Below are 55,000 nucleotides of genomic sequence, written 5' to 3' on the forward strand. Positions count from 1 at the left end.
TACCGGCATCCAGCCCGGGGTCCAGAAATCACCGTCATCATACAGATAGTAGTAGCGGCCGCCTGTATCCAGCGGAATATTGTTATACCGGTAACGGGTAAGTCTTCTCATGCGCGCATCGCGGTAGAAGGTGTAACCACCGGCAGTATTAGAGATGAGGCCGAAAAATTGCTCGTTGCCGAGGTAGTTAATCCATGGATAAGGTGTTTTTGGGGTGTTGATTACATACTCTTTGCGAGTGTCGTCAAAAGTTCCGAATTTCATTAGAGACAAGTCTCCTTTCAATTGTGAACGCGCGTTTACAAAGCTGAGAAAAAATTCCCTCGGGGTAAGGGATTTTTCTGTACTAGAACATTACTGCTTCGGCGGCTGGCAGGAATCTCTTGCCACCAGACGTGCCGGGAAACTGATCGTGCTGAAGGTCGGCTGCTGTGAATCGCACAGCTCGATGACCTTCTCGACAGCAGCCTTGGACATTTCGTAAATCGGCAGACGGACGGAGGTCAGCTTGGGATGAATCCGGGAAGCGAGCTGCACATCATCAAACCCCGCGATTGACATATCCTCCGGCACGGAAATGCCATGCTCAGAGAACGCTTCCATGGCCGAAATAGCCATATCATCATTGGAAGAGAAGAATGCAGTCGGCAGCGGGCCGCCGGAATTCAGCAGCTTCTTCACCTCTTCATAGGCGGTTTCCTTGAGGAAATCACCCTGTAGGATGAAATTCTCATTCAGCGCAAGCCCATGACGCTTCAGCGTATCCTCGTATGCCATATAGCGTTCCCGTCCGGAGTACGTGTTCATCCGTCCGCAGATCATGCCGATTTCTTCATGGCCGAGACCGATCAGGTACTCAATGGCTTCAACCGTACCCTCATAGTCCTTGGAATTCACTATAGCCAGATGATTGCGGTCCAGATGCTCCGACATAATCTCCGAAATGTCATAATCAATCAGCACAAGCGGTGAGTCGAGACCGACCATTTCCCGGACAATCTCGATATCCTTCTGGGTGCCGACTATAATGCCGCCGTCAATCCGTTTCTGCAGGAAAGCCTGCTTCACCTTCAGGAAGTCGTCGGGAGAATATACGGTATGAATCAGAACATAACAGCCGCGGGCATTCGCTGTGTCGACAACGGCATCAACGAACGGTGCGAAGTAGTTATTCTGATAGATCCGTGTCGCGTTCTCTTTCTCGTTCATGCTGATTGCAAAAAGCCCGATCGTATCGGTCTTCTTGCCGGCCAGAGCCCGGGCGAAGCTGTTAGGCTCGTACTGATGCTGTTCAATGATCTTCAGCACCTTGGCCCGGGTCTCCTCAGGGACATTGGAATAATTGTTGATCACACGGGATACTGTGCTTCGCGAAACCCCGGCTAGCTTGGCAATATCTTCGCTTCGCATGGTGTACCCCCTCTATTGTAAACGCGCGTTTATGAACTCATTGTAAAATAAACCGGCGCGAAAATCAATCGTCCGCCCAAATAATTTTGCCTTGAAATATAAGAAAGATTATTTTACGCCAAACTTTATCCTTCAATTGCTCGCTGAAAGTAATCCCATCCCTTATGGACGTAATAACCGTTTCCACTTGCCGGATTCTCCGATCTGCGTTACAAATAAATGCATCAGTAAATAAGAGGGACTGGAGAGGACGAAATCAATGATTATACAGGAAATAGATTCGCAGATACGCAGGGAGAAGGAGGGATTACTATCTTTTACTCGTTAAAAAACCGCCTGATCGCGTTCTTCGTTGTGCTGCTGGTACTATCCTTCGGCACGATGTCGCTGCTGCTGTTCAACCAGTCACGCTCCATCATCCGCTCTTATATCGAATCCTCGGCACTGGAGAAAATGGACGAGTACGGCTCATTTATTAACATGGCCCTGCAGCAGAGCTATGACTTGTCCTCTCTGGTCTACAACAGCGATATCACCCAGAGGTGGGATGCCCAGCTGTCCAATCCGGCTTCAACCGAAGGGCAGAAGATGCTCTCCAATATCACCATGAGCAAGTTCCTGACCCAGACTACCAACAATTACTCGATTGTCTCCTCAGTGACCATCTACCGTCAGGAAGGGATGCGGATCGGTGCCGATAACCAGGTGGTTACGGATGCTTCGTTCAAGCAGGAGACGTGGTACCGCAATTTCATTGAGCACAGCAATCACTGGGTTCCGGCCCATACGGATCAGGTGGAGATTAAGGGGGCCAAGCCATATGAGGTGGTAAGCCTGCTGCTGCCGATCGGGATTTTTGAACCGTCACTGGCCAAAAATGTGATGAAGGTCAACATCAAGGCGGACTTCCTGCTGGAGCCGCTCAATCGTATACATCTTGGTGAAAGCGGTACCATCTTTCTGCTCAACCAGCAGGGTAATCCTATTCTGTCCCAGCAGGAGTACAGTGCTTATCCGGAAGCGGCGGCGGAAGTCCAGCGGGTCCGTGCAGGCAAAGCCGCGCAAGGCGTTGTCTACCTGAAGGATCAGAAGGGAGCCTCACATATTCTGGTCTACAAAAAGCTGGCAATCACCAACTGGCTGCTGGTCGGCTTTGTCTCTGAACAGGATCTGTATGCCAAGCTGTTCAAGCTCCGCAACAGCATTATTGTATTTGCTTCCCTGATGCTGATTGCCGCCTTTGTGCTGGCTTACTGGATTTCTTACGGTATTACCAAGCCCCTGTCCCGTCTGGTGTCGGCCATGCGGCATGTCCAGAAAGGGGATTTCGCCCAGGCCGAGCGCCTCACTCCGCCGGAACGCAGGATACGGAACGAGGTTGACTACGCAACGGACACCTTCCGGAGTATGGTCAAGCAGCTGAGGTATCTGATACGAACCGAGTTTGAGCAGAAGCTGCTGCGCCAGCAGGCTGAATATAAAGCGCTGCTGATGCAGATCAATCCCCACTTCCTGTTCAATACGCTGGAGCTGATGAGCAGCCTGGCTATCCAGCAGCGGACGAAGGAGACGGTTACCGTTATTGATTCCCTGGGTAAAATGCTCAGGTTCTCGCTGCGGATCAGCGAGGATCTGATCCCGCTGCGCGAGGAGCTGAAGTATGTGCGTTATTATATGTCCATTCTGGATATCCGCTTCGGCCCGGGTCTTGATCTGCGGATCGAAGAGCAGGGCGAGCTTGACGATCTGGAAATCGTCAAGTTCCTGCTCCAGCCGCTGATCGAGAATGCGGTGAAATACAGCTTCATTCACCAGGCGAATGCCAGGGTACGGATCACGGTAAGACAAGATAAGGAGCGGCTGTATCTTGCTGTTGCCGATAACGGAATCGGAATGGCTCCGGAGCTGCTCCGCGAGCTGAATGATCAGGCCATGCGCCAGCAGCTGGAGCAGCTTCTGCAGAGCAAGACCCATCAGATTGGACTTCGTAATGTGCTGGCCAGATGCTGGCTGTATTATGGCGATTTATTCAGCTTCAGGATAGATTCAAGCGAACAGCAGGGCACCAGCATCGAGCTGAGTCTGCCCATACAGAGGAGGAATGAAGATGTATCGTGTATTGATCGTGGATGATGAGCCGGAAATCCGCCAGGGCTTACGGCTGAAGGCGGACTGGGCTGGCCTGAATCTGTCAGTGATCGGTGAGGCAGGGAATGGCATGGAGGCAATGGAACGTCTGGCCTGTGAAGCGGTTGACATCGTAATCACAGATATGAACATGCCTGTGATGAACGGCGTGTCTTTCCTTGAGGATTGCCGCAGGCTCTATCCGGAGCTGAAGCTGATTGTAATTACCGGCTACGAGGATTTTCATTACGCCAGAGCTGCTGTCCGTAATCAGGCGCGTGATTATCTGCTGAAGCCGGTAGCTGCCGATGAGCTGATGGCCGTATTGCAGAAGGTGAAGGAGGAGCTTGACCGGGAGCGTAATGACCGTGATCAGCAGGCCGTAATCCAGTGGCGGCTATCCCGGTATTACATGGAGATGAAAGAGCATTTCCTTGTTCAGCTTGTCAAGGAGGACGTAGAGCAGGTGGATGCGCTGAAAGAGCGGGCCGCACTCTTTGAGCTGGGTGAATGGGATTTGACGGAAATTCATGTTGCGACAGCTGGACTCAGAGAACGGACGGGGGAGGCTCCGCAGCTGCCGGAGCGCACTCCCGGCAAGCTGCGCCTGCCGTTTGAGCTGCTGGGCAGGGAATTCGCGGGCAGGTACGGCAGTGGCTGCCTGGTGTTCCGCGATCCGAATTACCCCGGACTGATTCACTATATTCTGCAGGAGAGTCTGACGGATATGCCACAGTTCCGCGCGGATCTGGCTGCTTGTATCTCTGCACATCTGGGCTTTGAGCCGGTCATCGGCTACGGCGGCGTCAAGCACGGATTCCACCAGTGGAAGGAAGGCTACATGGAGTCTCTGCTGGCCTGGAATCTCTCGGAGAATGCCGCTTATCCTCCGGCTGAAGGAAAGTCTGAGCCGGGAGCAGTGCTTACTGAGGAGCTGACTCGGACTCTGCGCCGCCTGCTGATTCAGGGGGAGTGGAGCTGCTTCGGCCAGACGGTCCGGCAGGAGCTTCAGCAGGCCTTCTCCCAGTCACGTTCCCGTTTCGTGAAGCTGATCTTCCAGCTTTATCTGCTTGTGGACGGAGCGGATGGGGCGCCTGCACATGGGAACGGTCATGCCCAGCAGCTGTGGCTCCATCCGGAGATGGTCCATAAGCTTGACTCAGTAGACAAGGCGGAGCAGTTCCTGCTGGAGCTGGCCGGACGTGCACACCGTCAACTGCAGGAAGCAGGCGACCCCGATGATTCGGTGATCCGCACAGCGACGCAGTATATCGATAGCAATTACATGTATGATCTGAATTTGACCCAGCTGGCCAAACGGTTCAATTACAATTCGTCCTATTTCTCGGAGCTGTTCAAAGCCAAAGTAGGCCGAAGCTTCATGGCCTATCTGACCGATATCCGGATGGCCCAGGCCACGCATCTGCTGGTAAGCACAACCCTTGGTCTATGGGACATTGCCGAGCTTACCGGATTCTCGAATGCCAGCTATTTCAGCTCCAAATTCAAAAAGATGTACGGGATCGCCCCTTCGGACTTCCGCCTGAACCCACCTGAAAAATTCAATAGTGAGCAGCCGAAGAAATAGCATTCAAGCGGGCTGCGCTACTTTCTATAATGAGCCTATATCCATTAAGAAGGAGAAGGCGCATATGAAGACAGCACACAAATCGGTTTTATGGAAAAGGAGCGGCACCGCTTACCTGTTCCTGCTTCCCTGGCTGATCGGCTTTTTCGGACTGACACTTGGCCCCATGCTGGGATCCTTTTATCTGTCCCTGACCAAGTACAACCTGCTCAATGCCCCGGTATGGCTGGGCTTTGACAATTACAGACACATCTTCACGGCAGACGAATACTTCTACAAATCTCTTACGGTGACTTTCAAATACGTGCTTTTTTCGGTTCCGCTCAAAATGGCCTTTGCCCTTCTGGTCGCCGTCGTCTTGAACAAAGGCATCCGGGCGCTGGGCATCTACAGAACGGTATACTACATTCCTTCACTGCTGGGAGGAAGTGTAGCCATCGCCATCGTATGGCGGCAGATTTTTGACGGGGAAGGCCTGATCAACCACTTTTTAAGCTGGTTCGGGATTGAAGGTCCGGCCTGGATCGCCCATCCGAGCTACATTCTCTCCACGATCGTTACCTTGTCTGTCTGGCAATTTGGTTCCGCGATGGTCATATTCCTGGCCGGAATCAAGCAGATTCCTGCGGACCTGTACGAAGCGGCACAGGTAGACGGGGCCGGTAAGCTGCGGCAGTTCGGCAAAATAACGCTGCCCATGCTGTCACCGGTAATCTTTTTCAACCTGGTCATGGGAATTATCAATTCCTTCCAGGTGTTTACCCCGGGGTATGTCATTGGGGACGGACGCGGCGGTCCGGTAAATTCAACGCTGTTCTATACGCTCTATCTGTATCTAAAAGGCTTCTCATTCTTCGATATGGGCTATGCCGCCGCTCTGGCGTGGATCATGCTGATCATCATCGGCCTGTTTACCTCGATGGTGTTCGTGACCTCCAGGTTCTGGGTGTTCTACGGCGACGGAAAGGACGGGCGATAAATCATGGCTGAACAAAAGACGATTTTTAAGCTCGGCAAGCATGGTCTCATCATTCTGTTTGGGCTGCTGATGCTGTATCCGGTGCTGTGGCTGCTGTCCAGTTCCTTTAAGCCGAATGAGCTGATCTTCTCTGATCCCGGTCTGTGGCCGGCGAGGTTTACTCTGGAGAACTATGTGAATGGCTGGAAGGGGCTTCAGGGCATCTCGTTCAGCCGCTTTTTCCTCAACTCTGCTACCATCTCCGTGCTGTCGGTCATCGGCAATATTCTCACCTGCTCTTTGGCGGCATACGCGTTCGCCCGGCTGGAGTTCCGTCTCAAGAGTGTACTGTTTGCCTGCATGCTGGTGACAATTATGCTTCCTTACCATGTGCTGCTGATTCCGCAATATATTATTTTCAGCAAGCTGGACTGGGTGAACACCTACTTGCCTCTGATCGTACCGAAATGGCTGGCGCATGACTCGTTCTTCGTGCTGCTGATGATCCAGTTTATCCGCGGCATTCCGAAGGAGCTGGATGAAAGTGCAACGATTGACGGCTGCGGACAAGGCCAGCTGTACTTCCGGATCATTATCCCGCTGCTGGTTCCGGCGCTGATCACAACGGCAATCTTTACTTTTATCTGGACCTGGGATGATTTCTTCAGCCAGATGATCTATTTGAGCCGGATCAATCTGTTCACCGTTCAGCTGGGCATACGTTCACTCTATGATCCCTCCGGATCATCCGACTGGGGCGCGCTCCTGGCGATGTCCGTGCTCTCCCTTGTGCCGATCATGACGATCTTTCTTCTCTTCCAAAAGCATTTCCTGGAGGGCATCGCTACGACCGGTTTGAAATGACGGGCTCAACTGAAATGCAGACCCGAAAAAACCACTAGCGGAGACCCGAAGAAATGAAATTCAACTCCGGTCAAGAAATGATTAGGATGGGAATGCAAGCGATTACAAAAATTCTTGGGGGGACATTTCGATGAGAAAAATCTTAGGTCTTACACTGGCCGCAATGCTGCTGGCCGCAACGACCGCCTGTTCGGGCGGCAATAACGGCAAACCTGCAACCGGCAGTTCAGACACTGCAGAGCCGTCTGTGGATCAGGTTGAGCTGCGGATTATGTGGTGGGGCGATCAGAAGCGGGCAGACAAGACAAACGAGGCACTGCGCAAATTTGAGGAGAAGTATCCGAATATCAAAGTGGTCGGGGAGTTCGCTCCAAACTCCGGGTACTTTGACAAGCTGAACACCCAGCTGGCTTCGGGGACAGCGCCGGATGTATTTTTCCTCGGAGGCAACGTAACGGATTACGCGGATAAAGGGGTACTGCTGGATCTTCAGCCTTATGTCGGCAAAGAGCTTGATCTGACGGATATGGATCAGACGATGGTGGAATACGGAACGCTGGGAGGCAAGCTGGTTCATATCTCTGCCGGAGCGAATGCCAGAGGGATGGTCATCAACACCGAGCTGTTCAAACAAGCCGGAATGGACATTCCTGCGGACGGCTGGAGCTGGGAAGATTACGCCCGGATCAGCAAGGAGATCTCCGGGAAGCTGGGCAAGGGCTATTACGGCACCTACAACTTTACAGTTGAGGGCATGGACATCTATATGAAGCAGCGCGGCAAGCAGGTCTATGATATGGAGAAAGACGCACTTGGCTTCGAACAGCAGGATGCCGAGGATTGGTTCAACTACTGGAACGACATGTCTAAAAACGGCGGGATGGTTACACCGTCCCTGCAGGTATCGAATCCTCCGGGAGACACAAGTAAATCACTGGTGGTCACAGGTAAAGTGGCAATGAGCCTCATTCCGTCCAACCAGTTCGCAGCCCATCAGAATCTGATCCAGGATACGCTGACGATGGTTCAGGTCCCGCGGGGTCCTAAAGGCACAGGTGTCGTATTCGAATCCAGCCAAGGCTTGTCCGGATATGCGAAGACGGAGCATCCGAAGGAAGTCGCTACACTGATGAACTACTGGATCAATGACCCCGATGCCGCGCAGATTCTCGGCAGTGACCGCGGAGTCCCTGTTACCTCCAAGATGCGTGACCTGCTGATGAAGGATGCCACTCCGCTGGAGCAGACCGTATACGACTTCACGAGCCGGGTGTCTGAGGCGACGAAGAAAGAGCCTTTTGCCATCAGCTACAATCCGCCAAGCTTCACCGAGTTCACCAAGCTGGCTGAAACCGCGGTGCAGGAGATCGGTTTCGAGCAGAAGGATGTGAAACAGGGAGTGGAGGATTTCTATAAAGGCGCTACGCAGATTTTTGGCAGCAAATAGGGAGTTTACCGGAAGCAGACTGCCCGGGCAGTCTGCTTCTCTGTCTTTGGAGAGAAGTGAAGATACAGGAGGGAAAGTGCATGACCAGGGACTTATTACAACAGCTCCGGGAAGTAACGGCTGATGACCGGATCGGAGTGCTCAAGAAGGCGGCGGACCGTAGCTCTACGGAGCAATGGAGGCAGTCGGGAGTTGCTTTTGCCGCCTCATCGGAAGCGATGGAGAATGTCTATTACTCCGGATTGCATAAGCTTATGGATTGTATCGTGCCGATGGACGGCAATGGCCATGTTCTGCATGAAGGAGGTGTCTACCTCGGCAGCTGGCTGGAGAGCACGGGAACCATCAGCGCTGAGCTGCTGTCACGCTTCATGCCGGCGGTGGCGGAAGCGACCTTTCGCCTGTTCGCCGATTATCAGCGGGAGGATGGGCTGATTCCTTACAAAGTAACCCCTGCAGGACCGGCTTACCGGCAGATCCAAATGGTGACCCCGCTGGCCCGGAGTGTCTGGAATCATTACGTGCAGAATGGACGCAACAAGATGTTCCTCCGCTCGATGTACCAGGCGATGAGCAGATTCGACGACTGGCTGGCCAGCCGGCGCGATACACGAGGAACAGGCTGCGTGGAGGCCTTCTGCACCTTTGATACCGGACATGATCTGTCCCCGCGTTTCTGGCATATTCCGGATACACCCCATCTGGACGATGCTGCGCAATGTAACCCGGATTCACCGCTGCTGCCTTTTCTGGCCCCTGATTTAACGGCCAATGTCTACTGCCAGCGGCAGTATCTGTCCAGAATAGCAGAGGAACTTGGAGAGTGCGGGATGGAGTGGGGGGCCAAGGCGGCTGCCAGCAGCCAGAGCCTGTTCAGTCATTGCTATGACGAGGAAGATGAGTTCTTCTATGACCGTGACCGCGGAGGCCGCTTTGTGCGTGTGCAGTCGGATGTGCTGCTGCGTGTGCTGGCCTGCGAGGTGGGAGACCGCGATTTCTTTGATGCTGCACTCCGGCGTTATCTGCTGAATACCAGCAAGTTCTTCGCCAAATATCCGTTCACCTCCATAGCGATGGATGACCCGAGGTTTGATCCGTTCTCCAGCTACAACACTTGGGGCGGCTCATCCAACTTCCTCAGTATCATCCGCGCGGCGCATGCCTTTGAGCATCACGGGCGTTATGTCGAGCTGACCTGGGTGATGCTGCCTATTCTCGCTGCGCTGTCGCGGATGACACGATTTGCCCAGACGTTAAGCCCTTGGACAGGAGAAGAGGGCTATACAGAATCGTATTCCCCGGCTATTCTGTGCCTGCTGGATTATGTGGAGCGGCTGTGTGGAATTATGCCGGTTGCCGGAGAAGAACTATGGTTCACCGGACTGCTTCCTTATGATATGGATCATGGACAGGAGGTGGCCCATGAGACAGGATACCGCCGGGCGGTAGATGGAGCAGTCTATGAGCTGATCACTACCCGCCAGGGGGCAGTGATCTACCGGGACATGGAGGAGTACATGGCTTTTCCGTTTGGAGTCCGCGTAATCACGGACCGGAACGGGCAGCTGCTGAAGCTGATCGGGATGAGTATCCGTGAAATCGAGGGCTGCATCTGCTATCTGGGCCAGAGCCTCCCGTTCACGATTAAGGGCAATGAACAACTGGAGTATGCGGATGGCGGCTTCAGCAGCATCAGCGATATTGGAGTGGTGCTGCTGGAATACCGGTAAATAAGTTGAACTTTACGTACTCGCTCCTCCAGTTCCAATATTCACCTTCGTTCCTTTTCACCTATTGTACTTTCTTAAGTACACCTTATATAAATATTGGCTTGCAGCGTGTGTGATAGAAAGGAGAGTTTTAAATGATAGATAACAACAGCTTACAGATCAGAGATCCGTTTGTGCTGCCGCTTGCCGGACAAGTACAGGGACAAGGACAAGTACGGGGACAAGGACAAGGACAAGGACAAGTACAAGTACAAGGACAAGGACAAGTACAAGTACAAGTACAACGACAAGGACAAGGACTCTACTATTTGTATGGCAGCACCGACAGCAATATCTGGGGTAAGGGCACCGGGTTCGACGCCTACACAAGCAAGGATCTGGAGCATTGGGAAGGACCGTTTCCGGTATTCCGTCCAGAGGCGGATTTCTACGCAGAGCATAATTTCTGGGCTCCGGAAGTCTATGCCTACGGCCGGAGATACATCATGTTCGCCACCTTCCGGCGCAAAGACAATAATCTGCTGGGGACGGCAGTGCTTGCTTCGCCACATCCGCTTGGCCCTTTTACCCCGCATAGCGAAGGTCCGGTGACCCCGCAGGACTGGAGCTCCCTGGACGGAACGCTCTATATAGATAATCAGGACCAGCCATGGATGGTCTTCTGCCATGAGTGGCAGCAGACTGGAGACGGGGAGGTCTGCGCCATGCGGTTAACGGAGGACCTGCGGAGAGCGGAAGGAGAGCCGGTTACTTTGTTCCGGGCATCGGACGCGCCATGGACAACCCCGTTTGTATCCAAGCGGTATGCGGATCAGCTCAATTACGTAACAGATGGGCCATTTCTGTTCAGGTCAAGTGACGACGATACGTTGTATCTGCTTTGGGCCAGCTTCATTAATAACACCTATGCGCTGGGCATTGCCCGTTCCGGGAGCGGCGAGATAACCGGACCGTGGATTCATCAGGAGGAGGCACTCTATCAGAAGGACGGCGGACACGCGATGGTATTCCGGACCTTTGGCGATAAGCTGATGCTGGCGATCCATACACCGAATCAGACTCCCGACGAACGGCCGGTATTTCTGGAGCTGGAAGAAAGCGGCGGTGTGATGAGAATGAAGGAATAGGTGTTGGAACGCTTTTAAGCAATCTGATTCCACCGGCTCTACATCGGACACCGTGCCCGAATGGCAGGTTGTCTGCTAAAAGACACTCGCTTCATGTTTAACTGTATTTTGTACAACTAAAACGGGCGATTTTTGCCCCGTGGGAGTTTTAGCTGCACTTCATACAACTAAAAATAACAGCTACGCCCCAAACGAACACTTTTCTCAATTTTAGTTGTACAGAGTACACTTATCCTAGCTCATCCGGTTTTTCGCCGTCTTTTAGCTGCACGAAATGCAACTATTCCTTATGTAGTAAGTATAAAACCTCGTTGCGAAGGGAACGTACGTTTTGCTATAGTGGGCTCATGATTAATGATTTTACTATAGAGGAGATGTATTCCAATACAGCTGGGTTGTACGTATCTAATCGTCCGTGATATGAAGAGTTCCATTGCATTTTATGAAGCGTTGCTGAATATGAAAGCAGATTCCCGCAAGCTGGAGCGTTGGGCACAATTCCACTGCGGGAACACACTCGCGTTATGGAATCCGGAATTCGATAAGGAATTGATCCGCACGAATAGCGATGTGTCGGAGCATTTTAATGAGGCGTATTTGAATAAGCAAGAAAGTGAGGTTCGATACGGGAATAATGTGATCCTTAACTTCAATGTTACTGATTTGAATGCAGAGTATGAGCGGGTGAAGTCACTGGATATTGGAGTAGTATCTGAGATTTTCTATATCAATGTTGTGCGGCCTTATCATTGCTTCATGATTGAAGACCCGGATGGGAATCTAATCGAAATCACAGGAGATTATCATACAGAATCTATTAAATTCTAAATATTTACATGGGAAATTATAGATGATATATTAAAAATGCTCATATAGACCGTTTGAGAGGGAAGGAGACTTGCTTATAGACTCCAATCTGCCGGGTAGAGTGAAGTGCAAATAGTCTGCTGCTCTGTTGAGCCGGACTACGCCAAGCGAGTGCTGTGCGTTTCGTTCAGACCGATTCCCCTATACCCAAAGAATTAAGGAGGATATTAATAAATGCGAAAATTAAAAACGTTGATCGTGTTTCTCTTCGCAGCAAGTTTCTTGTGGGTCTCCGCTCCCTCTGCGCATGCCCTTTCTCTGGCGCCGGGATTTAATTCGCCAGTAACTCTTACTCTGCAGCCGGGACAAACCACATATTTGCTCTGTACAGCCTCCGCCAAAACGATTAAAGCCGTTGTAGAGAAGCAATCGGATACGGGTAAAGTGACGGGACCTTATTATTTCAACATGAGCAACCGCGGCCAAATCCAAATGGGTACAATGAGCGGTGCCAGTGCTGTACAGGATCTGTATTTCAGCTATTGGGACGGCAGTGCCGGAAATGCGCTGCTCTATCTGAATGCAACGGATACTACGGTTCCTATTCAGGTGAAAGTGACCTTTTATAATTTAAGCAACTAATATAAGAACAGGCGATAATCCGTCAAAAGAAAAGATTGCTACTCCATTGCGGAGTAGCAATCTTTTTAGGGTTATAAGAGATTATTCAATGTTAATTAAACTTTAAATCACCCCATCTCCCCCGGCAGCTTTGTCACATGACTCATTTACAAATAGTTCCACAAGAAATATGCTATCCTTATTTAATACTGTGTAATCACAAGGAGGGCAACTGATGAAAGGGGCTTACCTGAAGTATTTTGGCGTGGCGATCATCGTGCTGGGGGTAATTGCTTGTATTCCAGTGGGATTCCATTTGGGCGGTGTGCTTGGTGTTGCTATCTTCCTCGCCGTTTCCTGCATAGCCGGTATGTTTTTTATTGGCTTTGGTGAACTTGTCTACTCCATGCAGCGAATCGAGCTGGAGATTGCCGGGGAACGTCCGCAGTATGATCCTTGGACCGGACAATATCAGGTACCGCCCAAAGATAACGGCCGCTGATCATGCGTGCACAGTTTGAAATTTAATCTGATTTGTCCAACCTCATAAACTCCTCTAGCATATTCTATGAGTAGAAGATTAGAGAGGAGGAATCACCATGGCAACGATTATCGACACAGGGGCCAGTACTGCGACAACGGGCAGTCAGACCGTATCTATTCCAATTCTTTCACCTGCGGGCAATTTGATCTTGGCCGAGTTTGGCCTTGCTACTGTAACTTCGGGGGTTGTATTACTGAGTGCCTCCATCGGATTTCAAACTACGCTCGGCGTACCCAATGTAGTCTTCACATTGTACCGGGACGGGCAGCCCATCTTCAATATGGGCTCCAGCGGCCTTGCGCTTTTAGCCATTCAGCCTATTACTATTGCTTATATGGATAGAAGTGTACCCGCTGGCTATCATGCATACAGCTTGGGTGTCGCCAATAACAGCTTGAATGTCCTGCTCAATGCAGCCAGTGTTACGGGACCCGTGACATTCTCAGGAACCTCCATCGGATAAAAGAAATGAATAGAACAAACCCGCTGAACTCCGGTCCGGCGGTTTTTTTTGAGTGTATATACAATTTGTTCCAAAGCAATTATGATTTACTTAAAGATTCTGAACTCTATACGAGGAGAGGGGCTGTGAGAAATGATGGCAACAGGTTTTGGGTCATTGCTTGCCGGCAGTTTTAGTATATTTTTCTTTTTAGTCTGGCTGGCATGTCTGGGGCTCGGTATTTATTTATTCGTTCTGGTAGTGAAGCTCGCGCGCAGAGGAATTGTTGCATTGGATCTGTACAATCATGCCAAGAATCTGGAAATCCGCAACCATTACGAATCCGTTCACAAAAAAGATGAGTTCTAAATGATACATAGCCAATTGGAATTGGAAGTATGGATGCCCTGCCTGAAGGCGGGGTGTTTTTTTGTATTTCAGCGGATTCTCAGCCATTTGCATATTATGGTAAGATTTATTATACTCCCAGTATGTAAGTTTTAAATTTGAAATACATGGAGAGGAGTTTGATCGGGTGAAAAAGAAATTAACCGCTGCGCTGACTGTTTTTGCTGTACTTGGAGGAATGGGGACGGGGGTATACGCCGGAGCCAATCTGCAGGAGATCAAAGCTTTTCTGAACCCGGGAATTAAATTCAAGGTAGATGGCCAGCCTGTGCAGCTGAAGAATAGCAGCGGTGCAGTGATCGCTCCGATTTCTTATAAGGATACTACGTATCTGCCAGTCCGTTCTGTGTCGGATCTGCTCGGAGTTACCGTTAAATTCGATGCCGCCTCCAATACCATTTCATTAGGCGAGCAGACGGAAGGAGTCTCGATTGCAGCCGGTTTTGACTCGTCGTACCATACCAAAGATCCTGACAAAACCGTCTATAAAGATAAGGACTATAAAGATGTCCATTTCGATAATGGCAGCGGCACTCGCGGCAGCTCGTTCATGCTCTACCCGAACAAGAAATATCAGAAGCTGTATATTCAGGTCGCGGCGATCGGCACTGATATTAAAGACTTTACCGTGCAAGACAGCGATACGGATACGGTGCTTAAGAAGCTGAACATTACCCCTGAAGAAGGGCTCGTAACCGTAGAGGTGGACATTGCCGGAGTAAGCTCTATCTATGTAACCGGAGACGTACAAGACGGCTCATCCATGTTCGTTCCATTGACTACTTCCTATTATAAATAACTATAGAAGAACCCGGGAGACTTTTGTCTCTCGGGTCTATTTTTTGTTGGCGTGGGTAGCTGTGACAGAAGTGTCGTATCCCCGGTCGGTCACATAATTCTCTATGCTCCAAATCCCCAGCCTCGCAGACTTAGCCTGTTTCTCAGTGGCTCTGAGCTGATCCACATATTTCACATCCGGCGGATACACGGCAACCCTGGCCAGACCCTCTGCAATCAGCATTTCATTCACCATCTCATCACCGAGATAGACATAAGCCAGAATCCGGCCGTATTGATCACGTTCAGACACATCCATTTCGACCCTAACCGTTTGCCCGTTCAGAAGCTCCGTTAAGTATTCACTGGCCTCAGGGCCAAAGGGCTGAACCGGTGTATTGTCGCGCTTGGTTTCAGGAGTATCAATGAGCAGGAGCCGGATTTTGTCCACCGTACCATCTTCGAACTTAACTTTGAAAGTATCTCCGTCGGTCACCGATAGAACTTCTGCTTGAGAAGGATATGTAAGAACAATTGTGTCCAGTGTTTCAAGGTTATTGTCCGGTTCATCTTTCGACAGGACAGCTGTCACCAACGAAATCGTAAGAGCTAATACAATCAAGCCGTACCTGGTAAGCATCTTACCGTTATTAGATTGGAACATGTGTTAATGACTCCTTTGCCGTGAATATATCATTCCGGTTCACTCAGCCGGAGGATCTTTTGGATCATTCTTAGATTTGCCGGGTCTAGAGAAAACAACTCCAAAGGCAATACCCAAGGCTATGCCCAAAGGTAAATTATCAAAAGCCATCCAAAACACTATACCAAAACATAAGCCCAGGGCGATGCCTTGGGAGGAGTCTTTTTTCTTATCCATATCCATGTCTCCTTGAATAGATGTAATTAAAATCAAGCAGCTGATTGGCGGAATAGCATAAAGGGTATTATCCGGTAAGCCTGCATATCTTACTGGCAATGTTAGGCCTAGAACGCTTAAGGAGTGAAGATGTGTATACCAAAAAACTAATCTTGACCTTATCGATGATGTTATCCATGTTAGCAGTGAATGCCTGCAGTAATCAGCCGGATGTGCCTGCAACTGATTCTATGCAGACCTCTGCACCGTCCGCCGGGAACAATGGAGTTACGGCTCAGCCGGATGCTTCTGCCGTTTCCCAAGAGCTGCCGGAGAATCTGCCGGAGGATTTCCCGCTGCCGGAGGATGTTCAAATCAAGCTATCCCATTCTGAAGAGAACGAAGGCAAAAAGACAGCTCTTCTGATCTTCACCACAACACAAAGCATGGATACAGTATCGAAGCTCTATCAGGATTATTTCTCTTCAAGACTCGGAAGCGATTCTGCACAAACCCTTGATGACAAGAACCTGATTATCCAGGGTACCACCAAAGACAATAAGCAGAGCTGGTCGATCATCGGCGGTTCTTTGGCTTCCCAGGAAGGTACTGTAGAGCTAAATGTAACATGGGCGGAATTATAAATTAACAATCCTGTTTAGTGATGAACATCCGTTGGTGTATGGTCAGGAGAGACCGGCGGATGTTCTGTTTGTATTAGTGTATTTTACCATACAATCCCCCGATATTAATCCCGCGTGGACCAGAGAATGGCAGCAATAAGTCTGAATTCCCTTCACTTGTTACCCTTATCCCCTAAGAGAAGCTGCAAAATAAAAGAGCCTGGCAATTAGCCAGACCCCTGAAATCCTATCAATTACGCTGGAGTAACAAATATCCGCTGATGCTTGAGGTTTTTTTGCGGAATACGATTCTGAAACCGATGTCGTTGTCCTGCAGACAGGCTAAGGCCGTGCTAAGCAATCCATTGGTTCTTAAGCTGGGCAAGCAGGGTTCGGCATTTCCGATAACCCGGCTGGTGGTAATTCTGCGTGCAGATCCGGGCACTAACGGGTTCCGGCTCCAATTGATCAACACCAAATCCGGCTGACGAGTCGCCATGCTAATCTACCCCTTTCTATTAAGGTTCTTTATATAGAATGCAGGGGAGAGAGTTTTGTGCTGGACAAAGGCGGAGAGAAACAGGGGAGAGCCATAGAGTACGAATGAAATTTTGTGCAATAGACTTGGTTAACAGCTAATTGTTGAAAAAAATACGCAGAATGGGGGAGAAAGTGTCGAATAATGTAAATAAGTAGTATACGCTGTGGCGTGAGCAGTTATATAATTAATTCAATGAACGAAAATCAGTCAGGCGGTGTTATGGTTTGTCATGGGAACCTGTTGGCTTTATGTTTTTCTCAACAATAGAAACTCTTGCTCTATATTATCTCATTATGTCGCTCTTTAGATTTAAATGGAAATGGTACTTATGGCAAGTATTATTCGTTATTTTACTAAATAATCTTCAAAGCTATTTGTTAAGAAATGAGCTCGGGATGGCGAATATCTCGCCGCTCATTCTAATATTGATTTTCATCCTGTTCTTCTCCGCTGTGGTCAGGATGCCTCTAATTCTATCAATCATTGCTACAATATCAGGTTACGTTATTTTTGCTGTGATTCAAACGATCATAGTCCTTCTAGTATTTGGCTCCATATCTGATATTTATGCTAGCGTAGGGAATGGATATTTTCTGCAACTCCTGACTTCTGCCGTTGTGTTCTTTATCTTCAGTTATGCTTACCGCAAAGGGAAAGGATTCACTTTTGATCTGGATAAACTAAGACTGAAATTAGAAGATATTCTTCTGTCTGTATTGATACTAGGTTTTGTGATAGGCATATCAGTACTGCTCTACTACAATGATATCCTGTTAAATGCTGTGATCTTTGTGATCATGTCTGTATTCCTTCTATATTATTCAACCAGAAAGGAGAAGGAAGATGCTTGATATCATGTCCGCGAAGCTCGCTACCGGGATAAAAAATATTGTTCCGGAGCACCCGGCGTCCTATGCCGTTTTAAAGTTTGCTATTGAGGTAGTCCTTAATGTGGTATTTATTATGGGTCTCACGTTGGCTGTATCCCTTCTGACCGGTAGGACAGGAGAAGCCATCCAGATACTGATCTCCTTTGCATTATTACGTCAAGTATCTGGAGGAGCACATCTCAAATCCGGAACAGCATGCGTCTTGTTTACGACAACGTTGTTTACGCTTTTGTCCTTTATTGAAGTTAGCCCCTCATTTATTCTGCTTATGAACGGTATCAGTCTTATAGTGGTTCTATGGCTGGCCCCGATTGGAATCGAACGTCAGACCCGGATTCCAAGAACGCAATGGCCCAAGTTGAGAATTGTAGCTGCACTACTTGTGACAGCTAATATATTTATAGCTTCACCAGCTATTGCTGCCAGTTTTATGGCACAATCCATTAGTCTGATAGTCGCTAGAAAGGAGGTGAAAACCTTACGATGAAATCACTGCAACGTAAAGCTGTTTACAAACTTGCTTCTGGTTTGTCCGCAATGGCCGCTCTTCTAGTTTTGGTTACCGCTAGCGTATTATATGTAAATCAACCGGAAGTCCCTGAAGAGTTACTCAATTAATATTGGAGCTGATCCCTTTGAGTAGTATATCTGTCACAAGAGACACAGAGGGAAACACTGGTGTATTCTCACTCGATATTGCAAAAATAACTTATATGGAATTTGAACGAACTATCTATAGGATAATCGTCCATACGTACGATCAAACCTTTTATACAGTAGGTACGCTGAAATATTGGCTTAACACCCTAGCCAGTTCAGGATATAATTTCGTTCTTGCGGATAGAAACACGTTAATACAAGTCACCAATATTATCCAGATGGATAAGACATTTCATATCGCTTATTTCGGGGAAGACCACAAAGGGGTCGAACAAAAGTGTTTTCTTTCAGAAAAGGGTTACAAAGAAGTTCTCAAAAATGTTAAAACGTCCGAAACGAATATTAAATTTGTCGAGCTACCGGAGTGGTAGCTCATTTTTTTTATTCGGTGAAGTTAAAGGGAGCCCCTAATCACTCAATCCCTTGCCGTTCAAAATATGCGGCGTATATTTCTCAACCCGTGCTGTACGGGTTTTGGATTGTTTGGGGTCTGTGAAATAAGTGATATATTGTCTTTTTCGTCCGGGGGTTAAGGCTTCAAAGGCTGCTTGCAAATCCGGATTCTCATCGAGCTTTGTTTGAAACTCTTCAGGAATCTCATACTCCGTATCCTTCTTATAATCCACTTCCAGACCAGCGGTTTCAACCTCTATGGCATTATAGATATAGTCTTTAATAGTAGCTTCCCTATCGGATATTTCTTGAACCGTATTGAACCGGATCTGGCGCCCGGCCTGCACATTCTTGGTTTGCTGAATCAGAATGCCCTGGGGATCAGGCAACAAGGAGCCTTTGACGAACATAATCGCACAATATTCTTTGAATCCGTGGATTAGAGCGATATTCCCGCCTTGAAACGTATAACAAGGAACCCCCCACTTCAATTCCTCTGTCAGCTGACATCCAAGCAGGATCGCCCGGAGTTTCCCGTATTCTTCCTTCCATTGGCTTGCTTTATTAAAGAAAAAATCCACTTTAGGATTCATTTCACTACCCGTCATTCAGATACACCTCTTCTTTTTGATATATATATTGTGATGGCTATCCTCACTGGCAACTTTACGCTCGAAGTCTGTGATGAAGTAACGGCCGGATTGAGTTAGCCTGCTGCCGGTAACAACGGCCAACTTTATGCGATTTAGTAAACCGCCCCGTTTAAAAAAAATAATTGTAGCCCAGTCTGCTTTATGTATCTCTTCCAGGGCAGCGTAGAAAGCTTTCTTACTAGTGCCTATTTCCCGGGCGGCGATTGGTATAACAATATCATTTTCGACTAGGAGGGTACAAGGATAGCAATTATCATGTTAATGGTATTTGTGGTGACTCTTATAACAGCGTGTGGGTTATACCTGACCAATAATAGCAAGAGATCCGGATTTTATGATTTTTGTAATAGTGGAATTATACCAGCAGGTTATGTTGATAATATCCGATAATGAGGAGAGGTTCAGATGGCTACTATTTTTAATGACAAGAACGTTTCGTTTGAACAAAGACAATCCCCGGTTCCTGAGTTCGCCTGGCATACAAGCAGGAAGCTGGCGGAGATGGCAGGGGCGAAGCAATTGCTTTTTGAAATCAGGTCGCTTGATCCAGGGAAGTATTCGTATCCATATCATTTCCATAGAAGTGTTGAAGAGGTATTTGTAATTCTATCAGGCCGGGCTACGCTCAGAACGCCAGCAGGGTTTCAGGAAGTGCAGGAAGGTGATACGGTGTTTTTTGAAACGGGGCCGGAAGGGGCGCATCAATTATTTAATCATACCGCAGAGCCTTGCAGGTACTTGGATTTACGTACGAACCTGGGGATCGATATTTGTGAATATCCGGATTCCGGAAAGATCAACATTCTGCCGTACGAGGAAATCTATATGGCGGAAGAGCGGGTGGACTACTATGAAGGCGAGGACAATGTTGCGGAGAAATGGAAGTGAGCTGGCGTGCAGTCCGGGAGCAGGGTTAAAAGCCCTGCCGCCAGTAATGGTCCGCAGGGCTTTTTTCTATTTTTTAAATTACGCCTTCTCCTCCAATAGCGGTTGCTGTGAATGCTATAGGCCCAAAAAGATTTATAGGCAAGATGCTATCATTTTGGATGATCAATTCATAGTTGTGGACTCCAAGATAAGGACCATCAACCCACAGAACATTTAATTGGATATCAGTAATTGTAGTGAAACGATAAAAGGAACTATAAATATCGACCCCGGCACGCCGGATGATAACTAAAAATTGACTATTAGCAAGTGCAGTAAGACTAAAGCTGCCTTTTAACTCGACTCTACTGGAGAAAGAGGCAGGATTAGCAGGACTAATATTTACTTGCGCTGTGGCTAGAGCCGCGCCTGCTCCAGGAATCCCCGCAACCGTTACAGCAGAATTGAACGGGTCTAACGGGATTTTTGCCTCTGAACCATAACTAATAATTGTCGCCATTTATCATCACTCCATTTCATCGGTATACGTTAATATATTGTAAATCCGCAAGTATATATTGGACGTAGTTCCTGATGATTATATACATTTAACTTAAAAAGAGAGAAATGAAATAACAGCAAGTAAAATCAAGTAAGGATCTTCCATTATCTTTAAAATAAATGTAGGGTGATTGAAACGGGGTGAAATGACGAATGTACGAGTGGCAGAAACAAATTCAAATCATCGTTGATGAAATAGACATATGTATTAAAAATTATAATGATGAAGCCTTGACACTACGCAATCTTTCCCGCAGGCTGGGTTATTCCGAATTTCATACTACGAGAAAATTCAAGGAAATATCGGGTATGCAATTTAGGGATTATCTGCGGCATAGAAAATTAGCCTTTGCGCTTAAAGAAGTTCGGGATAGTGAAAAAAGCCTTTTAGATATTGCCTTTAATTATGGCTTTTCATCACATGAAGCGTTTACCAGAGCCTTTAAGGGAACCTATGCTGTAACCCCAAGTAATTTCCGGAAAAATCCTAAGCCAGTCGTTCTTCGTACAAAATTAAACCCGTTTGACCGCTACTTTTTTGGATTGGGAGAGATTGGGATGATGAAATCTACAGATGATGTGAAAATTTATTTTGTAACCATTCCCGCTCACAAATTTTTGCACATTAAAAACTATGAGAGTAATGGGTACTGGGATTTTTGGCAAAAGCAAAATCTTATCCAGGGACAGGATTACGAAACCGTCTGCGGCTTACTCGATAGTATCAAGGGCAAATTGGATGACGATGGCGGGAGTGAACCTAATGGGGGCAGCGGTCAGATTATGGCGTATATGAATGACCCGGACGGCAGACTCTGTGATTGGGGTATCCCGCGTACAGAGTGTTATGGTGCACGGCTTCCTTTGGATTATAAAGGCGAAGTACCACCACAAATGCTTATGGCTGATGTTCCGGAAGATAAATATATTGTATTTGAACATGGGCCATTCGATTATGAGCAGGAGAATCGTAGTGTGGAGGAAAAGATTGAACGGGTAATGGCAACTTTTGATTTTGCAGGCACGGGTTACTCATTTGATACTTCCGCCGGTAGGATGATTTACTTTTATTTTAATCCGGAACGGCATTTTAAGTACATCAGACCTGTGCGGAGCCACCTTTAAAGAACACGCTCCCGCGGCTGGCAATATGCGCGTTTTGATTTATATGAAATGATATAATATCAGAAATTTAAAGGTCACTGCTTTTAAAAGGGTGGCCTTTTTCTATGTCCTGGGAGGTGGTTACGCCCTCAGTGTGGATGGAACTTAAAGGGCATGAAGAATGACCGTTTCTGCACTCATGCGGCTACACAGAGACGTTTAATAGAGGAGATGATCACAGATCATTGTTGATAACTTCGCGGGGGCGGCGAGGCGAGTACGGGAATGGAGCTGGCTGTTATGTTATGCAATTGCTCGAATCAATTCATCCGCATGGTGGCAATCATTATATAGATTAATAGGGGCTGTTATACCCCCTATTGATTACTTCCGTTTCTTACGGCCAATTAAGCCGCCAACGATCCCAAAGATCAAAATACCAACAAAGGCAAATACAATCCAAAAAGCTATACGCACAACAATCACTCCTTTGAATAAACAATACGATAATAGGTGGATTTTCGCAATGAAGGAGGCAGGAGCTATTGCCTTTTCTAGTTGACGGAAAGAAAATATTGATCAGTGAAAGTGCTATGAAAAGAATAGTGAAGCCCACCATCTTCACCAACTCCTTTATCAAATTTAGGCATGAGCGGAAACTCACTTATCTTTAGGGGGCTTTGGCTTCTCTGCCTCATACATGGAGACTCCAAATATAAGTCCTAACCCGCCACCAATGGCGATGTTGTCAAAAACAATGGAGAATGCAATACCAAAACTGATGCCTATAAAAAGCGCAGAGAGCAATCTTCTATTATATTTCAACACGCAGCACCCTTTTCAATTATTTAACATTTGTACGCCGATCAGAGATTTTAGTTTCGAGGGGGATAGCCCCAGGGAGGGAACAGACATGTTGCGAATAGTTCATCCTCTCTGCACCACCGGATCAACCCAGGCGGACGAGAAGACACCGGCAGTAAGCTTTTGGGCTGCAGCAAGAAAACTTCTCGGGGCTCAGGTGGAAAAGGCATAAAAAAAGAGCTGCTTTCGCAACTCTCTCATGAACTGCCATTTACTCTGGCATGATCCAAACGATCTCACAGATGCGTACAAAGAATTTTCTGCCTCTGGTATCCAATACAACGTGGTCTGGCTTTACATCCATCAAACAGCCGCTAATCCCGCCGCGAGTGGTTTCAAGTACCACCTGCTTACCTTTTACAGACATTAAGGTTTCAACGACATAGGGATCAATAGGATAGACCATGATGGCTTGCGGCATCTGTTGATGCATTGGATACATTTGATTATTCAGCACTTTGTTACCTCCCAAATGGTTATACCTCATGCTATGCAAATGCCTAATTAAAGAGCTAGGCGAGAGCCCATTTAAGATAGGTACTAAGCGATATGACACAAATACGTAAAAATAATAATTCAACGGAGGGAATGGTTTCGGACAATGTAGATTCTAATTGTATCGTAATCAGATGTCCCGATGAACTTGCTGAAATGGCAAGAGTTTACCAATAGAATTATTAGTTTCCATGCTGCGGATATGCAAGACCGAGTCATTTTAGAGAAAAGTGAACTGAACTGGGTGAAGGAGTTTATTTCAGGAGAAGTTGTTGGTCAGGCCGAAGGCCATCGACACGCGACCAAATAATCTCAGCGCAGGGAGGCCGGTTAGTGTTAGCTATTAATTACTAATGATATACCATAATAATATATAAGTTATTCCGAAGAAAAGGATTACACCCAGTATTGAGATGGCAAGAAGAATAAGGATAACTTTATTTCCGTTCATAAATGCACCTCTTAAATAAAATACCTCTCCCAATTTTTAGTGTAGGGGAGAGGTCGAAGCGAAAGATTGGGCAAGCCCTCACAACTCGATTGTAAAGGATTGGCAGAGAACTATCAAATACACATTTAAATGTAGGCTTCCTAGTGGAGACAAAACCCATACCAAACTATCCAGGATACAGTGTAAGCCGGGGTATGGTGTCCACCGCCTCCCACTGCACAAGCAAACGGCGGGCAGAAGACACCTGAACAACTGCAGGAAGCAGTAAGAGAAGCAGCGCTTGTTTCATTAAAAAGAGTTGGTCGCGGTGATCAGATCAAGGAGGTGAACTAAACATGGACTGATATCCCTATGGCGGTTTCCCAGGTCCTGGAACGGAATTCACACAGATGTTTACGGAAGTTTTGTTGTCCACTGACAATCAAGCGAAACTTCCCGGTGGCATCCTTTTGAAAAAAGGTCAGGGAGTTGTGAAGAAAGGGACAGTCATTGGCAAAATTACAGCTGCTTGAGCTGATCAAGGCAAGAGGGTAGCCGTTTTTGATGGAAAAAACGTCCCCAATCTCATAAAGTTGAAGGGATGCTACAATCAAAAAAAAGACAAAACCCTTATAAAATAAGGGTTTTGTCAGGTGATGCAGTATAGGACGGATGGGGTTCGAACCCATGACCCCTACCCTGTCAAGATTGACAGGCCTGTAAACCGCTGTATCCCGACATAGCCGGAAGTCCTTGTTTATCAAGGGTTTTCGGCTTTTTTATATTGGGTTGTGACCTGTCGTTTCCGCTTATTATTTCGAGTTCGTGACCAGTGTGTGACCGCATCGCATTAAGATAGATTGTCTTGGTTTAATAGTTTTTTATTCGTAAATATTTATTGAAATAATCTTCAATTATTCTATAGCGTTCCTTAATGGACAGTGCATCATTGGTGCCTTGCTGACTTAAGCGGTCATATTCCAACAAGTCAAAGTCAGCGTCCGATATATTTTCTGATGCGGCCTTTCTGTTTTCCTCAATTGCATTTTTAAAATCCAGGAAGAATTTGCGACCAACAAGGTTTAAATCATTAATTTTTTCTTTTTGCCCTCTAAATAACAAATAGTAAATAGGAATAGATGCTTGAGATCGTAACAATTCGTCATTCGTGTTGAATACATTTTCCATTGAATCTAGGATACTCAAGACCACTGACCCGATATCTCTTGGCTTTAAGTGTTTGTTATTTTTTGAAAATTTTAACAAAATTATCAAGATATACTTTTTTTGTATCAACTATTCTTTTTTGGTGTTTGAGTGAGTATTCAATGAAAAGGAGTCTACACGCAACTTCACGATGTTGAAATCGCTTATCTGGAAATCTAACATTATTCTTGAAAAAGTCATGTGAGGCAATTTCACGAATTATTTTAGCCATCGGTCCTCCGATGGAATTACGTCTTTCCGCTGCGTTAAGGGGGACGGCTTCATTTAAACGTGAAAACATGTCTTCTATTAGCTCTATGTCATCAGTTTCCACACATATTATTGGTAAAACAAATGAATCAAAAACAATTTTTAATTTTGGATAATTGATCCCTAAATCTGCGTAAGTAAGGTTTGCCGCTTTGATGCTATCGTCACGAAAATAAACGAAATCTTCAGATAATGCAAACTCGCCTTTAATAAATTTCCATACTGTTTCTAATCTTTGTCTTCCATCAATGATTGAGTGAGTGTAAATATTTTTTTTGTTGGAATTGTCTGGTATGACATGGAAATACAACTTGGGTAGATCATAATCATTTAGTATTGAATCGATAAGCAGTTGACGTTTTTCTACTGTCCAAATGTCGCCTCTTCGTTGATAATTCGGGTCTTTTTCAATTGCATCATATTCTGAATTTATTCTTAATATAGTACTGTTATTAAGTGGATAAGTTTTAATAGTACTTTTCATTTTTACACACTCCTTAGTATTTCCCCTATGCTTTGCATCTCAGGGAACAGTTGGAATTTCGAGATTCCTAGTAATGATAACTCCTCCAGTATAGATTGTTTACAAGAACTAGGTACAATATAACGCCAAACGTGCTTTTTATCACCGATATTCTCAATAGTTGAATCATTACGATGGTCTATTGTAAAAGCACCGAGTTGAGATTGCATACGAGTACTATTTCTCGGTGCAATCGCTGCTAAAGGGTACAATTTACTTGTCGTCTCTCCTGCAATTGATTCCGGGCTATAGTTTTTCAATAATACATCTTCAAAGGAAGGAATATCATAAGTGTAAGTTGGTTCAATGTTACTATGCTTATTTAATTCTACCGGAAGGAGTACCCACAAGGCCCCATCTTTATCTGCTTCTCCACTTGCACAAAAATAAAGAGCAGTTAAAGGACTCTCTGACCAATCAAGCAGTCGTGTAGGCACACCATGATGTTGCATAATGAATAACCAGTTGAACTCATTAGCAGGCAATGGATTAAGAAGCATAGTTGCACTTTGCTTAAACTTCTTAATTAAGTTACTCTCGGATACACGATTTGATACTCGAGCATATGATGGCTCTAGTTTCCAGGTCTTATCGGATTGCCCACGGTACCATATAGGACCATCATAAGCCCCAATATTTGGCTTCAGGTGCTTAAGAAGGTCACTAATTGACTTTATTTGTTTATCAGTGTATTTATAACTCATGTAAACTCCTCCATATGAACTATGTTTTATTAAAGTCTTCTACGGTATAAAGGGAAATTCCTCCATTTATATTATATTGTTTTACGATTTAAAAGAAAATGTATAAAATTGAACATTCACAACAAAAGCATACCCCTTCGGCGTATAGCCATCAATACCGCACTTCAATCCTTTAAACTGCTTCTCTAAAGATGCTTTTGCGGCAATTCTTCAAAACGACAACCTGATTCAATCTGAGAGTTCTACGGATCTTTATTGGGTTCAAAACCTGCGGGAAATGCTATAATAGATAATGAATGGAGCTGATGCCGATGGATTTGCTGGACCCACGTGTAGATTTCGTATTCAAACGGATATTTGGCAGCGAGAACAATAAGGATGTGCTGTTGGCGTTTCTTAACCGCATTTTCACGGAAGCTGGCGAGCCGCCGCTGACCGAGATCATTCTGATGAATCCTTATACGGACAAAGACGATCCGCTTGACAAACAATCCATTTTTGATGTTTATGCCAAGACCTCTGAAGGTAAACTGATTGATATAGAGATGCAGTTATTTAATAAGTACGACATAGAGAAAAGAACGCTTTTTTATTGGAGCAAACGATATGCGAGTCAACTCAGTGAAGGCGACAAGTATCCAGAGTTGAAGAAATGTGTGATGATCAACATTTTGAATTATTCGTTCCTGAAGAACGACCAGTACCATAATGTATTCCATTTGCGTGAAGACCTGACAGGGGTGTCTTTGATTGACGACATCGAGGTTCATTTCTTAGAATTACCGAAGCTAGATGAACGTAGTGTTCCATCTGAAGGTGGATTGATCAATTGGCTGTTGTTCTTAAAAGGTGCCGATACATCACACTGGGAGGTGCTGAAGATGAATGAACCGGGATTGGAGAAGGCTATGGATACCCTGCAATATTTGAGTCAGGATTCGGATGCCAGACGACTGTATGAGGCCAGACAGAAGTATTTGCATGATGAGGCATCAATGATTGAAGGGGCGAAATCTGCGGGTATTGCAGAAGGTGTAAACAAAGGAAAAAGAGAAGTTGCCCAGAATTTGTTGGCTATGGGAATGGATCATGCGGCTGTCGCCAAAGCAACTGGTCTAAGTGAGGATGAAATCAGGTCTATAAAGTTTTAACATCCTTATTCTTTCAGCAGATTATATTAAAAAACAAGGACTTTGGAGGGCTCATCCATGTCCTTGTTTCATTTATAGCAGCTCTTCGAAGGCGGTGGGCTTGAAGCCTGCTGCAGAGTATATTACCGCTTAATAGGCCGTAGTACACAGGAATGTTCATTTGATTGTAGATGTGTCTCTGCTAATGCTTGCTATTATGGGATTCCAAATAAAAAAATAAAATATTTCGCATTAAACCAGCCGTTTTTCCGTTTTGGAGAAACGGCTATTTTTGTGCTGTTTTTTCTAAGTTTACCTGTTGAAAATGTCTATTACAGAAACGAAAATGCGAAAAATTTTCTGACCCCTCCAGGATAATTATAAAGAAGGAACTATTGAGAATTGTTGCCCGGGGGGTGTCATTTGTGATCTGTGTCTATGCACTTAATGATGTAGGCCCCTTTGAATAGGAATTAACCGAAGACGGGTATCTAGGCTGATCCCCAAAATTGATGAGCAGCTCTTCTAATCTTTATCTTTATGAGTTTTCCCCATTTTTTGGGAAAAGGGTAGACCTGAAATAGTTTGAAAGGTGGTGATAACAAAGAACAAGAGACCAGTATTATCAGAATATATGAAATCATAAACAATCACCTGCACATTCCCCAAATCTGGGGAACGAGCATCACGAAAGGAGGTGATCAGTGGATAAGAATCTTAGTTTATCAGACAGCATACTTTCTGTGGTGTCTCTATGACTAATCATGAATCACCAAAACACATTCGCCAAAACTGGCGAGAGTGCTTTCTACAAAAGGAGGTGATAACAATGGTCGAAAGGCGAGGATTACCTGATGACATAACTATACTTGTGCGACAGCTAGTCATGAACGGTCACATTCGCATGGCTGGCACTGTGCTGTACACGTACTTTATCAGGTGCTGGAAACTGGATGATGAGCATGCTGCTTACTACATGCGGCGTTACTTTGAGAAGTATTTCGCTCCGCAGTTGCAGAGACATCTTCAAAAGCTTAATAAAGTGTGATCCATCTTAAATGTGAAAGGAGAACTTCCATGCGTTATCCTTCATCGGAAACGAACCGGATACAGAATCCACCTTACCTTGATTCTCCTGAAGGCCGTAAGTACATGCGAGTGCTCGTTCAATCTGTCCTGAATCAAATGAAGATCAATCAAACAAAAAAAGGTGGCCCGCAAAAGGAGCACACCAAGTAATTCAACTTATCATCAGCTTACCAAAAATATAGTTCGCCCACAAGCAGGAGAGGCCACTACGGTCTCTTCTGTTTGCATTTCAACCATATGGAGGTCAATTGACATGCAATCATATCAAATGAACAACCTGAAAGCCCTACTGGCTGATACACTCTGCGAAAAATCAGAGGGATATGTAATGAAGCAATTATTCAGCCGCTATACGACTTTGCCTGAACTATTAGATGTAGATGAACACGAACTGCTAACCATTAAAGGGGTTGGCAAGTCTAAGGCTCGTCAGATCATATCTGCTCTGCAACTGGCACGTATCTTGAATGCACCTGCCCAACAGGTATACACCATACGCTCTCCTAAAGACGCAGTAGACCTCATGATGCCAGAGCTCGCTTACTTGCAACGAGAGCATTTTGTACTGCTCTTTCTGAATATAAAGAACAGAGTGATCGGTAAAGAGACGATTGCTATTGGATCACTTGACTCAGCTATTGTGCATCCACGCGAGGTCTATAAAGCTGCTGTTAAAAGAAGCTCTGCTGCGATCATAGCCGTTCATAACCACCCTTCAGGTGACCCAACACCTTCGCGGGAGGATATCGCTCTTACCGAACGTCTGGTGACCGCAGGAGAGATTATGGGAGTGCAGCTTTTGGATCATCTAATTATCGCTAATGAAAACTACTGCTCAATGAAAGAACATGGCCTAATGTAGCTCCTTCATTGTTACGTTCGAGCCGCCCTTGACACGGAGCCTCTGTCGCCATGATACAAGGCGATAAGGCGATGCCATGAACCAGCATCGCCAAGGCATCAGCCTATCATGGCGACCCCTCCGTATAAAGGGCTTTGATGTTCATTCTTATTCGTTGTTGTGCTGCCCCTGTTCAAAGTGTGGCAACATGGCCTTGACTACATCTAAGACCATTTGTTTCTGTGGATCATCCAATCCATTTGTTAGTAATGCGAATTGAAGGGCAAAGACATCTCGTTCTACACTGTCCAGCGTTGCTTTAAGCAAGGTGTCAGTAGAAACATTAAGAGCAATGGACAACCGTACTAGCGTCTCGACAGAGAGAATACGCTCTCCACGTTCAAGCAGCCCCATGTATGAAGCCGATATCCCTACGCTCTCTGCAAGCTTTTCCTGAGTCAGGTTGTATTTTAGTCGCTCTTCGCGTACGCAATTTCCAATGAGCTTGTAATCTATTTTATCATCCATGCTACCATTCCCTTCCTCCCAAAATGTAGTGGAAAGTGAAGGAAACAGTAACGGACTTCAAGAATTAATATATTACAACCATAAGCATTGACGTATATTGGCACATTTCGTATGCTTATGGGGTTACAGCCTATGAACGAGTAACTTGGAGGGAGGGAATCAATATGTCGATGAAAAATGGTTTAGGAACTGAATATTATCCAAGTGGTCGCGTTAGATATATCGGTGAGTTTAAAGATGGAATCTATCATGGAACAGGAAAAGTATATTGGGAAACAAATGGAATCCTGATGTATGAAGGTGAACTTAAGGACGGCGACTTTAACGGACACGGAACATCCTATTTCAGTGATGGGAGATTGTGCCACAAAGGAATGTTTAAAGACGGAAAACCAGTTTTTGAATAATAGCTGGAGGTATGAAGATGGATGTTCAAACGGCGGTCAACTTAATGCAGCAAGGACTGCAACATAAGCGTAACGGAAAATATGAGGAATCTTTGAAATGTTATTTGGTAGTTGTGTACTGGATCAAAAGTGAACCGGAGCCTTACAAGAACCTTGGGAAGATCTATTACATACTCGGTCAATATCAGAACTCAATCAATTGCTACAAAAAATGTATTAATTTAATGGGCACCATGGACATTGATAATCTACGGCATATGGGTCATGCCATCTGCGATCCTCTGGCAGCTTCCGTAGAGGAAAAAGCGATTGTAGAAAATTACCGCTGCTCTATTGATCCATACTTTGGGCAGTTTGGCTCAAAAAAATACGGGCATGTAACAATAGCACCGGATACTCAAGAGGAATACAACAGGTTATGCATGAACAAGGCTGCATCGCTTCTAGGATAATGGATTCGTTCATAACAGAGAGGTGTCCTGACCATGCTTATGGTTTCTCGGTTCGACGGATATTGTCGTAAATGTGGATTTCCTATTTTTGAAGGAGATGTTTTTGATTATCAGCCTAATACTCCCTATAGAGCACAATGCGTCAAATGCTTCAAGGAGGTTCCGCCTGAATCTCCATGCCCTCATTATGCTGTATGGGCAACGGCAGACTATTTTACACCGTCCAATCGCCATAGGCACACTACGTCAGGAACACGGAAACATATGGTCCACTGTTGCATTTGTCAGAAAGAGTTTAATAACGTTCCAGAGAAAGCGGTATGCGTTAAAACGTTTATCACTTCCCAGCATGGAGCAAGCTATCCATCATCCAGAATGGAATTCGAGGTATCGACCTCAAGTTTGCAGCGACAGAAGCATCTTATTAAAACGGTGGCATCGGTGATTCAGGTTATGCTGCTGAAGCATCAGTTTCCTGACATGTTGATAACGGAGGCATACGCACAAATTGATAGACTGATCGAACTGTATCAAAGCGATTAATCGACCTGTTGAAGGAGTCTCTCAACTTGCTGGTAATGGATAAAATTAAGCAATTGTACAACATGTTTCCCCATGAGGTGTATCTCGAAGTCAGCAGAGCTGTCTTTTTTACGCTTCAATGCCTTGGCTGCTCTAACGGCACATTAGGTGCAGGGGCACTCTTCTATCTTGCATCGTTAGGAGATAATGACAGTTTATTGGATGATATAGTGCAGCATATCAGGCGTTTTGGTGATTCGCAAGAATCTTTACTCTTTGCACATGTTGTCACTGAACTGTCCTCACAGATGCAGTTGTCCTTGCGGCAGAGTATCGAACTATCAGATATGGTCGCAGATATAATCAGGAAGATGAACCACTGAAAGGGAGTCAAACATGCAGATAAGTAAACTAGGGTCGTTGGTTGAGAATGAGACGGATAAGATTATTTTTTCTCACATGTCTGAAGATGGCGATGCCAAACTGGTCAAACGGATTGGAGATAGGATCTGTACGTGTATCGGAAGCTTTCGGCTACATACAGATCAAAAGAATCAAATCCGAAGCACGCTTAATGGCTTTAACGCGGATTCCTTTGGCGGTGTTGGGGCAGCTCTTTTAATCATTCCGTATTTTGAGATCAAGTTTAAACACATGGAGAAAATTGCGGAAGCGAGCAATGGATTTGTCATTCATTTAATGAATTACTTGATCAAGGAAATCGGTAAAGCTGAATTCATCCAAAAAATCTGGACTCTTCAGGAGGCCGTAGGGATATCAGACAAATTCTACGATGGACTCGTGGATTACTTTGGCTCCAGAAAAAGTGAAGTTATTGTTCCGATCATGAGCAGAATCTAATGCCGTAGCTGTTCCTATTATACTTGGAGGTGTCGAAGAATGAATAAAAGAGCAATTCAAATGATGTTAGTATTATGTTTGATTCTGGCCTCAATCGGTACAGGTGGTCATGTGCATGCCGATTCTACACAAACCATAAAGGTTATGGTAAACGGCGATTATCTTAAGCAGGACAAGCTTGCTACAATGAAAAATGGGCGAGTCATGGTAGCGATCAATCCGGTCAGTGTCGCATTGAAAGCCACTTTGCAGTTCCAATCCGCTAAGAAGCCTATCAAAATCAAGTATGGGACCAATGAGGTTACTTTTACATTGGGTCAAAAGACAGCTTATGTAAACGGGAAAAAGCTTGCACTTGATGTGCCGCCGCAGACCATCAACAATACGACCATGGTACCCCTGCAACTCCTGAGTAAAGGGCTGAATGTTGATACTGCCTGGAAAGAAGTATGGAAAGTCGTTGCTATCGAACCCAAGCATGCTGCTAGTGAAATTGCCCTTACTGAGTCTGAAGCGTTGAAGAAAGTAAAATCCTTGCTGGGCAATGGCGTAACCATCAAAAGTAAAGGGACTGACCTACTCAGATTCTATACATTTCAAGGTAGCACATCCGAATATGAGTATGATTTCTTCAACTATGTAGACAAGTACACTGGTGAGATTTATTCCGTTACTCTTGACGCAGCGTTTGAGAGTCTCTCTAAGGCCGAAGGGCTCAAGGCACTGGATGCCAAGGTTCGCCCATTGCTTACACGGGAGCCGAATATCGAGGATGGATATGATACAAAGATAATCAATGGCAAAAAACATTATGCGTTTGAAGTCTTTTTCGTTGGAGCCAGTAACCCCTATTATTATGTAACTACTGCGTATGTAAGCGTGGATGCCAAAAGTTTCTATATGCTGACGAAGGACAATAAGGTTGTTCTGTTCTCAGACAAATTGTTTGTTCAATATATGAACGATACTCTTAAAGAATAAATGTCAATCTTGAGCGGATATTCGCTGTTCATTTTACTCACCTTCGCTTAGATATGGTCTGATATCTAGGAAAAGCCCTTGACTGATTTTTTAAGTTGAGGGCTTTTGTATTGAACAGAAATGTTTGTACGGAGCGTAGCAATTCAATTTGATAGATTAGTCTTCTTGCTGTTTATAACGCTTCTACGAACGTCTCAGTGGCTTATAGAGGGTGGAAATAGTCAAGCAAGCTCTGTCTTGGATTCGGTAATTGATTCATCGCCCAACCTGAAGGTATCGTGACTGGGTTTATACCGAGCTTTCTCAAAGCTTTAACTCTCCGATTGAATACCTCTTTGCTGGCTGTGAGCATAAACTGCTCTTTGGCCGAATTAACACTCCCTGCATCCTTAACAAGCCGAAGCATACCGATTAGATTATCCTGTGTTCTTTTCTGCCGCACCAACTGTCGCACACGTCTTCTTGCATACGAAAGGCTGTAGAAGTCACCAAGACCAATTGAGCGGTCAAAGTAAGTCAGGAGGATGGATTCAGCAAGCTGTTCACTTAAGAAATGCTCTATGTGCTTGTTGGGAAATCCCGCTCTCCTTCTTATGTAGTTAATCTTACTGCTACGGCACTGTACCTCAATTCGCAAAATATTCCTTGCCTCTTCAAGATGTTCTATTCGTATTGTTGTATGCTCATTCTCCAGCCGACTTTCCGTTTCATTTTCTTTGTCGTAAAAGTTCAAGATGAGTGATCTGGATGTGGAGTATGCACTGCTATCGTATTCATTATGGAGTGTATAGTGACGGTTGGGCGTCCTGCTGTGATGAAAAAGCTGAATATACTCACTGACGTTCTCTGTCGATACATCAACACAGTAGTCAATTCGTTTGCAATTCCAATGATTGAATGTTGGTAAAACTCCCGACAGGTTGCCAAAGATAGTGCGAAGTTCTCTATCAAAAGGTTCAGTAATTAAGGGTATCTCCGTCACTGTAGTGGACTGGATGAGTAGTTCGGGGTTCAGCAGTAGCTTGGGATTCAATAGAATCTCAATAGCTCTGTACGTTAATCCTGTATGCAGTGTGTAATGAATCAATCGGATTTCTCGAAAACCATTTGGGCTATAATAAGTGTTTTTATAAACACCTCTGGATACGTCCAGATTCAGCCGCTCTTCAACATCCCTGAAAAGCTCTTCATCTGTTATTGGGAACACAATTTCCATGGTGTGCATCATAATGTCTGCCTTCTTTCTATAGTAGCTTATATTGCATCTGGTGAGGCCTTGAGAGGCCACCAGACGTAATGTAGCAAGGAGTTTAAGCAATTCTCAGGAGCAAAAATCGGTCTCGCTCACAGGGAAGTACTTTATCTTTTTACCGCTTATCTTGTCTTAATAATATTGTGATCGTGACAAATTTGTTACAGCGTTATTGTATGAAGCTGATATTGTATGATTGCATTACATGTGATCTGTAGGAAACAGTATAGTATGTGGATGAGTCGCTGTAAATAAATTAAATAGGCTAAAACGGCTTAAAACACTCATTAAGTACGTAAAAAACCACAAATATCTACTGTGATTAGCGCTTATCTACGTTTTAAGCCGACTATTATCTATTGACTATCGGAATTTGGAAAAGTATACTGTTTCACACGGGAAACGACCAATGAGGAGGATGATGAAAGTGGAAATCGGTGAAATCATCAAATACTTTAGAGATATGAACAACATCGGGGTAAATGAACTGGCTAGAATTTCTGAAGTTCCTGCGAGCTATATTAGCAAACTGGAACGAGGAAACAGCAACAATCCATCTTTTGCGATTGTCAACAAACTTACCAAGGCACTTGGACTTACTGACGATGAAATAGCCTTCATCATGCAGTCTCTTGATAGAGATATGTCAGTAGATCAATTGTACGTGGAGGTGAAAAAAAGAGGCACTATGGCCTATCTTGGTGTAGAACAGGGCATTGAGTTTCAACATTTGTGTTTTGATCCTATCAGGAGTAATTTGTATCGTTATGCAGGTGATTTGACGAAAGAGGACTATATGTTGATCAGCAGCAGCGTAGAGCATCTTGTACAATACCTTGCTGCCCGAAACAAAAGTGAAAATAGAGAGGATGATTAAGCATGGAAGTAACCAATAAAGAAAACACATCTGTCGTCTTGTCTGTAGCCGATATTCAACGGATGATGGGGATTGGCAGGAGACAAGCCTATGAGCTAATGCATTCCGGCCAGTTTCATGTCGTTCGAGTTGGACAACGCATTCTCGTATCTGAAGCGGTGTTTTTGAACTGGCTGAATCAACCTGCAAGTTGATTTCATCGTGAGTATAAGTATCAAAACTGAAAGGGGGTGATCGCCTTGAGCGATTAATCAGCGGTGGGCTGTCGCGGCTCACCGTTATTTGTGTTTTCAAAAAACTTGAGAGGATGAGCTATTATGGAAGGTTCAGTGAAAAAGGATGATAAGACTAATAAATGGTTTTATGTTGCCGATGTTGGAAAGAAACCAAACGGAGACCGCAATCAGAAGAAGAAACGCGGCTTCAAGACCAAAAAGGAAGCAGAAAAAGCGTTAAACGAATTGCTCAATCAAGTTCATTCGGGAGCCTATGTGGAGCCCTCGAAAATGCTATATAAGGACTATCTAAAACAATGGCTGGAGGATAAACAGACTAAAGTAAGAGCATCAACCTTGCAGACCTATTCATGGCTCGTAGAAAATCACATTATCCCCGCTCTAGGGCATGCAGAGCTTGCGAAGTTAACTCCATCACTCATTCAGCAGACATATACAGTAATGATGAAGGAAAGCAAGCTGGGCAGTGAAAACATTCAAAAGATTCATACCCTCATAAACGATTCTCTTAAAAGGGCAGAGCGTTGGGGATTGATTTCAAAGAATCCTGCTGCTTTGGTGGATCGTCCAAGAGCAGATAAGAAAGAAATACAAATTTGGGATATGAATGAGTTGAATGTTTTTCTAAGGTCAGCACGTGAGAGTCGCTACCATATCGCCTTCTTTATAGCGGCTTGGACGGGTATGCGTCAAGGTGAGATTTTGGGATTGCGGTGGAAAGATATTGATTTTGGTAATAAGACGCTTCGTGTAGTCCAGACTTTGCGGCATAACAGCACGGAATTGGTTTCAACAACTAAAACAAAAGCAAGCAATCGCAATATCGCTCTTTCAGAAAAAACCATTGAGGCACTGCAAAAGCAGCGTAGACGGATGCTCAAAGAGCGATTACACGCTGGAGAAGTCTATAACGATCACGATCTTGTTGTCTGCACGGCTGTGGGAACACCACTAAACTCCCGCAATTTGAATCGTGCGTTCTACGATCTGATTAAGAAGGCAAAGATAAGACGCATATCCTTTCACAGTCTTCGTCATACACATGCATCATTGATGCTTGCATCGGGTGAAAATGTGAAGATCGTGTCCGAGAGGCTTGGACACGCCAATATACGTATCACACTGGACACATACAGCCATCTGCTGCCAAACATGCAAAGGAACGCTGCTCAAAACTTCGATAAGCTAATGCTCACTGGTTACGGACTGGCGGAGGCTGTAAATCAAAATTAAAGATGCTTCGATTTCACACTCTGATCTTAAGGAGAACATACAAATGAGGAATAATTATGATGAGCAACAATCGGTGAACAGTAAAAACAATTTGAGAGATGATAAATAAGCGATCTTCCGGAAATTATGGGAGGTCGCTTATTTTATTTGTGCAGATTTATACGCTCGTGACCAATCCGTGACCACAAGGGGTCAACGGCTTCTTTGGCATGTCTATTTTCTGTCCATAAAAAGCAAAAAAGCCTTATATAATAAGGCTTTCTGCATATAGGACGGATGGGGTTCGAACCCATGACCCCTACCCTGTCAAAGTAAACTATAAGGGTGTTTACATCTTCGCGAATACCTAAAAACCTTGAATTTTCTGAGTAATACGAAGTGATTGACGAATAGAAACGAGTGCAAATTTGGATATATAAGTGAAGCTCGTCCCCAATCCGTCCCCAACTCGTCCCCAGAAATCTAGTTAGAGGAATGGTTTGTCGTGGAACTTACTTGAGGGTTTTTCGGAGCAAACTTATTGAATCTGTCAGCAGTCTCTCGACTAAGTTTTTTAGTAATGTGAGCATAAATATCGGAAGTAGTTTGCTCCCGAGCATGTCGTAGTTGGCCTTGAACTGCCTTTGTCGTTGCTCCAGATTCAATTAACAAAGTAGCACAACTATGACGCAGATCATGGAAGCTGATCTTTTTTAATTTTCTACGCGCAACAAATCTGGTCCACCAACGATAAGGATATGAATGATAATAAGGTTTTCCGTATCCACCGTGAAAAACATACTGACGATCTCCACCTTTCCAGAGACCCTTTTCTTTCATTTCCCACATATTCTTCAACCATTCTCTACGATGGATCTTTAATTCTTCAATGTACCAAGCGGGCACTGCAATAATATCCTTTGAGCTATCATTTTTCGGATCTTTTTCTACAGCTTTGCCATCTTCAGTTAACGAGATACTATTAACTATACTAAAGGTGCAGTTATTAAAATCCACGCTACTCCATTCAATTCCCACAAGCTCACCACGACGGCAACCGGCAAGTAGAGCACCAAAAATAAAAAGTCTCCATTTTCGAGATTCATGGTATAGAGCATCTATAACCTCTTGCGCTTCATCTTCTTCATAAAATTGGCTTTTGCCATGTTTAACTTTAGGTTTCTTCACTCCGACAATCGGATTTGTTTTAATTAATTTCCATTCTGTTGCGCGTTCAAGAATGTTCTTAAGTACACGGTAAATGTATTCAATTGTTCCAGGCGCAAGAGGACCTTCTTTACCATCTTTCCGAGCTTCGGGCTTACTGAGATCGACCATGAAAGTGACCAAATGAATTGTCTTTATAGCACCTAACTCTTTATCACCTAATTTATCTTTGATATGACACTCATAGTAAGTTTTGTAGGTCTTGTATGAGAGAGGAGAGAGGTTGTCAGTGTTTGAGGCATATTTAGTTTTCCATTCACTTTCATAAAATTTATCTAATTTCATTTTTTGCGGTTTGATGTATTCACCAGACTCAACTTCTCTTTTGAATTCATGAAGTTGACTATCAAGGTAATCTTGAAGTCTTTTTGTTGTTCGAAGAAGAGCGGGATCGTCCACTTGTATAGTTTTATATTCTTTATCTCGGTTACCTGAGTCCCCTACTTCAACAACAAGCCTCCAACTACGTTCTCCTCTCTTTTCTATACTTCCTTTTGCCATAACATTTCCTCCTGTAAGATCGTATGTTCTAATTTGGGCGTATTTAAACAGCCTTTCAGCTGGGAAGCGCAGAAGGTTAAATAAAATATCGATCCATTTCTTCGGGAATTTGATTGCGTAGTAGAAAATCCCTTATGGTTTCATTTGTTTTAAGAGTGTCGCATGCAGTGAGAAGTTTCACGGCAAACCGATTAGCTTGCCGTTCATACTTGCCAGCATTATATAGTGACTGATCATCTAGCCAGAAGGCGGAGATCCCAGGGTGCAGTCTGTCGTGACCTAATTCATGGGCACAAATAAATCTCTGCCATTCATCATCAAGACCGTTATGTATTACTATAAACCTTCGTCTTAATTTTCTATAATAAAAGCCTCGTGTGCCACTACCTAAATCTTCAAACCAAATGTCAATATTAAGCTGCTTCGCAATTTCAAAGGGATCATTGGTTTTGAATTTTTTTAGCAATTTTACAATTGTGTGGTCCATGAGCATCCCTACTCATCAGTTTTTTTCTTTTTGCGTCCATATGTTTCTTTGTTCTTCTTCTTAGCATCCCAAAACATTGCTTCCATTACGCGTTTAATTTTTTCTCTGTCCTCTTCACTAATTGGCACGCCGTCAAACATAACCGGAGCGTCTTCTTCAAGCAATGTTTTAAAGTCTCGCTTGTCTTTTGAGGAGGCCCATTCTGGCGTACCAGATAATTCGCTTGATTCTCCCATCAAAACATGAGATTGGATGTTCAGGGCTTCTGCGATGGATTTAAGAGTATCAACGCTAGGATTATATCTATCTGCTTCTAAGTCTGCCAGATAAGAACGGGACATTTTTGCTTTCTCGGCAAGGTCCTTTTGCGTTAATTTAGCTTTCTTCCTATTTGTTTTAATATTTTGACCAATAGACATCAGGATAACTCCTTTTCACCGTTCTCTATGTCGGTTATACCGACCAATTACTAACATTATATATTCATATTGTCGGAAATACAATAACTTTAATGACGGAAATACAAGTTATTATGTGATATGTGATGATATTTAAAGCTTTTACGTTATCATCTATTAAAAATGGCCTAAAATGAGCTTATTTAGAGTTTCAATAAATGTCGTGAATACTATACAATTATTCCACCGGGAGGTGAATTGTATGCTGGATAAAAAAGCGCTAGGTGCTACCATAAAAAAACTGCGCAAGGAAAAGAAACTTAAGCAAATTGAAGTCTCAACAATAACAAATTTATCCCGCAACTATATTTCTGACATTGAAAACGGAAGATACTCTCCTAGTTTAGATGCAATCTTAAAACTGGCTGTATGCGTAGGATTGGATCTCAACACGCTAAAAAATGACGGAAATACAAGTTTTGAGGTAAGCGAAAAGGAGGCTTTAGATGTCTCTTATTGAAAAGGCAATTGCCGAAATGGTTCAATTCCAAGTTGCAGAAGCAGAGAAAAGGATCCTAGAACGTTTGTCTGCTGCTACTGACAAGACACTAACCTTCACTCAAGCTTGTGAATACCTTCAAATGTCGGAATACACTTTGCGGAGACTTTGTCAAAACAGAAGGATACCGCATCGGACTCATGGTGCAGAAGGTAGTAAAAATCCAAGATATTTATTCAGCACCGTTACATTGGATCGTTGGAAAAGAGAAGAGGAGGAACGAAACTATCAACCATAATAACCACACCATAAAGTTTTATACCTGAAAGGAGAATCAACTTGAAACAAGATTTACAGATTGCTTATGAGGCTCTATCCAGAGTAACAGCAGCTGCATTAATTTCTGGAGATAAAGTCACGTTGCGAGAGGCCGGTCTTGCTCGGGCGAAAACGCTGGAGCTAAAGACAATGCTTCAGCATCGTGAGGCTAAGCCTCAAAGAGTGACACTTAACCGCTTGGAGAGTTATTGCTTACCAGTACTTTAGGAAAGGGGAATTAGCTTGCTCATTGATATCAGCAAGATCAAAGTAACGGATCGTATCCGGCAAGACTTTTCAGGCATCGAAGAACTGGCCCAGGACATTGCAGAGAACGGTTTAATCAATCCCATTGTCGTAACATCAGATTATCAATTAATTGCCGGAGAACGGCGGTTGAGAGCGCATCAGCACCTGGGGAGACAAGAGGTGGCAGTGAACGTAATGGATGTGCGTGATTATGCCCATCATTTACAACTGGAAATCAGCGAGAATGAGCATCGTCGGGATTTTACTTTTTCGGAGCGAATCGCTTACGGGAAAAAGATTGAAGAGTTAGAACGGATCAAGGCCAAGGAACGAATGACTGCACCCGATAAGGAAAATTTGCCTGAGGGAGAAAAAGGCCAAGTCAGGGATATTGTCGCTGAACAAGCCGGATTTGGCAGTGGCCGTAATTACGATAAGGCAAAATTCATTGCTGAACATGCTACGGCTGAAATCATCCAAGAGCTTGATGCCGGAATTATTAGCACTCATAAAGCTTTTACCCAAACTAAAGAACGTATGGAAGCAGCTGAAAAGGCTGCTGCGGAAGCAAATGCTCGGGCTGAGGCCGCAGAGAAGGAGAAAGAGAACCTTAGAAAGCAATACAAGGACTCTATACCTGCTGATCAACTCGAAGAGGCGGTTAACGCCGCCATAGAGCGACAGCAAGAAGAGAATGAGGTATTTATTGCCCAGAAGGAAAAAGAAGCTCAGGCGGCGCTTAAAGCGCATGACGCTAAGTGGAAAAAGGATATTGAAGCAGAGTCTCAGAAAGTTCGGGATCTTAATGCTGGTTATAAAAAAATTCAAGAGGAACTGGAGACTTTGAAACTCCAGCAGCCGGAAGATCTAGACGATCAGCAGCGCGCGGCTCAATTAAAGAAATTGCGATATGAGGCTGATTCAAACACAGTTCAGTTAAGCATCCATGTAAAGCAGTTTCTCCAGAAGGCAGCTGTAACCACTCTTAACCTTGGGTCCGTAGCTTCGGCTTCAAGTAGTGAAAAGAAACGCTTTAACGAAAGCCTGGATATGCTACAAACATTTATCGATCAAATGCGGCCGGCTGTAAACGGCAGAAGGGTGGTAGAGGCAGATGTCATTAATTAATCAAGGTAATACATTGGCTATGCTGGAAAACCAGTTGAAGCAATCTGAAGCGCAAGGCGCTGCGGTACGGATGATGTTTGAAGAAATGAAGCAAATGCATGAGAATATCCAGGAAATGAAACTGGATGTAAGTGAAAAGTTTGAAGAATGCCAGATCATGGTTCAGGAGGTTCGCGACAGCGTCACGCTCATTGACGCTGAATGTGATCGGATGCAGGATGCTGTGCGAATAAAGTCAAACGAACTCACAAAGCACCGGTACAACGATTCTGATCTGAAGTTCAAAGAAATGGTCGGAAAGTATCGCCGACAGATCTGGAGCAAATTGAAGGATCAATTCAGCGTTGCAAAATATAGCCACATTCGCCGGATCGATTTTGACGATGCTATTGATTTTGTCAGTAAGTTCTGCCCTGAGGACTATATATGAGCCTTGAACGACTCATGGCACGCATAGAGGCACGCCGCAGGTTGAATGCATTACTTATATTCAGGTCCAGCGAATCGCTCACGGAGGCGGCAGTAGGCTTGATAGAATGGGAAATAACCGAAATAGAGGACTTTCTGCGGAGCAAAGCAGTGAACACAAAAATGACCACGTTGAGGGACGCGGCCATTTAAAAAGCTTTAATTAATTTTCAAGGTTATCGTATCACAGCCTTTTTACGCGGTCAACCGGTTCGGCAGGAGAGGTGAGGTGATTGGCGAACCCGCAACCAGAGGACGGATATGTCAAATTAGCCAATGAAATATGGAATGAGATTATTCGCCGTGACTTTTCAAAGCGCCAGAAGGATATCATTCTCTTTATCTGGCGCTTATCATACGGCTGTCGAAAAAAGACGGCTATAATTCCCATGCTCAAGGATTTTGAAATGTGCGGAGTAGGTTATCAAAATATCCGAAAAGAGTTAGAGCATCTGTCCAGTAGCAAGGTAATAACTTGGACGAAAAATACGAACGTGTTTTCTGTAAATAAAGACTATGAACAATGGCAGATCACTCCGGTTAAGGGATGGAGTGAAGAAAGGTTCAAGGAATTGATAAGTGTAAATCTGGTCGAAAGAAGGGCTACTAATTCTCAAAACGAGAAGCCGAAGAGAGAACGGAGTACCGGAAAACTGCTGTATACTTCTCAAAACAAGAAGTTTCTACTTCTTAAAACAAGAAGTGGCGGCTTCTCAAAACAAGAAGTCCAAGTTGCCTCAAACCCTTGCGGCTGTAAGGCGAAACGTTTCCCTAAAGACATTATTAAAAACAATATTAAAGACAGTAGTAATAGTTGTTGTTTAAAGGAGGACTCAATTATGAATCAAGGATCTCAAAACGAAATCAAGCCAGATAGCCAGGATACCGTTCCTGCCGGGGATGCCGACTCCAACCGGAAAGCTGCTGAACTAGATTATCGCAAACAAGTCGCTGACCTTTACCTTAAGCGCAGAGCCAAGGGATTTGATCTTACGGCTAATGACGAGTCGTTTTTAGAACAACTCATCGCAGACGGAGTGCCGATCTCTGTTGCCGTTGACGGCATTAATCTTTCTTTTGACAAGTTTAATCCTAAGCATAAACGAGACGAGATCAAAAGCCTCAAATACTGCGAAGGACGCATTTATAACCTATTGTCCGGGCAAGTAGAAAAAACAGACGAACAGAATATTAAGACAGTTACAGAGTCCGGAACTTTGGCTGAACCGGATTACGATCAAGAAGAATATCAAAAAAAGCTTGAGCGGTTGAAAGCCAAGCGCGAGGCTGTGGTGTGATTGGAAAATTTAGGGGATGAACTGAAAAAACTTATACCTAAGGGATTTGCCGAGCGAAAGGTGGCAGTTATAAAACGCTTGGAAGAACACCCTGAAACGAAAAGGATTAAGGAAACATTTCCTGACCGAGTAGACAAATTAACGCACCCAACAAATTATGGATCATTGTCAAGGCATCTTGCTAGTTTCGATAATTGCAGGGGCTGCAAAGAATTAGTTGGTTGCCAGAACGATCACAAAGGTCACTGCAGCGTTGTGGAGGAAAATCCAGATGACGACAAGGGATTAATCTATAGGCTCCAAAAATGTCCTTTGCTTCTCTCTCATGAGAAACGGCGAAGGGTGATGGAAAAGATTAAGAGTCACTTTATCCCTGAGCATGTCGTGAATGCGACTTTTGAGAGCATTGATCTTGACTCGCATAGATCTGCTGCAATCATAAAAGCCATGGACTTATGCGAGAACTTCGAAGTAGGGAAGAGCAAAAAGGGACTTTATTTATACGGTCAAATGGGTGTGGGTAAAAGCCTAATCGCTGGCGCAGTTGCACAGGAGTTAGCCTCCCAAGGAATAGACGTTGCTATGGTCTATGTACCGGACTTTATGGCCGAGGCAAAGGACGCGATTAGTTCTAAGACGGAAACTGTTCTGTCAAAGCTAGAGGCATTACAGAACGTGACTGTGCTCATCTTGGATGATATCGGCGCGGAAGCCTTAACCATTTGGACAAGGGACGAAATACTCGGACCAATCCTCCAGCGTCGCATGGAAAGATTAGTTACAATCTACACATCCAATTTAACCATGAAGGAATTAAAGCAGCATTTATTAAACGTCAAGGATGTTGCTAAGGTTATGGACCCGCGTCAAAACGAAAAGAAGGTTGAGCGTATATTTGAACGGATCGAACCTTTTGTTGAAGTGCTGCATGTTGGCGGACGTAATCGCCGTAGAGACAATTCTCATAACACAGGAGGATAGACATGAAAATATCAATTGATAAACATATTTTAGCTAATCCGATAGAACAGGCTACGAAATTTATATCATCCAAAAATATCGTTCCTATTTTGTCGGAAGTGTTAATCCAAGCGACACCGGAAGGTCTTTTCATTACAGGTGGTGATGGGGTGCAATTCCTCCAAACGAAAATTGCGGATGATGATTATCAACTCATTGAACCAGGTACGATCACGATGCCCGGAAAGAGAATAGCTGAAATTGTGAAAAAGATGAAAGGCGTCATTGATATTGAATCGGAACGTCTGCAGACCAAGATAACAAGCAAAAGTGGAGATTATGATCTTCCTAGCTTAGATTTCGAGGAATATCCGGAGTTTATCAACGAACAACCTGGACCTACTGTTGAAATTGAAGGAGAAACCCTCATCCGGTTGGTGGAAGAAACAGAGTATGCTGCTTCCACTGAAGAGGCCACCCCTATCCTAATGGGCCTGAGATTTAAATTTCACGAAGACACAATCACTGTAACCGGAACGAATCGGCATAAGCTTTCATCATCTGTTCGAACCATAGAAAACTTGCAGGACATGCAGGTTGTAGTTGGAGCAAAAACTATGAAAGAACTAACGAAAATAATCGAACCCAAAGAACGCATTTCAATCCGTCTTGTTGATTCCAAATTAATCGTGAACACTTCGAAATTTGTTTTTTATTCACGAGTGTTAGAGGGAGCTTACCCAGATGTGGATAGATTGATTCCTAACAATATTCTATCTGAGGTTAAGGTGGAGAGAGAACAGCTTTTAGATGCATTAGAGGCTGTTTGGATTATCGCGGAAGTGGACAAAACCAAGATGGTGAGAATGGCAGTAGGGAAAATGCTTGAACTTAAAGCAAATGTGTCGGGCGTTGGTAAAGCCAATCGACTTATCGACATTCTGGAAATTCAAGGAGAATCCTTCGCAACTGCATTCAACTGCAAATATGTCTTGGAAGCAGTGAAGTCTATTAATACAAATGAAATATCAATTACTTTTACAGGAAAGTTGTCTCCCATCGTGTTTAGAGGAACAGATGATGAACGTAATTATCGTATTGTATTACCTTACCGGACGGAGGTATAGGAATGAATAACGGACTAAACTTGAAAGAAATTTCAAAACAGATAAAAGCATCCGGTAAGAGTGGAAGTTTGATCTGGTCACGGGAAGAGAAACAACATTTCATTACGAACCGACACTTCTTGTTGAGAGTAGAAGAAGTACCATCCGAAGTCTTAATAGCGCTTTTCTCTATCTTTTTAAAAATACCTGAGAAGGGAGAAACATTAACTTGCTTTGCCGGACAGATCCAGGATACCGAAAAACAAAAGCCTATTAGCTTCGAGAAGATTTATATCCCAGAAAAACAGAATGAACAGGGCGAAGTCGCCCCGTTTATCAAGGATCTCGGAAATAAACTTCAAGCTAGAGTCATTCAGTTCCCTGATCATTTCGCTTATGTAAATGAACAGTATATGAAAATGACCAATGATACGGAACCAGTGTCAACTAACGGTCCTATGACGCCGATCTACTTTGCTGATCGAAATCTCATATTACTTCCCTATAGGGTTCATGAGACGAAAGATGTTGCAACGCTATCGGTTCTGATCGGAGATAAGCATGTGTGATAACCATGAGAAAGGAAGAGTAAACATGAAGGGTATGCCTAATCAAGAATCCATAATGCTCTTAAATCAAGATGTTGAAAGATATCTGGACGAGCACGATAAGAGTGAATTGTCCCGGATAGTATGGAAAATGGAGCAGTTGAAGGCTGCTGATAATGATCCGAATCAACTGCAGCTGGTGCTTAACGAGAATGTATTGACCACACCGAAACCCGAGGTGATCAAGTGAAGACAGAATATACAGCAGCGTACTTATTCGGAGGTATCGGTGGGGGAGCGCTCGGGTTCAAGGGGGCCAGAGCTGAGTACATGAACAAAGTCGCTCACTTCCGCAGCCTATGCAGCATCGATTCCGATCCCATAGTTTGCCGAAATTACGAACAGATTACAGGAGGCAGGGCTGTTCAAATGGATTTGTTCAATCGACAGCAATATCTTGATTTCCACGGAGTAGATGAGCCTCCAACAGTTTGGCATGAGGCGGAAGCTTGGGATATCTGGAAAGCTTTTGGCGAAGAAGTTCCGGATGTTATTTTCACTTCACCACCTTGTAAAGGGTTCAGTGGTTTGCTCCCGGAGAAGTCAGCCAGCAGCAAAAAGTATCAGGCGCTGAATCTCTTAACAATTCGAGGAATCGATCTCTCCTTGCGGGCCTGCCGGGATTACGGCGGCGAACTTCCTGCGCTGTTCTTACTTGAAAATGTTCCGCGCATTATGACGAGAGGGAAGCACATCCTCAAAAAGATCAAGGACACTCTCATCAAATACGGATATGCGGTCAATGATGAAACTCACGACTGCGGAGAAATCGGCGGATTAGGGCAACATCGCAAGCGGTACTTGCTTATAGCCAGAAATGAGAAGCGCATGCCGGCCTTTGTGTATAAGCCAGAGGTTAAGCCTTTGAAAACTATCGGTGATGTAATAGGACACCTGCCGATGCCTGGGGATGAAGTAAACGGAGGACCAATGAATCGCCTCCCAATGCTTCAGCGGAAGACATGGGAACGGTTAGCCTTTATCCCGGCTGGTGGTGATTGGCGAGATCTTGAAGGCATTGAGTTTGAAAAGTACAGGCTCGAACACGAACCCCGTGCCGGAGCATGGGCAGTTGATGAATGGGATAAGCCAGGGAGAACAGTAACGGGCGGCGCGGGTGTTGGTAGGAGTAACGGCCTGTCGGCGGTAAACGACCCAAGAACGGGCTTCAAGAACGGCACGCACCCAACTATATACCGTGTGTCAAAATATGATGAGGTGAGCCCGACAGTAACCGGCGCAGCGCGTCCCAACAATGGAGCACTATCTGTAGGTGATCCAAGGCTCAACGATCGAGAGGGAAGGCATCCCGGAGTTTATCGGATTGTGCGATGCGATGAACCAGCCCCTTGCGTAACAGGAACAAGATTTGGTAGTGGAGCATTAGCTATTGCCGATCCTCGTACCCCTGGGGATCACTACGATGGTGATTACAACAGAGTGGATGGGTATGGAGTGCAGGACTGGGATAAGACCTCAAAGACGGTCAGAGGCGCAGCCAGGATAATGAATTCTGCTTCATCTGTAGCAGACCCGAGGCTGAATACAAGGAGTCAACGCTATCCCGGAACATTCCGAGTGGAAGACTGGGATGAAGCAGCAAATACAGTCCTTGGGCAGACAGACGTTCAATGCGGCGCTGCATCGATTAATGATCCGAGACTGGGATGCAAGCCGAGATCAGGATCTTATGGTGTACAAAAGTGGGATGAAACGGGCACTACAGTAACAGGTTCTGGAGACGTGCATTCCGGTAATGCAGCTATTGCAGATCCGCGAATACCGGAATATAACGAGCGTTGTGTAATGATGATCATTTCTGTGGATGGGACTTGGCACAGGCCGTTTACAACGTATGAGTTGGCGGTCGGTCTGCAAGGGTTTCCGAAATACTTGCTTGACGGTAGGCCGTTTCAGATTGACGGTTGCAGCGATGCTAAGGCAAGAGAGTATGTGGGCAATGCCGTTCCCCCGGATGCTGCAGAGGGGATGGCAAATGTAATCCTCATGGCAATGGTAATGTCAGAGCATGGCGTGAGTTTTGAGATGAGTTGGAATCTAGTGTGGGTACAACCTGAACTGAAACAAGAAATTGCACTTATTCACTGATCAGTAAAAAAAGGAGCATAGAGGATTTATTCCTCTTGCTCCTTATCAAACAAATCTTCAATTGATACTCCCAAAGCTTCTGATATAGAGAATAAATGACTTGCCTCGTGTCTTGAGTTCTTATCAAACCGGCTCAGTGATCCTTGAGGAACGCCGGATTTTTCAGACAGTTGCATTTGAGTCATATCACGTTCTTTTAGCAGCTCATTTAGTTTAGGGCGTACTTTCTTCAAATATATCACCTCTTATAGCGAGTATACGATAACGAATATTTTTCCGCAAGATCCATTGACCTATTATTCGATATCGTATATTATTGAGTTACAGACAAATATACGAAATGCGATAACGAATAAAATTCATGAGGAAAATTTTCCTTAGGTGCAGGGGAGTGAATGCTTTGACTAAAAAGAAACTTGATTTATCGGAACTTGACGATCAGCCGCAGGAAATCAGAGAAGCAATTGCATTTTATGCTGCTCACACCGTCTTACCAATTCATTTCACCGCAGCTGAGCGCGAACGGCATTATCAAACGCTGGAACAGGCTGGCTATTTGGAGGGAATTTATTGAAACCGTAGTAACAGCGCGGCGGAACAACATTGTTATAGCCCTAAAATAGAAATATAGGAGGTGTAAAAGAGCATGGGAGAGCATCAGACATTTTGGAAACCGGTCAAGGAAGTTAAGGAGAAAAAGACCTATAGCAGTCTGGGGTCAAGTAAATCCAAGGCTAAGAAGGAAGTTCCAGAATGGAAGAAGGATCTCCTTGCTCATCACAAATCAGGACAGAGTTCGAAAGATCGGTGTGATTTTACAGATGAAGTAGTTGCTGAGCTCATTGCTGAACAAGGTGAAATATGCCCGTGCTGTAAGCTTGCGGCATCAAATACTACACACCATGTCTGGCCTAGAGGCCGGAAGGGCCGGGGAGTCAAGACAAACGGCCTCAGAGTTTGCTGGCCTTGCCACGATAAGATCCAAACGACCGATGAACTCCTTCAATATTGGATTTCAGTATACCGTGAGAAATATGGAGATCATTTTTACTTTGACGAAAAAGACTGGGAAGAATTCAACCACAAGCAAAACGCCCAGCAACAGAAAGAACGCGAGAAACAGGAACGGCATAACCAGATTAAACCAGTTGTTGATTTGCTCTCAGCAGCAGCCGGACGAAATCTCAAAGCAACTGAAATACGCTTACTGCAGTCTTTCGAGGATAAGGATATGGCGATATTCGCCAGTATGATGGCTGATGCATTGGGAAGAGCGGCAGAGCCAGCGCCGGTCTATAGTTACGGTGAACGGTTCGAAGATTAAGGAGGTACAGAACTTTGAAGAAGCTTCCAACAAAACGAATAAGGGATAGCCATCCTCAGCTCGGTACAAAAGAGGAGTGCTACCAGAATCACTATAAGATGGTTCATGAGGTTGCGAAGAAATTCGGACACTTGAGATTCCAAGGCATTGATCCGGACGATTTAGTCAGCGAGGGAACCATTGGACTATTGATGGCTTATGACAGATTCGACCCCGGCAAAACATCGGCTAAGAAGTTTTCAACGTTTGCCTATCCATATATTAATGGTTTTATCCTTAGGTACTTGGAGACCAGGGCACAATTAATTCACATCCCATTTCATTCAGGCTTGCAACCCAAATCAATCACAAGGTTAGATCGAATGATCAAATTCAAGGATGGAACTGAGCTAGGATTGGCGGAAACAATCGCAGATGAAGAAGATGATACGGAGTTTGCGGTTAATCAGTTCATTTGTGCTCTGACTCCGGTGGAGCAAGAGACTGTAAGAATGATGATGGATGGTTACTTACATCGTGAGATCGGAAAAGCGGTAGGAGTATCAGCGAACACCATAGGCCAATACAAAAATAGAATTGCACAGAAGTACACTCAGATTGCACAGTAATAAATTAATTAATTCATATAACAACGAACAAAAGTTAATTAGGGCATAGCCCCTATAAGGAGAGAACGAACAGTATGAAAGATAATGATAAATATTTCGAAGACAGTCTCGCTTCTCAGGGAACAAGTTTTTATCTGAGGGATGAATCAGATCATGCCTGGACAGTTATGGAACTTGTATTTGAAAAGATGAAATTGCGAGGATGGTTCATTCAGACTGATCAACGCATTTTAAGGGATTACACTTGTTTGGCAAAAGACCACTTTGAGGGGCAGAAGGGTGACCTGAAGTTTAAGGCTGAGAAATACCGTATCGGATTCAAAATTGAATTTTTCCAAGAAATAAACACCGTCAATAGCAGTGGCGGATTCTATGACTTCGATAAATTAAAGCTCATGCCATACTTGCTTCGGTTGTCATTTCTTACTGAATTAAAACACATCAAAGAAACGTGCAAGGCAGAAGGGTATACGGATCAATCCAAGCCGGTTATAGCCAAGGCTTTCGATAAGGTGATGGACCATATTAAAAGCTCTTGCCATTACAAAGAAGGCAAAGAATTACCGGAGTACGAAGTGCCGAGCTATAACAGCAAGGATAAGGACGGCAAACGCATCCGAAACGGAGAAGTCAAGTATTTCAGAGATCATAAAGGGTGTCTGCAGCGTGGCACAGTTTACCACAATATCAACAACATGTGGTGGGTCATACTGCATGAACATAAATACAGAAATATTGCGAGTTTTGAGTTTTTTGATTTAGACAGTGATGATAACCGGAAACGAAAGCTAATTAAGAAGTCTGGTCATCACAAACCAGCAGCGCGAATTAAATTCAACGAAAGCGTGACAATGCAGATCGGCAAGGAATGTAAAAGTGCTGGCAAAGAAGGTCGCCTATTAAAAGCTAATGAAATGCTGGCGAAGCTCTATAAATTCGATTGGACTTCAAGATACTTCGCATTTGAATTAAAGGTTAACGGTCGGTTGTCGCTCGTAGAAATCGAAAGTAAAGCATGGGGAAGCCATACCGTGCATGAGAATCCGATTAAGCTGAGCTTGTATGGACGTGAACTACCGATGTCAGGGACAGAAAGCTACTGGGTGAAAGCTCTCAGGGAATATGTGGTCCATGGCAAACGAACGATTACAGAATGGTTTTGCAAGGATAGCAACGGGCAGGGACCGGACGCTCATTACTGGCCGGAAGTGCGGAAGTTAGCCTGGGAGATAGGTGCATTAGCATCTTAATTTACCGAAGGGATTGAGGGTTAACCACCCTCTCCCCCTATACAAAAAAATAAGCACACAAGGTGCTTATATATAAGTGCATTTCTATTAACCTTTCTTATTAATTTTTTCAATAAGAGAAATTACAACAGTAATTAAAGCAAGAACGAACAGCCCAGTAGGTATATCCATTTAAACACCTCCTAACGTATCCCCTTTTCTAATGGTTGGCATTTTTTGCGTGAATTAAACCCTTATCTACAAAAAAATTAGGAGTTGTTTTTTATGAAGGCAATAACCATCATACAGCCCTATGCGACACTGATCGCGGTCGGGGAGAAACGGCTTGAAACACGCAGCTGGCCGACCAAGCACCGGGGCGAGATCGCTATCCATGCCGGGAAGAAGATTGACAAGGATGCCTGCCAGCTGCCGGAGATTAAGGCAGCACTGGACCGACACGGACTTACCGCTGACTACCTCCCTACTGGCGCAGTGGTGGCATTAAGCTATTTGCTGGAATGCTGGAAGTGGGATGAGGCGGACGGTGTGCTTCTTCGGCACAAGCCTATTATTGAGTACGAAACTATTGGCAAGGTGTCGAACTGTTTGGAAATCAGTGACAAGGAAAAGGCGTTCGGCTGGTACGGGTCCGGCCGCTATGCTTGGCAACTTGATAACGCCCGAATGTTGCCGGAGCCAATCCCGGCCAAGGGTCAACTTAGTTTCTGGAACTGGGAAGGATTATCTGTTTGAGAACAGCAGAAGAAACGCTCGAATTGCTGTTGCAGGGGATGGATAAGAGGCGGCAGTACTTACGCCGGAAGCTCCGGAGGATTGAGGGGCACGGTACGCAGCCCCGGCGCGGGGGCGGGAGCGATCTGAACCGGCTCAAATACTCTGGGCGCGCCGGCATGTTATCGGAGCACGCAACCATCCATTGCATGTTAGAGGATATACGCAACGGCCGCCAGCACCCGGACAATTTGTATAACGAGGAGGACGACACGGACGATGATTGATTCCCTGAAGGCTGAAAAAATCAAGGAACGCCTCACAGATCGGCAAGCCAGACGCGGGTACCTTGAGCAAGAAGAAATGGAACTTATGGAGGCTTTGGCTGATCTGAATGTTGCCCGTGTAGTGCTAGAAGTGAAAGATGACACTATTAAGTTTCTGGAAGAGTGTTTAGCAGAGGCACAACAGACCATAGCCCGGCTTACCGCCGCATTAATCGCTGAAAGAGACGATGCCCTCATATGGGACGGTATAGGCACGGTAAATCGGATCAATAAGGTGCTGGAAGGGGAGACACAGCCATGACACAGGAAGTCGAGAAATGCGAACGGTGCGGGTGCAATTATCTCAAAAAGGATGACAGCGATGTATGCGGTGTTTGCCTTGTTGAACTTGAATTTGAGGATGAACTTGAGGAAGAGGACGGTGCACAGCCATGACACAGGTACAGACAACAAGTTGCCCCCGAGAGAGGGCAGAGGCGGCATATATCACGCTACAGGGGGCGCAGAATGAGCGAAATAACCGTTAACTACGTCACACAAAGATCGCACTGCACATGCTGCGAACAGAGGTTACCACAGCTTAAAACTAGCAAGGTCAAGCAGTTCACAATTAAACCAGAAGATGTGACAGATTGGGCGGAATACGAATATTGGGAGAGTTCATATGTCGGACCTGAAGAATTTGCTGAAATGGTCAGAGAATTCACGAATGAAATTATCCAATTCCACGCCGCTGATATGTTTGACCTTGTTGTCATTGAAAAAACGGAACTGGATAGAATGAATGAGTTTATTGTGCGAGAAGTTTTGCATCAGGCCGAAGGCCATCGTCCGACAGCATAAACCCAGGCGAACGCCGGGGGCCGAACCAGATCATTAAGGGAGTAGGAGTAACCCTCCTCTCCCACTAAGGGAGGAACAACGTTGAAACTTAAATACGAATGCCCACGCTGCAAGGTTAAATCGTATTCAAAGTATTGGAACGCCGAGACAATGAAGAAGTACGGAACGTACTCGGATGAAATTTGCGAAATCCAATTGCGAGAAAATAAGTCATTCCACATTTGCCCGGAGTGCAAAGCTGAATCTGAAATGTTTAAAGGTGAGTTGATTAAGGTAGGGGAGGAAGCCCAATGACACAAAGGGACTGGAAAAAGGATGAAGCACTCTTACAACTCTGCCAAAGAACAGCAGCAGATGAAAATGAAAAGCACGCTCTAAGTATTGGTTTGCACTGGCTCCAAGAAGCCAAGACACTCCAGGAGATCGCTTCAGGCCGCGGCAGAGAAGCCCTGAGACTTAGCAAATTGCTGGGCGATCTCAACAATGAACTGACAGCATCGGAAGAACGTGCAGACGCAGCGGAGATTAACCGGGACAAAGCCTATAACATGATTGGTCACAAAGCCCAAGAGATTGCAGAGTTACGTACAGCACTAGGAGAGGCGGAGGCCCGGGAACAACGGCTGAAAGAGGCTGTAGAGACGATCAAAGAATTATCGAAGTGGGACGGTATCTCTCAATATCTGGATCGCTGCTATATCGAAGCACGTGACGTTCTTGCCACTCTATACCCAGATATCCCAGCACAACCAGCAGCACCCAAGGGGGGTGGACATGATTAAACGGTTCATCCGCCGGCAGATCATCCGATATATCCGCAGGCACTTCGGGTCATTTGAACAGGATTCAATCCATGTAGTGATTATGAGCAAGCAGGGATACTGGTTCTTTCGGAACAATGTAAATCAATATTTGAAGGTTGAGGAAGGAGATAACCAATGACACTCACAAGGGAAGAGATACTAAGCCGGTCTCCGGGTAGAGAAATGGATCGGTGGATACAGGAGCACGTTTTCAAAGTTGATTTATCGGGGTTCCACTGGGCACGTGTTGGCAATAGTATGTTCAAAAATACGGATGGTGCTGTAACTTGGGTTGACATTCCTGACTACTCTTCGGACATATCCGCAGCATGGGAAGTGGCTGACAAGTTGAAGATTTCAATAATACCACAGTCTTTATCTGCGCCGGATAATTTAAAATATCTAGCACGAGCAGAATGGGACTTTAGACAAAATGAAATTGATGTATTTGCTGCAACGGCCCCGGAAGCCATCAGCAAGGTCGCTCTATTGATGGTATTGAAACTTTAACGGCCGTCAGGCCTCCGTAGCGACCGAATCAGCTTAGCGAAGCGGAGGCCGTATATGGTCTGGTACTTAACTTATAAGGGGGCAGAGACACATTCACATTCAATTCATAGCAGAGATGCCGGATGGTGAAAAAATAAAAGGGATGATACTCGTTCTCACGACTTCAGAAGATGCACTGCGAAATGAGAAGTGCAAGGCGGCAGTACAGACACTGTATCCAGGCGCTAAGGTACTTGGGTGGATCGAAGTAATAGTTTAGGGGGCATAGACCCCAAAGGGAGAGGATACACGTGAGAGAAAGTAAGTTCCGCGGTAAGCATGATGGAGAGTGGGTATACGGGAATTTAGTGAAAACACCATACGGACTGTACATTATTCCACAAAATCTGATTTCAAATAGCTTACCGCAGTTTTCAATTGATCC

73 protein-coding genes (2 of these 73 cut by a window edge) are annotated in these 55,000 nt (G+C 44.9%); 56 read left to right on the forward strand and 17 right to left on the reverse strand.

All coding sequences use genetic code 11. The annotated features are described in order from the left end of the window. Positions 1-264 carry the beginning of a glycoside hydrolase family 94 protein gene (locus P40081_RS14170; RefSeq protein ID WP_042136271.1) on the reverse strand. 2,172 nt of this gene lie to the left of the window's left edge, so the window shows 264 of its 2,436 coding nt (coding positions 1-264); its start codon is at positions 262-264; its stop codon lies off the left edge, out of view. Between the two features lie 90 nt (positions 265-354). After that, a complete protein-coding gene (locus tag P40081_RS14175; protein ID WP_042136273.1) occupies positions 355-1,410 on the reverse strand; it encodes a LacI family DNA-binding transcriptional regulator in 1,056 nt (351 codons plus the stop codon). A gap of 312 nt (positions 1,411-1,722) precedes the next feature. Here P40081_RS14175 and P40081_RS14180 point away from each other — a divergent pair, with 312 nt between their 5' ends. The 13 genes from P40081_RS14180 (at position 1,723) to P40081_RS14240 (ending at position 14,872) form a co-directional block, all read left to right on the forward strand. After that, the gene (locus P40081_RS14180; RefSeq protein ID WP_042136276.1) at positions 1,723-3,543 is read left to right on the forward strand and encodes a sensor histidine kinase; all 1,821 of its coding nucleotides are present in this window, start codon (positions 1,723-1,725) and stop codon (positions 3,541-3,543) included. Continuing rightward, on the forward strand, positions 3,518-5,125 hold the full coding sequence (locus P40081_RS14185; RefSeq protein ID WP_042136277.1) for a response regulator transcription factor: 1,608 nt from the start codon (positions 3,518-3,520) through the stop codon (positions 5,123-5,125). The genes P40081_RS14180 and P40081_RS14185 overlap by 26 nt, the downstream gene beginning before the upstream one ends. Before the next feature lie 64 nt (positions 5,126-5,189). Continuing rightward, positions 5,190-6,104, forward strand: coding sequence for a carbohydrate ABC transporter permease (locus tag P40081_RS14190; protein WP_042136279.1), 915 nt, complete (start codon positions 5,190-5,192; stop codon positions 6,102-6,104). A 3-nt stretch (positions 6,105-6,107) separates the two neighbouring features. Then, positions 6,108-6,947, forward strand: coding sequence for a carbohydrate ABC transporter permease (locus tag P40081_RS14195; RefSeq protein ID WP_039297839.1), 840 nt, complete (start codon positions 6,108-6,110; stop codon positions 6,945-6,947). Between the two features lie 130 nt (positions 6,948-7,077). Beyond that, positions 7,078-8,394, forward strand: coding sequence for an ABC transporter substrate-binding protein (locus P40081_RS14200; RefSeq protein WP_042136282.1), 1,317 nt, complete (start codon positions 7,078-7,080; stop codon positions 8,392-8,394). Between the two features lie 80 nt (positions 8,395-8,474). Then, positions 8,475-10,124 carry an MGH1-like glycoside hydrolase domain-containing protein gene (locus P40081_RS14205; RefSeq protein WP_042136285.1) on the forward strand — a complete coding sequence of 550 codons (1,650 nt, stop codon included), beginning with the start codon at positions 8,475-8,477 and terminating at the stop codon, positions 10,122-10,124. Positions 10,125-10,258: 134 nt separating this feature from the next. Next, a complete protein-coding gene (locus tag P40081_RS14210) occupies positions 10,259-11,251 on the forward strand; it encodes a glycoside hydrolase family 43 protein (RefSeq protein WP_081969950.1) in 993 nt (330 codons plus the stop codon). Between the two features lie 408 nt (positions 11,252-11,659). Further along, positions 11,660-12,079 carry a VOC family protein gene (locus tag P40081_RS14215; protein WP_269323275.1) on the forward strand — a complete coding sequence of 140 codons (420 nt, stop codon included), beginning with the start codon at positions 11,660-11,662 and terminating at the stop codon, positions 12,077-12,079. A 213-nt stretch (positions 12,080-12,292) separates the two neighbouring features. After that, positions 12,293-12,700, forward strand: a complete 408-nt coding sequence (locus tag P40081_RS14220) for a hypothetical protein (RefSeq protein WP_042136288.1) — start codon at positions 12,293-12,295, stop codon at positions 12,698-12,700. A gap of 214 nt (positions 12,701-12,914) precedes the next feature. Further along, positions 12,915-13,181, forward strand: coding sequence for a hypothetical protein (locus P40081_RS14225; protein WP_042136290.1), 267 nt, complete (start codon positions 12,915-12,917; stop codon positions 13,179-13,181). A 97-nt stretch (positions 13,182-13,278) separates the two neighbouring features. Beyond that, entirely contained in the window at positions 13,279-13,686 is a 408-nt protein-coding gene (locus tag P40081_RS14230) for a hypothetical protein (RefSeq protein WP_042136294.1), read from the forward strand. A gap of 132 nt (positions 13,687-13,818) precedes the next feature. Continuing rightward, complete coding sequence (locus P40081_RS14235; protein ID WP_039297855.1) at positions 13,819-14,034, forward strand: hypothetical protein; 216 nt, start codon at positions 13,819-13,821, stop codon at positions 14,032-14,034. Between the two features lie 166 nt (positions 14,035-14,200). Continuing rightward, a complete protein-coding gene (locus P40081_RS14240; RefSeq protein WP_042136296.1) occupies positions 14,201-14,872 on the forward strand; it encodes a stalk domain-containing protein in 672 nt (223 codons plus the stop codon). A 36-nt stretch (positions 14,873-14,908) separates the two neighbouring features. Here P40081_RS14240 and P40081_RS14245 read toward each other — a convergent pair whose 3' ends face one another. Together P40081_RS14245 and P40081_RS38990 are read right to left on the reverse strand one after the other, a co-directional pair. Next, positions 14,909-15,514 carry a thermonuclease family protein gene (locus P40081_RS14245; protein WP_052421826.1) on the reverse strand — a complete coding sequence of 202 codons (606 nt, stop codon included), beginning with the start codon at positions 15,512-15,514 and terminating at the stop codon, positions 14,909-14,911. 39 nt (positions 15,515-15,553) lie between these two features. Further along, on the reverse strand, positions 15,554-15,730 hold the full coding sequence (locus P40081_RS38990) for a glycine zipper domain-containing protein (RefSeq protein WP_171716491.1): 177 nt from the start codon (positions 15,728-15,730) through the stop codon (positions 15,554-15,556). 131 nt (positions 15,731-15,861) lie between these two features. Here P40081_RS38990 and P40081_RS14250 point away from each other — a divergent pair, with 131 nt between their 5' ends. The 6 genes from P40081_RS14250 (at position 15,862) to P40081_RS40035 (ending at position 18,794) form a co-directional block, all read left to right on the forward strand. Then, the gene (locus P40081_RS14250; protein WP_052421827.1) at positions 15,862-16,353 is read left to right on the forward strand and encodes a hypothetical protein; all 492 of its coding nucleotides are present in this window, start codon (positions 15,862-15,864) and stop codon (positions 16,351-16,353) included. Positions 16,354-16,628: 275 nt separating this feature from the next. After that, entirely contained in the window at positions 16,629-16,820 is a 192-nt protein-coding gene (locus P40081_RS38460; RefSeq protein WP_156118605.1) for a hypothetical protein, read from the forward strand. A 277-nt stretch (positions 16,821-17,097) separates the two neighbouring features. Next, on the forward strand, positions 17,098-17,724 hold the full coding sequence (locus P40081_RS14260) for a hypothetical protein (protein WP_081969952.1): 627 nt from the start codon (positions 17,098-17,100) through the stop codon (positions 17,722-17,724). After that, complete coding sequence (locus tag P40081_RS14265) at positions 17,717-18,250, forward strand: accessory gene regulator ArgB-like protein (protein ID WP_042136302.1); 534 nt, start codon at positions 17,717-17,719, stop codon at positions 18,248-18,250. Before P40081_RS14260 ends, P40081_RS14265 begins: the two co-directional genes overlap by 8 nt. Continuing rightward, entirely contained in the window at positions 18,247-18,381 is a 135-nt protein-coding gene (locus tag P40081_RS37545; protein WP_081969953.1) for a cyclic lactone autoinducer peptide, read from the forward strand. Before P40081_RS14265 ends, P40081_RS37545 begins: the two co-directional genes overlap by 4 nt. Before the next feature lie 17 nt (positions 18,382-18,398). Beyond that, a complete protein-coding gene (locus P40081_RS40035; protein WP_144026119.1) occupies positions 18,399-18,794 on the forward strand; it encodes a LytTR family transcriptional regulator DNA-binding domain-containing protein in 396 nt (131 codons plus the stop codon). A 36-nt stretch (positions 18,795-18,830) separates the two neighbouring features. On the opposite strand, the gene P40081_RS14275 is transcribed toward P40081_RS40035, so the two are convergent. Continuing rightward, positions 18,831-19,424 carry a YdeI/OmpD-associated family protein gene (locus P40081_RS14275; protein WP_042136307.1) on the reverse strand — a complete coding sequence of 198 codons (594 nt, stop codon included), beginning with the start codon at positions 19,422-19,424 and terminating at the stop codon, positions 18,831-18,833. A 450-nt stretch (positions 19,425-19,874) separates the two neighbouring features. Between P40081_RS14275 and P40081_RS14280 the strand changes: the two genes are divergently transcribed. Further along, entirely contained in the window at positions 19,875-20,357 is a 483-nt protein-coding gene (locus P40081_RS14280) for a cupin domain-containing protein (protein WP_042136309.1), read from the forward strand. Positions 20,358-20,430: 73 nt separating this feature from the next. On the opposite strand, the gene P40081_RS14285 is transcribed toward P40081_RS14280, so the two are convergent. After that, complete coding sequence (locus P40081_RS14285) at positions 20,431-20,856, reverse strand: hypothetical protein (protein WP_042136310.1); 426 nt, start codon at positions 20,854-20,856, stop codon at positions 20,431-20,433. A gap of 194 nt (positions 20,857-21,050) precedes the next feature. Here P40081_RS14285 and P40081_RS14290 point away from each other — a divergent pair, with 194 nt between their 5' ends. Then, positions 21,051-22,022, forward strand: a complete 972-nt coding sequence (locus tag P40081_RS14290) for a helix-turn-helix transcriptional regulator (RefSeq protein WP_042136312.1) — start codon at positions 21,051-21,053, stop codon at positions 22,020-22,022. A gap of 639 nt (positions 22,023-22,661) precedes the next feature. On the opposite strand, the gene P40081_RS38995 is transcribed toward P40081_RS14290, so the two are convergent. Then, complete coding sequence (locus P40081_RS38995) at positions 22,662-22,826, reverse strand: hypothetical protein (RefSeq protein ID WP_179093550.1); 165 nt, start codon at positions 22,824-22,826, stop codon at positions 22,662-22,664. Between the two features lie 88 nt (positions 22,827-22,914). On the opposite strand from P40081_RS38995, the gene P40081_RS39775 reads away from it, so the two are divergent. Continuing rightward, positions 22,915-23,037 (forward strand): hypothetical protein, encoded by a 123-nt coding sequence (locus P40081_RS39775; protein ID WP_269323257.1) that lies wholly within the window; start codon positions 22,915-22,917, stop codon positions 23,035-23,037. Between the two features lie 39 nt (positions 23,038-23,076). Here P40081_RS39775 and P40081_RS14300 read toward each other — a convergent pair whose 3' ends face one another. Next, on the reverse strand, positions 23,077-23,307 hold the full coding sequence (locus P40081_RS14300; RefSeq protein ID WP_231575419.1) for a YuzF family protein: 231 nt from the start codon (positions 23,305-23,307) through the stop codon (positions 23,077-23,079). A gap of 195 nt (positions 23,308-23,502) precedes the next feature. Here P40081_RS14300 and P40081_RS38465 point away from each other — a divergent pair, with 195 nt between their 5' ends. After that, positions 23,503-23,670: a hypothetical protein gene (locus tag P40081_RS38465; RefSeq protein WP_156118607.1), complete on the forward strand. Its 168-nt coding sequence runs from the start codon at positions 23,503-23,505 to the stop codon at positions 23,668-23,670. Positions 23,671-24,660: 990 nt separating this feature from the next. On the opposite strand, the gene P40081_RS39000 is transcribed toward P40081_RS38465, so the two are convergent. The 3 genes from P40081_RS39000 to P40081_RS14315 are packed head-to-tail and all read right to left on the reverse strand — an operon-like array spanning position 24,661 to position 26,493. Next, positions 24,661-25,002 carry a hypothetical protein gene (locus P40081_RS39000; protein WP_042136315.1) on the reverse strand — a complete coding sequence of 114 codons (342 nt, stop codon included), beginning with the start codon at positions 25,000-25,002 and terminating at the stop codon, positions 24,661-24,663. 31 nt (positions 25,003-25,033) lie between these two features. Continuing rightward, the gene (locus P40081_RS14310; RefSeq protein ID WP_042136317.1) at positions 25,034-25,750 is read right to left on the reverse strand and encodes a DUF262 domain-containing protein; all 717 of its coding nucleotides are present in this window, start codon (positions 25,748-25,750) and stop codon (positions 25,034-25,036) included. A 2-nt stretch (positions 25,751-25,752) separates the two neighbouring features. Beyond that, positions 25,753-26,493 carry an FRG domain-containing protein gene (locus P40081_RS14315; protein ID WP_042136319.1) on the reverse strand — a complete coding sequence of 247 codons (741 nt, stop codon included), beginning with the start codon at positions 26,491-26,493 and terminating at the stop codon, positions 25,753-25,755. A 311-nt stretch (positions 26,494-26,804) separates the two neighbouring features. On the opposite strand from P40081_RS14315, the gene P40081_RS14320 reads away from it, so the two are divergent. Beyond that, a complete protein-coding gene (locus P40081_RS14320) occupies positions 26,805-27,644 on the forward strand; it encodes an Rpn family recombination-promoting nuclease/putative transposase (RefSeq protein WP_081969954.1) in 840 nt (279 codons plus the stop codon). A 1,321-nt stretch (positions 27,645-28,965) separates the two neighbouring features. Further along, the gene (gene radC / locus P40081_RS14330) at positions 28,966-29,574 is read left to right on the forward strand and encodes a RadC family protein (RefSeq protein WP_052421828.1); all 609 of its coding nucleotides are present in this window, start codon (positions 28,966-28,968) and stop codon (positions 29,572-29,574) included. A gap of 147 nt (positions 29,575-29,721) precedes the next feature. Here the strand turns inward: radC and P40081_RS14335 are convergent, their stop codons facing one another. After that, positions 29,722-30,081 carry a helix-turn-helix domain-containing protein gene (locus P40081_RS14335; RefSeq protein WP_019911550.1) on the reverse strand — a complete coding sequence of 120 codons (360 nt, stop codon included), beginning with the start codon at positions 30,079-30,081 and terminating at the stop codon, positions 29,722-29,724. A 164-nt stretch (positions 30,082-30,245) separates the two neighbouring features. On the opposite strand from P40081_RS14335, the gene P40081_RS14340 reads away from it, so the two are divergent. From P40081_RS14340 to P40081_RS14360, 5 genes are all read left to right on the forward strand, one after another. Further along, positions 30,246-30,488 carry a toxin-antitoxin system YwqK family antitoxin gene (locus P40081_RS14340; protein ID WP_052421829.1) on the forward strand — a complete coding sequence of 81 codons (243 nt, stop codon included), beginning with the start codon at positions 30,246-30,248 and terminating at the stop codon, positions 30,486-30,488. Positions 30,489-30,505: 17 nt separating this feature from the next. Continuing rightward, complete coding sequence (locus P40081_RS14345; protein WP_042136323.1) at positions 30,506-30,940, forward strand: tetratricopeptide repeat protein; 435 nt, start codon at positions 30,506-30,508, stop codon at positions 30,938-30,940. Between the two features lie 569 nt (positions 30,941-31,509). Continuing rightward, positions 31,510-31,845 carry a hypothetical protein gene (locus P40081_RS14350; protein WP_042136325.1) on the forward strand — a complete coding sequence of 112 codons (336 nt, stop codon included), beginning with the start codon at positions 31,510-31,512 and terminating at the stop codon, positions 31,843-31,845. Positions 31,846-31,858: 13 nt separating this feature from the next. After that, positions 31,859-32,323 carry a hypothetical protein gene (locus P40081_RS14355; protein ID WP_042136327.1) on the forward strand — a complete coding sequence of 155 codons (465 nt, stop codon included), beginning with the start codon at positions 31,859-31,861 and terminating at the stop codon, positions 32,321-32,323. A 39-nt stretch (positions 32,324-32,362) separates the two neighbouring features. After that, the gene (locus P40081_RS14360; RefSeq protein WP_042136328.1) at positions 32,363-33,304 is read left to right on the forward strand and encodes a copper amine oxidase N-terminal domain-containing protein; all 942 of its coding nucleotides are present in this window, start codon (positions 32,363-32,365) and stop codon (positions 33,302-33,304) included. 202 nt (positions 33,305-33,506) lie between these two features. On the opposite strand, the gene P40081_RS14365 is transcribed toward P40081_RS14360, so the two are convergent. Continuing rightward, positions 33,507-34,532 carry a hypothetical protein gene (locus P40081_RS14365; protein WP_042136330.1) on the reverse strand — a complete coding sequence of 342 codons (1,026 nt, stop codon included), beginning with the start codon at positions 34,530-34,532 and terminating at the stop codon, positions 33,507-33,509. A 442-nt stretch (positions 34,533-34,974) separates the two neighbouring features. Here P40081_RS14365 and P40081_RS36400 point away from each other — a divergent pair, with 442 nt between their 5' ends. The 3 genes from P40081_RS36400 (at position 34,975) to P40081_RS14380 (ending at position 36,902) form a co-directional block, all read left to right on the forward strand. After that, entirely contained in the window at positions 34,975-35,433 is a 459-nt protein-coding gene (locus P40081_RS36400; protein ID WP_197074357.1) for a helix-turn-helix domain-containing protein, read from the forward strand. Between the two features lie 2 nt (positions 35,434-35,435). After that, entirely contained in the window at positions 35,436-35,627 is a 192-nt protein-coding gene (locus P40081_RS14375; protein WP_042136332.1) for a helix-turn-helix domain-containing protein, read from the forward strand. A gap of 123 nt (positions 35,628-35,750) precedes the next feature. Beyond that, positions 35,751-36,902 (forward strand): tyrosine-type recombinase/integrase, encoded by a 1,152-nt coding sequence (locus P40081_RS14380; RefSeq protein ID WP_042136333.1) that lies wholly within the window; start codon positions 35,751-35,753, stop codon positions 36,900-36,902. Positions 36,903-37,364: 462 nt separating this feature from the next. Here P40081_RS14380 and P40081_RS14385 read toward each other — a convergent pair whose 3' ends face one another. From P40081_RS14385 to P40081_RS37035, 3 genes are all read right to left on the reverse strand, one after another. Then, positions 37,365-38,609 carry a tyrosine-type recombinase/integrase gene (locus tag P40081_RS14385; protein WP_042136339.1) on the reverse strand — a complete coding sequence of 415 codons (1,245 nt, stop codon included), beginning with the start codon at positions 38,607-38,609 and terminating at the stop codon, positions 37,365-37,367. A 76-nt stretch (positions 38,610-38,685) separates the two neighbouring features. Beyond that, positions 38,686-39,096 (reverse strand): ImmA/IrrE family metallo-endopeptidase, encoded by a 411-nt coding sequence (locus P40081_RS14390; protein ID WP_081970495.1) that lies wholly within the window; start codon positions 39,094-39,096, stop codon positions 38,686-38,688. A gap of 8 nt (positions 39,097-39,104) precedes the next feature. Next, the gene (locus tag P40081_RS37035; RefSeq protein ID WP_042136344.1) at positions 39,105-39,515 is read right to left on the reverse strand and encodes a helix-turn-helix domain-containing protein; all 411 of its coding nucleotides are present in this window, start codon (positions 39,513-39,515) and stop codon (positions 39,105-39,107) included. A gap of 241 nt (positions 39,516-39,756) precedes the next feature. On the opposite strand from P40081_RS37035, the gene P40081_RS14400 reads away from it, so the two are divergent. The 11 genes from P40081_RS14400 to P40081_RS14455 all read left to right on the forward strand — a co-directional run bounded on the left by P40081_RS14400 (position 39,757) and on the right by P40081_RS14455 (position 48,237). Beyond that, positions 39,757-40,014 (forward strand): helix-turn-helix domain-containing protein, encoded by a 258-nt coding sequence (locus P40081_RS14400; protein ID WP_042136346.1) that lies wholly within the window; start codon positions 39,757-39,759, stop codon positions 40,012-40,014. Then, on the forward strand, positions 40,001-40,291 hold the full coding sequence (locus tag P40081_RS14405) for a helix-turn-helix domain-containing protein (RefSeq protein ID WP_042136347.1): 291 nt from the start codon (positions 40,001-40,003) through the stop codon (positions 40,289-40,291). The genes P40081_RS14400 and P40081_RS14405 overlap by 14 nt, the downstream gene beginning before the upstream one ends. Positions 40,292-40,332: 41 nt before the next feature. Further along, positions 40,333-40,539 carry a hypothetical protein gene (locus P40081_RS14410; RefSeq protein ID WP_042136348.1) on the forward strand — a complete coding sequence of 69 codons (207 nt, stop codon included), beginning with the start codon at positions 40,333-40,335 and terminating at the stop codon, positions 40,537-40,539. 15 nt (positions 40,540-40,554) lie between these two features. Continuing rightward, positions 40,555-41,688 (forward strand): ParB N-terminal domain-containing protein, encoded by a 1,134-nt coding sequence (locus P40081_RS14415; protein ID WP_042136349.1) that lies wholly within the window; start codon positions 40,555-40,557, stop codon positions 41,686-41,688. Next, entirely contained in the window at positions 41,675-42,118 is a 444-nt protein-coding gene (locus P40081_RS14420) for an ORF6C domain-containing protein (protein ID WP_042136350.1), read from the forward strand. The genes P40081_RS14415 and P40081_RS14420 overlap by 14 nt, the downstream gene beginning before the upstream one ends. 271 nt (positions 42,119-42,389) lie before the next feature. Further along, a complete protein-coding gene (locus P40081_RS14430) occupies positions 42,390-43,454 on the forward strand; it encodes a replication protein (protein ID WP_042136352.1) in 1,065 nt (354 codons plus the stop codon). Next, positions 43,455-44,435, forward strand: coding sequence for an ATP-binding protein (locus tag P40081_RS14435; RefSeq protein WP_042136354.1), 981 nt, complete (start codon positions 43,455-43,457; stop codon positions 44,433-44,435). 2 nt (positions 44,436-44,437) lie between these two features. Continuing rightward, positions 44,438-45,541, forward strand: a complete 1,104-nt coding sequence (gene dnaN / locus P40081_RS14440; RefSeq protein ID WP_042136356.1) for a DNA polymerase III subunit beta — start codon at positions 44,438-44,440, stop codon at positions 45,539-45,541. A gap of 2 nt (positions 45,542-45,543) precedes the next feature. Next, positions 45,544-46,089 carry a hypothetical protein gene (locus P40081_RS14445; RefSeq protein ID WP_042136358.1) on the forward strand — a complete coding sequence of 182 codons (546 nt, stop codon included), beginning with the start codon at positions 45,544-45,546 and terminating at the stop codon, positions 46,087-46,089. A 25-nt stretch (positions 46,090-46,114) separates the two neighbouring features. Next, positions 46,115-46,318 (forward strand): hypothetical protein, encoded by a 204-nt coding sequence (locus P40081_RS14450; protein WP_042136360.1) that lies wholly within the window; start codon positions 46,115-46,117, stop codon positions 46,316-46,318. Then, entirely contained in the window at positions 46,315-48,237 is a 1,923-nt protein-coding gene (locus P40081_RS14455) for a DNA cytosine methyltransferase (protein ID WP_042136362.1), read from the forward strand. The genes P40081_RS14450 and P40081_RS14455 overlap by 4 nt, the downstream gene beginning before the upstream one ends. A gap of 26 nt (positions 48,238-48,263) precedes the next feature. On the opposite strand, the gene P40081_RS14460 is transcribed toward P40081_RS14455, so the two are convergent. Beyond that, on the reverse strand, positions 48,264-48,470 hold the full coding sequence (locus P40081_RS14460; protein ID WP_063779799.1) for a helix-turn-helix domain-containing protein: 207 nt from the start codon (positions 48,468-48,470) through the stop codon (positions 48,264-48,266). A gap of 167 nt (positions 48,471-48,637) precedes the next feature. Here P40081_RS14460 and P40081_RS38470 point away from each other — a divergent pair, with 167 nt between their 5' ends. From P40081_RS38470 to P40081_RS14520, 12 genes are all read left to right on the forward strand, one after another. Beyond that, positions 48,638-48,811 carry a hypothetical protein gene (locus tag P40081_RS38470; RefSeq protein ID WP_156118609.1) on the forward strand — a complete coding sequence of 58 codons (174 nt, stop codon included), beginning with the start codon at positions 48,638-48,640 and terminating at the stop codon, positions 48,809-48,811. A 72-nt stretch (positions 48,812-48,883) separates the two neighbouring features. Beyond that, entirely contained in the window at positions 48,884-49,561 is a 678-nt protein-coding gene (locus P40081_RS14470; RefSeq protein WP_042136366.1) for an HNH endonuclease, read from the forward strand. A 14-nt stretch (positions 49,562-49,575) separates the two neighbouring features. Beyond that, a complete protein-coding gene (locus tag P40081_RS14475; protein WP_042136368.1) occupies positions 49,576-50,169 on the forward strand; it encodes a sigma-70 family RNA polymerase sigma factor in 594 nt (197 codons plus the stop codon). Positions 50,170-50,243: 74 nt separating this feature from the next. After that, complete coding sequence (locus P40081_RS14480; RefSeq protein WP_052421831.1) at positions 50,244-51,419, forward strand: hypothetical protein; 1,176 nt, start codon at positions 50,244-50,246, stop codon at positions 51,417-51,419. A 264-nt stretch (positions 51,420-51,683) separates the two neighbouring features. Then, the gene (locus P40081_RS14485) at positions 51,684-52,154 is read left to right on the forward strand and encodes an ASCH domain-containing protein (protein ID WP_042136370.1); all 471 of its coding nucleotides are present in this window, start codon (positions 51,684-51,686) and stop codon (positions 52,152-52,154) included. 258 nt (positions 52,155-52,412) lie between these two features. Continuing rightward, on the forward strand, positions 52,413-52,721 hold the full coding sequence (locus P40081_RS14495) for a hypothetical protein (protein ID WP_042136374.1): 309 nt from the start codon (positions 52,413-52,415) through the stop codon (positions 52,719-52,721). Beyond that, positions 52,718-52,855: a hypothetical protein gene (locus P40081_RS38475; protein ID WP_156118610.1), complete on the forward strand. Its 138-nt coding sequence runs from the start codon at positions 52,718-52,720 to the stop codon at positions 52,853-52,855. Before P40081_RS14495 ends, P40081_RS38475 begins: the two co-directional genes overlap by 4 nt. Before the next feature lie 72 nt (positions 52,856-52,927). Continuing rightward, a complete protein-coding gene (locus P40081_RS14500; RefSeq protein WP_042136376.1) occupies positions 52,928-53,263 on the forward strand; it encodes a hypothetical protein in 336 nt (111 codons plus the stop codon). Positions 53,264-53,553: 290 nt separating this feature from the next. Further along, positions 53,554-54,045, forward strand: a complete 492-nt coding sequence (locus P40081_RS14510) for a hypothetical protein (RefSeq protein WP_042136379.1) — start codon at positions 53,554-53,556, stop codon at positions 54,043-54,045. After that, positions 54,038-54,205 carry a hypothetical protein gene (locus P40081_RS38480; protein ID WP_156118611.1) on the forward strand — a complete coding sequence of 56 codons (168 nt, stop codon included), beginning with the start codon at positions 54,038-54,040 and terminating at the stop codon, positions 54,203-54,205. Before P40081_RS14510 ends, P40081_RS38480 begins: the two co-directional genes overlap by 8 nt. Beyond that, complete coding sequence (locus tag P40081_RS14515; RefSeq protein ID WP_042136380.1) at positions 54,202-54,576, forward strand: BC1872 family protein; 375 nt, start codon at positions 54,202-54,204, stop codon at positions 54,574-54,576. The genes P40081_RS38480 and P40081_RS14515 overlap by 4 nt, the downstream gene beginning before the upstream one ends. A 290-nt stretch (positions 54,577-54,866) precedes the next feature. Continuing rightward, positions 54,867-55,000, forward strand: the start of a protein-coding gene (locus P40081_RS14520; protein WP_042136381.1) for a YopX family protein. 238 nt of this gene lie beyond the right edge of the window; only the first 134 of its 372 coding nucleotides appear in the window; it begins with the start codon at positions 54,867-54,869; the stop codon falls past the right edge of the window.

The sequence above is a fragment of the Paenibacillus sp. FSL P4-0081 genome (genome assembly GCF_000758565.1).
GTDB classification, from domain to species: Bacteria; Bacillota; Bacilli; order Paenibacillales; family Paenibacillaceae; genus Paenibacillus_AQ; species Paenibacillus_AQ phytohabitans.

Excerpts from the sequence above, each read along its gene's own strand:
- P40081_RS14175 (WP_042136273.1), bottom strand. The coding sequence starts at position 1,410 with ATGCGAAGCGAAGATATTGCCAAGCTAGCCGGGGTTTCGCGAAGCACA.
- P40081_RS14185 (WP_042136277.1), top strand. The coding sequence starts at position 3,518 with ATGTATCGTGTATTGATCGTGGATGATGAGCCGGAAATCCGCCAGGGC.
- P40081_RS14190 (WP_042136279.1), top strand. The coding sequence starts at position 5,190 with ATGAAGACAGCACACAAATCGGTTTTATGGAAAAGGAGCGGCACCGCT.
- P40081_RS14195 (WP_039297839.1), top strand. The coding sequence starts at position 6,108 with ATGGCTGAACAAAAGACGATTTTTAAGCTCGGCAAGCATGGTCTCATC.
- P40081_RS14200 (WP_042136282.1), top strand. The coding sequence starts at position 7,078 with ATGAGAAAAATCTTAGGTCTTACACTGGCCGCAATGCTGCTGGCCGCA.
- P40081_RS14205 (WP_042136285.1), top strand. The coding sequence starts at position 8,475 with ATGACCAGGGACTTATTACAACAGCTCCGGGAAGTAACGGCTGATGAC.
- P40081_RS14210 (WP_081969950.1), top strand. The coding sequence starts at position 10,259 with ATGATAGATAACAACAGCTTACAGATCAGAGATCCGTTTGTGCTGCCG.
- P40081_RS14220 (WP_042136288.1), top strand. The coding sequence starts at position 12,293 with ATGCGAAAATTAAAAACGTTGATCGTGTTTCTCTTCGCAGCAAGTTTC.
- P40081_RS14225 (WP_042136290.1), top strand. The coding sequence starts at position 12,915 with ATGAAAGGGGCTTACCTGAAGTATTTTGGCGTGGCGATCATCGTGCTG.
- P40081_RS14230 (WP_042136294.1), top strand. The coding sequence starts at position 13,279 with ATGGCAACGATTATCGACACAGGGGCCAGTACTGCGACAACGGGCAGT.
- P40081_RS14235 (WP_039297855.1), top strand. The coding sequence starts at position 13,819 with ATGATGGCAACAGGTTTTGGGTCATTGCTTGCCGGCAGTTTTAGTATA.
- P40081_RS14245 (WP_052421826.1), bottom strand. The coding sequence starts at position 15,514 with ATGTTCCAATCTAATAACGGTAAGATGCTTACCAGGTACGGCTTGATT.
- P40081_RS38990 (WP_171716491.1), bottom strand. The coding sequence starts at position 15,730 with ATGGATAAGAAAAAAGACTCCTCCCAAGGCATCGCCCTGGGCTTATGT.
- P40081_RS14265 (WP_042136302.1), top strand. The coding sequence starts at position 17,717 with ATGCTTGATATCATGTCCGCGAAGCTCGCTACCGGGATAAAAAATATT.
- P40081_RS37545 (WP_081969953.1), top strand. The coding sequence starts at position 18,247 with ATGAAATCACTGCAACGTAAAGCTGTTTACAAACTTGCTTCTGGTTTG.
- P40081_RS14275 (WP_042136307.1), bottom strand. The coding sequence starts at position 19,424 with ATGACGGGTAGTGAAATGAATCCTAAAGTGGATTTTTTCTTTAATAAA.
- P40081_RS14280 (WP_042136309.1), top strand. The coding sequence starts at position 19,875 with ATGGCTACTATTTTTAATGACAAGAACGTTTCGTTTGAACAAAGACAA.
- P40081_RS14285 (WP_042136310.1), bottom strand. The coding sequence starts at position 20,856 with ATGGCGACAATTATTAGTTATGGTTCAGAGGCAAAAATCCCGTTAGAC.
- P40081_RS14290 (WP_042136312.1), top strand. The coding sequence starts at position 21,051 with ATGTACGAGTGGCAGAAACAAATTCAAATCATCGTTGATGAAATAGAC.
- P40081_RS39775 (WP_269323257.1), top strand. The coding sequence starts at position 22,915 with ATGTTGCGAATAGTTCATCCTCTCTGCACCACCGGATCAACCCAGGCG.
- P40081_RS14300 (WP_231575419.1), bottom strand. The coding sequence starts at position 23,307 with ATGTATCCAATGCATCAACAGATGCCGCAAGCCATCATGGTCTATCCT.
- P40081_RS38465 (WP_156118607.1), top strand. The coding sequence starts at position 23,503 with ATGAACTTGCTGAAATGGCAAGAGTTTACCAATAGAATTATTAGTTTC.
- P40081_RS14310 (WP_042136317.1), bottom strand. The coding sequence starts at position 25,750 with ATGAAAAGTACTATTAAAACTTATCCACTTAATAACAGTACTATATTA.
- P40081_RS14315 (WP_042136319.1), bottom strand. The coding sequence starts at position 26,493 with ATGAGTTATAAATACACTGATAAACAAATAAAGTCAATTAGTGACCTT.
- P40081_RS14320 (WP_081969954.1), top strand. The coding sequence starts at position 26,805 with ATGGATTTGCTGGACCCACGTGTAGATTTCGTATTCAAACGGATATTT.
- radC (WP_052421828.1), top strand. The coding sequence starts at position 28,966 with ATGCAATCATATCAAATGAACAACCTGAAAGCCCTACTGGCTGATACA.
- P40081_RS14335 (WP_019911550.1), bottom strand. The coding sequence starts at position 30,081 with ATGGATGATAAAATAGATTACAAGCTCATTGGAAATTGCGTACGCGAA.
- P40081_RS14340 (WP_052421829.1), top strand. The coding sequence starts at position 30,246 with ATGTCGATGAAAAATGGTTTAGGAACTGAATATTATCCAAGTGGTCGC.
- P40081_RS14345 (WP_042136323.1), top strand. The coding sequence starts at position 30,506 with ATGGATGTTCAAACGGCGGTCAACTTAATGCAGCAAGGACTGCAACAT.
- P40081_RS14355 (WP_042136327.1), top strand. The coding sequence starts at position 31,859 with ATGCAGATAAGTAAACTAGGGTCGTTGGTTGAGAATGAGACGGATAAG.
- P40081_RS14360 (WP_042136328.1), top strand. The coding sequence starts at position 32,363 with ATGAATAAAAGAGCAATTCAAATGATGTTAGTATTATGTTTGATTCTG.
- P40081_RS14365 (WP_042136330.1), bottom strand. The coding sequence starts at position 34,532 with ATGATGCACACCATGGAAATTGTGTTCCCAATAACAGATGAAGAGCTT.
- P40081_RS36400 (WP_197074357.1), top strand. The coding sequence starts at position 34,975 with ATGATGAAAGTGGAAATCGGTGAAATCATCAAATACTTTAGAGATATG.
- P40081_RS14375 (WP_042136332.1), top strand. The coding sequence starts at position 35,436 with ATGGAAGTAACCAATAAAGAAAACACATCTGTCGTCTTGTCTGTAGCC.
- P40081_RS14380 (WP_042136333.1), top strand. The coding sequence starts at position 35,751 with ATGGAAGGTTCAGTGAAAAAGGATGATAAGACTAATAAATGGTTTTAT.
- P40081_RS14385 (WP_042136339.1), bottom strand. The coding sequence starts at position 38,609 with ATGGCAAAAGGAAGTATAGAAAAGAGAGGAGAACGTAGTTGGAGGCTT.
- P40081_RS14390 (WP_081970495.1), bottom strand. The coding sequence starts at position 39,096 with ATGGACCACACAATTGTAAAATTGCTAAAAAAATTCAAAACCAATGAT.
- P40081_RS37035 (WP_042136344.1), bottom strand. The coding sequence starts at position 39,515 with ATGTCTATTGGTCAAAATATTAAAACAAATAGGAAGAAAGCTAAATTA.
- P40081_RS14400 (WP_042136346.1), top strand. The coding sequence starts at position 39,757 with ATGCTGGATAAAAAAGCGCTAGGTGCTACCATAAAAAAACTGCGCAAG.
- P40081_RS14405 (WP_042136347.1), top strand. The coding sequence starts at position 40,001 with ATGTCTCTTATTGAAAAGGCAATTGCCGAAATGGTTCAATTCCAAGTT.
- P40081_RS14420 (WP_042136350.1), top strand. The coding sequence starts at position 41,675 with ATGTCATTAATTAATCAAGGTAATACATTGGCTATGCTGGAAAACCAG.
- dnaN (WP_042136356.1), top strand. The coding sequence starts at position 44,438 with ATGAAAATATCAATTGATAAACATATTTTAGCTAATCCGATAGAACAG.
- P40081_RS14445 (WP_042136358.1), top strand. The coding sequence starts at position 45,544 with ATGAATAACGGACTAAACTTGAAAGAAATTTCAAAACAGATAAAAGCA.
- P40081_RS14450 (WP_042136360.1), top strand. The coding sequence starts at position 46,115 with ATGAAGGGTATGCCTAATCAAGAATCCATAATGCTCTTAAATCAAGAT.
- P40081_RS14470 (WP_042136366.1), top strand. The coding sequence starts at position 48,884 with ATGGGAGAGCATCAGACATTTTGGAAACCGGTCAAGGAAGTTAAGGAG.
- P40081_RS14480 (WP_052421831.1), top strand. The coding sequence starts at position 50,244 with ATGAAAGATAATGATAAATATTTCGAAGACAGTCTCGCTTCTCAGGGA.
- P40081_RS14485 (WP_042136370.1), top strand. The coding sequence starts at position 51,684 with ATGAAGGCAATAACCATCATACAGCCCTATGCGACACTGATCGCGGTC.
- P40081_RS14495 (WP_042136374.1), top strand. The coding sequence starts at position 52,413 with ATGATTGATTCCCTGAAGGCTGAAAAAATCAAGGAACGCCTCACAGAT.
- P40081_RS38475 (WP_156118610.1), top strand. The coding sequence starts at position 52,718 with ATGACACAGGAAGTCGAGAAATGCGAACGGTGCGGGTGCAATTATCTC.
- P40081_RS14500 (WP_042136376.1), top strand. The coding sequence starts at position 52,928 with ATGAGCGAAATAACCGTTAACTACGTCACACAAAGATCGCACTGCACA.
- P40081_RS14510 (WP_042136379.1), top strand. The coding sequence starts at position 53,554 with ATGACACAAAGGGACTGGAAAAAGGATGAAGCACTCTTACAACTCTGC.
- P40081_RS38480 (WP_156118611.1), top strand. The coding sequence starts at position 54,038 with ATGATTAAACGGTTCATCCGCCGGCAGATCATCCGATATATCCGCAGG.
- P40081_RS14515 (WP_042136380.1), top strand. The coding sequence starts at position 54,202 with ATGACACTCACAAGGGAAGAGATACTAAGCCGGTCTCCGGGTAGAGAA.